Here is a 40,920-nt window from a genome sequence, read left to right as displayed (position 1 = left end):
CTGCGTAATACAGCTTGTTCGGATGAATCATCCAAGCAAGAATCCGTCAAAAATGACGGGGTCATACATGTGTGATGCACATGCACTGGCTTTTAACACACTGTTGAGTTCTCAAGAAACGGACGCGTACTTCCTCGCCGGATTCCCTTGCGGGCCCCGCCTCGGAGGCGTTCATTTCGTCTTCGTTGTGTCTTAATTCTTTCAGCCGTTCAAGTCTCTGTCAAATTGACCGGACTTGCTCGACCTGCTGGAATTAATCCGCGCCCCGTTTCCGGGGCAACCCCTCTAACTTACCAGCCCGTCCGAAGTGGTCGGTCCAGGTCCGTCAGTGGGATTTGCGGGCCGGCTCCTGGAGCTCCGTGAGCCCCGGGCGTCCCGCGCGAAGCAACTCTAGCAGCCGATCGCCGGTGCTTCGCGCAACTCGGGTAATCACATGGTCCTTCCCTCCCCTGCAGTCCCCCAAACCTCTCCCATGCTTCGCCCGCCCGACACGCCCGGTCAAGCGCACAGCAAGTCATCCGCAATCGCCCCCCGGTAGGAAGTACTCCACGAGCAGAGCGCTCTCTCGGAGGTGTCCGCCATGACCCGCTCGGAGTTCGACGACATCCGCGCCTTCCTCACCGACAAGGGGACCAGCGCCGGAGACCTGCTGCGGGTGGCCATGACGCTCATCGACGATCTCGAGCACGTCCACACGCGCGAGGCCGTCCAGCGTTCCCGGTATCTGCAGTTGCTGACGGCCGCGCGAGCCAGTGCCGCGGCCGAGATGGCGGGCGAGCCGGACCCCCTGTCGTTCGTACGGGACGAGCTGGCCCGGCGCGGCGAGCTCCCCCAGGACGACGAAGAGGTACGGCGCATTCTGGCCGATGCCAGAACGGCGGCCGCTCTGCTCGCCCACATGGAGAGCGGCGTCGACCCTGTCCCGCCGAGCCCGCGCGGCCCGCGACTGCGCCGTTGCGCCGGCACCCGTCGCACTCTGCGGCACTGAGGCGCCGAGACGGCGGAGCGGCCGGCGCCGGTCGGGCCAGACCTGACTCGTAGGCGACTGCGGACATACCTGTCCTTTCACCCTGGACTGCCAGACTGCCGATATGTGGCAACGGAGGCTGAACTGGGTGGCGATCCTCCTGGTCGGGATCTTCGGCCTGTTGTGGGCCGGTGTCGTGCTCTACGCGGACGACTCCTCGCCATGGATGCACATCGCGCAGGTCGTCTTCGGCTTCCTGCTGATCGGCTGGGCCGTGCACAAGGCGGCCGCCTTGATGGGCAAGCGCCTCTGAGCCGGACCGGTCAGGTGTTGCCTTCGTCCTCGGGGATGGGCTCGTTCTCGTTGCGGATGTACTCCAGCAGGTCGGCTTCGTCGATCACCTCGTCGGCGGGCGGTGCGGTGATGACGACGCGGGAGCCCCAGGCGGAGTAGCGGGTGTCGGTCCGTTTGACCAGGGTCGCCTCGGTGTCCGTGGTGAGCAGGCGCTTGAGCGTCCCGTCACGACCGGTCCAGAGCTTCCAGGTGATCTTCCCCCGGCTCTTCGGCCCGATGGGGCGGCCGCTGGTCCAATGGAACAGCGGAGTCTTGGTGATCTTGTCCAGGTCGCGATAGCTCATGGTGCCCTGGTAGAGGAAGCCGGGCTTGCGGGTCGAGCGCTTCAGCACGGCCTTCAGCGTCGTCGGGTCGTACACGTTGATCGGCTGCTGGCTGGCGTCGGCCGCCATGTCGCGGGCCATGACTCCCCGGTGCTTGTTGGGGAACCGGATCCACTTCTTGCCGTCGGGAATCGGCCCGGGGTGGGCGTTGCTGCCGTCGTACACGGTCGAGCCGACGCGGATCACGCGGTAGGTCTCCTTGCGGGGGACGCTCCACCAGGTGAACCGGGCCGCGGCGGGGCCTGCCGGCGCGAGCCGGAGCCGACCGGTGATCCGGGTCTCCGAGGGCCGCTTGCCGAGCGTGATGCGGGTGGTCTCGGAGATCCGTACGCCGTGGCCGGCGCGGAGGTGCCGTTCGAGGGCACCTGCCGGATCCGTGGCGGCCTGGGCCGGAACCGGTGTGGAGGCGACCAGCACGGCGACCGTCAGGAAGGCCCACCGCCTCGGCGTCGAAAGTCCCATGGGCCCATCCTCGCGGAAAAGCCCTGCCGTGGTGCGGTCAAGCCGAGGGAAAAGAACAAGGCCCTGGTCTCCGATTTCTCGGTGACCAGGGCCTTCTTGGTAGCGGGGACAGGATTTGAACCTGCGACCTCTGGGTTATGAGCCCAGCGAGCTACCGAACTGCTCCACCCCGCGTCGGTGTGACTTCATCAACTATACAGGCTGGCGAGAGTGCTTCGTACCGGGACGAATCTGGCCCGGAAACGAGCGAAGGCCCGGTTTCCCGGGCCTTCGACTTCTTGGTAGCGGGGGCAGGATTTGAACCTGCGACCTCTGGGTTATGAGCCCAGCGAGCTACCGAACTGCTCCACCCCGCGTCGCTGCGTTGCGCCTTAAGACTAGACGGCAACGCGGGGTGGATGCAAACCGGATGGCTAGGTGCCTCCCGTCGGTGACGCCGATGGGGACGGCGTGGCAGGCGGGGAGGCCGTCGGTGAGGCCGAGGGTGAAGCCGACGGCGACGCGGACGGTGACGGGCTGGCGGAGGCGTCCGGCTGCTGCCGGTTCGCGCCCTCCAGCGCCTTCAGCGCCTCCTGCAGCCGCTTCTGCGCCTCGCCGTACGCGTCCCAGTCGGGCGGGCTGGCCTGCAGCGCCTTCTGGGCGTCGTCGTAGGCCTTCTGCGCGTTGGTGATCGCGGAGGAGAGTGCGGTGTTGGCCTGGGCCTGGCCCTGCTCCTGCTGCTGGTTGTTCTGCTCCTGCTGCTGTTGCTGTTGCTCCTCCGTGCCGAAGACCTCCTGCAGGGCCTCGGTCAGGGTGCGTCCCACACCGATCTTGCTGCCGAACGACACCAGGACGCGCTGCAGGATCGGGTAGGGCTCCTGCCCGCCGCCCGCGGTCACCTGGATGTACACCGGTTCGATGTAGACCAGGCCGCCCGCGTACGGGAGCGTCAGCAGGTTTCCGTAGCGGACCGACGAGGCGCCGACGCCGAGGAGGTTGAGCTCGCCGGCGAAGCGGCTCTGGAAGGCGTTCTGTGCCTGACCGGGGCCGGGGATCGGGGTGCTGGACGGCATCCGCAGGATGCGGATGCGTCCGTAACCGGACTCGGCCGAGGAGTTGACCGCCATGAACGCCGCCAGGTTGGGGCCCTGGCGCGGCACGAACGTGGTGGTCAGCGAGAACGTCGGCTGCTCACCCGGCATCGTGGTGGTCAGGTAGTAGGGCGGCTGCTTGGTGTTCTTGTCGCCCTGCGTCGGGTCGCCCGGGACGTTCCAGAAGTCCTGGCCGCTGTAGAAGGCGGACGGGTCGGTGATGTGGTAGCGCGACAGGGTGTAGCGCTGCACCTTGAACAGGTCCTCGGGGTAACGGACGTGCGCCTTCAGGTCGGCGCTCATCTCGGAGGCCGGGCGGATGACGCCGGGGAAGGCGGAGCTCCAGGTGCGCAGCACCGGGTCGTTGGTGTCCCAGGCGAACAGCTTGACCGTGCCGTCGTAGGCGTCCACGGTGGCCTTGACCGAGTTGCGGATGTAGTTGATGCGGTCGGTCGGCTGCTGGGCGATGACGCGGCGGTCACTGGAGGTGTCGCGCGTCATGTCGCCGAGGCTCTCGCTCTGCGAGTACGGGTAGTCGTTGGACGTGGTGTAACCGTCCACGATCCACACGATGCGGCCGTCCACGATCGCGGGGTAGGGGTTGCCGTCGAGCGTCAGGAACGGCGCGACCTTCTGGACGCGGTCACGCGGGTGGCGCTCGTAGAGGATCTTCGAGTCGGCGTTGACGTCGCCGGACAGCAGGATGTTCGCCTCGCTGTACTTGGCGGCGTAGAGCATGCGGTTGAAGAACGAGCCGAGGGCGACGCCGCCGCCGGTGTAGGTGGTGTTCTTCTGGCCGGTGCCGCCGGTCTGCGGGTAGTCGAGCTCCTGCGGCCGGTTGGGGTTGCCGCCGGCGATGACGTATTCGGCCGAGGCCGGCTCCTCGCCGAAGTAGACGCGCGGCTCCTTCAGGCCCGTGCTGGTCGCGAGCGGGCCGGTGACCGGCATGTCCTTGGCGTCGTAGTCGGGCAGGCCGCTGCTGTCGACCTTGTTGCCGGGCGCGGCGACGAAGCCGTAGCCGTGGGTGTAGACGAGGTGGCGGTTGATCCAGTTGTTCTGGCCCTCGGGCGGGCCGGTCAGCTCGCGGACGCCGACGACGTGGTCGATCATCTTGCCGTTGGCGTCGGGGTAGCGGTCGACGTCGAGCGGCTCGGCGAAGTTGTAGAAGCCGCGGATGCGCTGGGTCTGCTCGTACGTCGAGGAGACCAGCGCCGGGTCGAGCAGTCGCACGCCGGAGACCGAGGTGTCGCCGCCCGGCTGGACCTTGGCCGGGTCGGCCTGGGCGTTGTACGTCTCGACCTCGGTCTTGTCGACGTTGTACGCCTCCCGGGTGGCGTCGATGTTGCGCTGGATGTACAGCGCCTCCTTGCCCTGCTGGTTGGGCTTGACCTGGAACTGCTCGACGAGCGCCGGGTAGACGCCGCCGATCAGGATGGCCGAGAGCACGAGCAGGCCGAAGGACACGCCGGGCAGCATGCCGCCGGGCCGCACCACGCCGGCGAAGAAGAGCGCGGCGCAGATCAGCGCGATGATCGCGAGGATGGTCTTGGCCGGCAGGACCGCGTTGACGTCGGTGTAGGACGCGCCGTGCACGAAGCCCCGGTCGGAGAAGACCAGTCCGTAGCGGTCGACCCAGTAGGCGATGGCCTTGAGCAGCACGAAGATGCCGAGCAGCACCGACAGGTGGACGCGGGCGGCCCGGGAGGCGTGCAGACCGGGCGACTGCAGGCGGAAGCCGCCGTACAGGTAGTGCGTGATCGCGGCCAGCAGGATCGAGATGATGATCGCGGTGAACAGGAAGTTCAGGACCATCCGGATGAACGGATAGTCGAACATGTAGAACGAGATGTCGAAGCCGAACAGCTCGTCCTTCTTGCCGAACGACGCGCCGTTGACGAACTGCAGCCACGTCTGCCACTGACCGGCGAAGGACGAGCCGGAGAAGAGCGCGAGCAGCCCCATGCCGATGATGAAGATCAGCTTGCGGTGCGGGTCGAGCGCCATGCGGTAGCGGTCGGCTCCGCTCGCCCCGCCGAACATCGCGGGGCCGAACATGGGCCGCGTGCGGAACGCCAGCAGCATGTTGCCGCCCGCGATCACGACCATCAGCAGCGCGCCGACCAGGAACAGCACGATCTGGGTCAGCACCACGCCGGTGAAGACCGACGTGTAGTCCACGGCGTCGAACCACAGGTAGTCGGTATAGATGCCGCTGAAGAGGAAGAACAACGCGACGATCGCCACAAGGGCGATCGCCACAGGTAGAAGCAGTCGCGGTCGGCGGGGCAAGCGCATCGCCCTGCCGGCTCCTGGGGTCCGGAAGCTCAAGGCCAACCCCTCGTCGTAATGAAGAAACGGTCCGTGTCTGGCAACCTACACCGCTAGGCCAGCCGTACGGCTAACGCACGGCGGCCGGCGAAAGTTTCCTCGTCCGAGGGTTTGTCTGCGACTACGCAGGTTCAGGAAGGGCAGGCCGGGACGTTGCCCGTGCCCGTGCGCAGCGCGTCGAGCGCCTGCACCGCGGCGTGCAGCGTGTCGGCGCGGACCAGCCGCAGTCCGTCGGGTGCCGCCTGCACCGCCTCGCCGCAGTTGTCGGCCGGCGTCAGGAACACCGTCGCGCCGGCCTTCTTCGCGCCGATCATCTTCTGCTGGATGCCGCCGATCGGGCCCACCTCGCCCGTGGGCTCGATGGTGCCGGTGCCGGCGATCTTCTTGCCGCCGGTGAGCTCACCGGGGGTGAGCTTGTCGAGAATGCCCAGCGAGAACATCAGCCCGGCGCTCGGCCCGCCCACGTCGCCGACGTTGATGTCGACGTCGAACGGGAATTTGTACTTGGTCTGCATGAGCACGCCGACCTGCGGCTGCCCCTTCGGCCCCGCGATCGGCCGCAGCGGGACCTCGACCTTCTGCCCGCCCCGTAGGACGCCGAAGACCACCTCTTCGCCGGGTTTGTGCGCCTTGACGGTGCTGCTGACGATGTCGACGTCCTTGGCGTCCTTGCCGTCGATCGAGGTGATCTCGTCGCCCTTCAGCAGCTTGCCGTCGGCGGGCTTGCCCTTCTCCGTGGAGACGACGGACACGATCATGCTGTAGGGGATCTTGAGCTCGTTGAGCGCGGCGGCGGTCGCGGAGTCCTGGGAGTTGGTCATCTCCACCGTGTTCTCCTCCTCGACCTCCTTCGGGTCGCGGTTGGGAGCGAAGATGGTCTCCTGCGGGACCACGGCCACGTCGGGATCGATCCAGCCGCGCAGCGCCGTCAGCAGGTCGATCTGGGCGGCGGGGCCGCCCTGGTAGGCGACGGTGACCAGGCTGAGCGCGCCGCTGGTGGGATAGGTCTGCCGGCCGGAGATCGAGATGACCGGCTTCTTCTCGAGCTCGCCGAGGGTGTTCTCGGTCGGGCCGGGGCTCAGCACGACGTAGGGCACCGGCCTGAAGGCGCCCGCCACCCCGAACGCGAGCACGAGGAATCCCGCGAGCAACAGCGTCAGGGCGCGTCGAGACATGGTCAAGAGCTTATTCGCCGGCGCCGACCCACTCGGTCGCGCCGTCGGCGAACTCCTGGTGCTTCCAGATGGGGACCTGCGCCTTGAGATCGTCGATCAGCCTGCGCGAGGCGCGGAACGCCTCGTCGCGGTGGGGCGCGGCGACCGCCACGATCACGGCGATGTCGCCCAGCTCCAGGTCGCCCACCCGGTGGACGGCGGCCACGGCCGTCAGGGGGAAGTCGGCGGCGATCTTCTCGGCGACCGCGCGCAGCTCGGCCTCCGCCGTGGGGTGGGCCGAGTAGGAGAGCTTGGTCACGGGCTTGCCGTGGTCCTGCTCACGCACGGTGCCCACGAACAGGGTGGTGCCGCCCGCGGCGTGGTCGCCCACGGCGGCCAGCACCTCGTCGACGGACAGCGGGGTGTCGCGAATGGCGAGCAGCCGGATGACGTCCACGCCGCAAGACTACCTTTCCGCCGTCGCCGCTTCCCGCCGCTCGCCGGGCCCCGCGCCCCCGCTATTGGCGGCGCTTCTTGCGTACCTGGCGGACGATCGCGGCGGTGCCGATGACCGCGACGGTCGCGCCGGCCGCGGTGAGGGTCGCCTCCTTGACCGGCAGCCGCCTGCCGACCACGGTGGTGGCGTCCTCGCGCAGCTCCAGGAGCTGACGGAAGGCCGCCTCGTTGGTCCAGGCGGGCTTCCAGCCGGCCTCGCGCAGCGTCGCGCAGTCGACGACCCACGGGTAGACGACGTAGTGCAGGTCGGTGGCCGGGGCCGGGGTGATGCCGAGGCGGTGCAGGCGCTGCGCGGTGCCGAACGTCAGCCCCGCGGGCAGCTCGAACCTGCGGATGCCGGACAGCTCCTCGACCTGCTCCTGCTCCAGCCAGCCCTCGCTGCCGACGGCCACCACGCCGGTGACGACGCCGCGCGCGGCCAGCTCCAGCACCGAGATCAGGTCGTCGAGATGGCAGAACTGCCAGCGCGGCATGCAGCCCTTGACGGTCAGCAGCCGGGGCGACTCGAAGTGGCGGGTGATCACCGTGTCGATGCCGGGGCCGACGATCGCGGCCGGGCGGACCACGGTCACCTCCAGGCCGGGGTGGCTGCGCAGCGAGCGGCGTACGAGGGACTCGATCTCCAGGTGGTCGCCGACGAGGCCGGTGTCGGGCTCGGCGGCCACCGGGGCGTCCTCGGCCAGGGGCACCTCGTTGTCGGGCGCGGCGCCGTACACCATGGCGCTCGTGACCAGCACCACGCGCCGTACGCGCGCCGCGGCGCAGGCGGTGAGCACGGTCTGGGCCGCTCTCAGGTTGTAGGCGCGCCGCTCGACCGGGTCGGAGTCGAGGGCGTAGTCGCCGGCCAGGTGGACCAGGACGTCGATGTCGGAGATGCGGTTCGCCAAGAGCGGATCTCGTACGTCGATGACTCTCCAGGTGGCCTCCCGGATGTCGCCGCGTTCTTCGTCGATGGCCACCACCCTGCGGAAATCCGCGGAGGACACGAGCTTCGCGAGCAGCTCCCGGCCTATGCCGGAGGCGGCGCCCGTAACGGCGACGACGGGTTGGCGCGGGCGTTTCGAGGTAGGCACCAGGTCCTCACTTTGCACTGATCCGCCGCAGGACGACTAACGTGGCGGATGTGGACTCCTCCATCCTGCACGAGGTAGAGCGGTGACTGACCTGCCAGGTCGTGAAAACGACCCCAACGAAAACCCGTTCGCGATGTTCGGCAACCCTGAGCAGATGGCTCAGGCGATGCGCCAGTTCGCCGACATGCTGTCGGCGCCTCAGGGCTCCGGCCCTGTCAACTGGGACATGGCGAAGAACATCGCCCGGCACGCCGTGGTCGCCGAGGGCGACCCGAGCGTCATGGAAGGCGAGCGTCGCCAGATCGTGGAGGCGCTGAGCCTGGCCGACCTCTGGCTGAACGAGGCGACCACGCTGCCCAGCGGCGTGGTGAATCCGCAGGCCTGGAGCCGGTCCGAATGGATCGAGAACACCGTCCCGGTGTGGCGAAAGCTTTGCGAACCCATAGCCCAGCGCATGGTCGACACCATGGGCGGCGCGCTCGGCGGCGCCGGTCTGCCGCCCGAGGCGCAGCAGATGGCCGGCCCGCTCATGGGCATGCTGAAGCAGATGGGCGGCATGATGGTCGGCCAGCAGATCGGCCAGGCCATCGCCTCGCTCGCCCGCGAGGTCGTCGGCACGACCGACATCGGCCTGCCGCTGTCCGACAGGGCGGCGCTGCTGCCGGGCGGCATCGCCCACTTCAGCGACGGCCTGGAGATCCCCTCCGAGGAGATCAGGATCTACCTGGCGCTGCGCGAGGCCGCGCACCACCGGCTGTTCCAGCACGTGCCGTGGCTGCGTTCGCACCTGCTGGGCGCGGTCGAGGAATACGCCAGGGGCATCACGGTCGACACCTCCAAACTGGAGGAGCAGATCCGTGGGCTCGACATCAACAACCCCGAGGCACTCCAGGAGGCGCTGAGCGGGGGCGACCTGCTCAAGCCCGAGGAGACCGAGCGGCAGAAGGCCGCCCTGGCCCGGCTGGAGACGACGCTCGCGCTGGTCGAGGGCTGGGTCGCCACCGTGGTGGACAGCAGCGCCTCGGGCAAGCTGCCTTCGGCGGTCGCGCTGGCCGAGACCGTACGCCGGCGCAGGGCCACCGGCGGGCCCGCCGAGCTGACCTTCGGCACGCTGGTGGGGCTGGAGCTGCGGCCCCGGCGGCTGCGCGAGGCGGCGGCGCTGTGGCGCGCCCTCGAGGAGGCGCGCGGCGTCGACGGCCGCGACGCGCTGTGGGGGCACCCCGACCTGATGCCGACGGCCGACGACCTCGACGACCCCGAGGCGTTCGTCCGGGGCGAGCAGGCGTGGGACATCTCCGAGCTGGAGCGCAAGCCGGACGACGGCAAGGGCGAGGGCGGCGCCAGTTGAGCCTGCACGGCGACGCGGTCTCGGTGCTGTCGGCCTGGACCGCGCCCACGCCCGAGGAGGAGGCGCTGCGCGTCGAGTTCCTCGGCCACCTGCGGGACCACGACGACGCGATGCTGCGCGCCTGCGTGCCCGGGCACCTGACGGCGACCACCGCGGTGCTCTCGCACGACGGCGCGCGGGTGCTGCTCACGCTGCATCCCAAGGCCGGCATGTGGCTGCCCATGGGCGGGCACTGCGAGCCCTCCGACGCCTCGCTGACCGAGGTGGCCCTGCGTGAGGCTCGGGAGGAGTCCGGCATCTCCGGTCTTGAGCTGCTGCCCGGGCCGCTGGCCGTGGACAAGCACGAGGTGTGGTGCCATCCGCCGAGGAGCTGGCACCTCGACGTCGAGTACGCCGCCGTGGCCCCGCCCGGCGCGGAGGCGGTGATCAGCGAGGAGTCGCTCGACCTGCGCTGGTTCCCCGTCGAGGAGATCCCCGAGCTTTCCGACGAGGCGACGCGCCGGTTGGCCAGACGTGGACAGGCGGTGCTCGGCCTGCGTTCCGGCCGGGTTGGCTAGAGTCCTTTGTGTCGTTCCAAAGGGGGTCTGGTGAGCGCTCCGGCTGAGTCGCCCGTGGGGGGCACGATCGTCACGCCCGTACGCAGACGCCGGAGAACACCCGGATCCGTCCTGACCTGGATGGCGGTGACCCCTTTCGCGGCCTGGGCCGCCGCCAGGGTGGCGGGGCTGGAGCGCGGCTCGCTGCCGACGCAGATCATGACGGCGACGCCGTACGTGGCGGCGGGATCGCTGCTCCCGCTGCTGATCGCGGCGGCCGGGCGGCGTCGCGCGGCCACCGCCGTGGCGCTGGTGGCGACCACGGCGCTCGGGTTCGCCGTGCTTCCCCGGGCGCTCGGCAGGGCCGAGGCGGCCGCCGGGCGGCCGTTCAAGGTCATGACGATCAACATGCTGTTCGGGCGAGCCGACGCCGGGACGATCGTGCGGATGGTGCGTGAGTTCGAGCCCGACGTGCTGAGCACGCAGGAGCTGACGCCCGGCGCGGTGTCCGACCTGGACGCGGCCGGGCTCAAGGAGCTGCTGCCCCACCGCGTGCTGGAGGCCGAGTGGAGCGCCGGCGGCAGCGGGATCTACTCCAGGCACGAGCTGCGTGAGCTGCCGGACGTGGTGCCGGACGTCGGGCACAAGATGCCGGCCGCGGTCGTGTCTGTGCCGGGCGGGGAGCCGATCGAGTTTGTGGACGTCCATCCCTATCCGCCGCTCGGGCCGAACGTCGTCAACTGGAACCGGGCGCTGCGGACGCTGCCGTCCGCCTCCCGCGACCGGGTGCGGATCCTGGCCGGCGACTTCAACGCCTCGCTCGACCACGCGGCACTGCGCGAGCTGCTGTCGCGGGGCTACAAGGACGCGGCCGACCAGGTGGGGGCCGGGCTGATCCCGACGTGGCCGGCCAACAAGAAGGTGCCGCCGATCATCACCATCGATCACGTGCTGGTGGACCGGCGGGTGGCGGTGCGGGCGGTGGACGTACGGACGGTGCCGGGCACCGATCACCGGGCCGTGCTGGCCGAGCTCACGCTTCCTTGAGCAGGGCCCGGGTGTTGTCCCAGCCTTCGAGACCGGGGTCCAGGCGGTGGACGTCCTCGGGGGCGCGCAGGCGGTGCCAGCCCGGAGTGGTGGCGACCCTCCGGGGGCCGGGGGCCTGCGCGCGGAGCGTGGCCACGACGGCGGGATCGTCGAGATCGGGGTCGGCCCAGGCCGGAGCGGGCAACGCGCAGGCCAGGGCCACGGCGCCGCCTCCTTCCGCCGGGCAGACCGTGATCTCCGCGCGGCCGAGCTCGCGGAACAGCTTGCCCACCAGCAGCGGCGGCAGGTCGGGCGCGTCGGCGCCGATCACCGCGGCCTGGTCTCCGGGGAGCCGGGACAGCACGGACGCCAGCGGCTCGTCCTCGCCGATGTCGATGATCTCGGTGCCGGGCCAGACGATCTCGTCGAGGCCGGGGACACTGGTGACGAGGACCGGGGCGACGAGGTCGAGGCCGGCTGCCATCTCGTAGGTGTCCTCGGCCATCGCCTCCAGGAACGCCTTGGGGTCGATGCCCGCGGGGGCCGCGTTCGCCATGCGGTGACGTACGAGGACGGCGACGACGCGGATCAACATTCCTCCGGGGCCGAGTGGGCCGCGGCGGAGAATCCTTCAAGGAAGCCGCGGGCCCGCTCCGCCTTGGGGTACTGTTCTACCAGAGCCCAGAACGCGGCGCCGTGGCTCGGCACCAGCAGGTGCACCAGCTCGTGGATGATCACGTAGTTGATGACCCACTCCGGCAGGCCCTTGAGCCGCGTCGAGATGCGGATCGTGCCGTTCTCCGGGGTGCACGAGCCCCAGCGGTGCTGCTGGTTGTCGACCCAGCGGACGCTCACGGGCTCGGCGTCGCCGCCGAGATATTTCGCCGACAGCTCCCTGGCTCTCTCCAGCAGCGCCTCGTCCGTCGGTCTGCGGCGGCTTTCCTTGGCGGCCAGCCGATCCAGCATGCGGCTCACCCATTCATCCGCGTCTTCGCCGCTCAGCCAGGCGGGCAGGAGCACGATGGTCTTGTCGCCGTCGCGGTATGCGGAGACCGTACGCCGGCGACGAGAACTTCGACGAACCTCGACTGTCTCGGGGGGCACATATGCACGGTAGCCGAGTTGACGGAAATTCCACAGAGGGGAGGCGCTGTTTCTGCTGGTCAGATGATTAAGAGCCGGTGAATTTGGGCACGCGCCTTTCCCGATGCGCGGCCAGGCCCTCGAGCAGGTCCGACGTGGCCATGGTGATCGGCTGGGCCAGGGATTCCCACCTCAGCGCGGCTTCCAGGTCTTGATGGTCTTGGTTGAGGGCCAGTTTGGTGAGTCGTGTGGCAATGGGAGCGTTCTGAGCGATCTTCTGGGCGAGGGCTCTGACTTCGGGGATCAGGTCATTGTTAGGGAAAGATCGATTTACCAAACCTTTATCCGCCGCTTCCCTTCCGGTCAGCGTGCGGCCGGTCAGCAGCATCTCGCGGGCCAGTCCGACGCCCGCTCTGCGGGGCAGCAGGTACGTCGCCGCCATCCCCGGGTGCAGCCCCAGCGAGGTGAACGGGACCAGGAGCTTCGCGTCGTCGGCGGCGTAGACGAGGTCGCAGGCCAGCGCCACGCACAGGCCCGCGCCGACCGCCGGGCCGTTGACGGCGGCGATCGTGGGGATCTCCAGCTGGTTGACCAGCAGCCAGGTGCGGTAGAAGGCGAGCATGCGCTCGCGCAGCTCGGGGACGGCCTCGGCGCCGCGCTCGCCGAGCCAGGACAGGTCGCCGCCGGCCGAGAAGGCGGTGCCCGCGCCGGTCACGACGACGCAGCGGGCGTCGGGGTCGGTGGCGAGCGCGGTCATCGTCTCGCGCCAGCGGTCGGTCATGGCGTCGGTCATGGCGTTGCGGCGTTCGGGGACGTTGAGGGTGAGGAGCACCACGCCGTCGTCGTCGCGATCAACCAAGAGCTCGTTCATGCGGAGAGCGTACTCGGGGGGCCTTCGGGGCCTTGATCGCCGGTGGGTGGGCGGGGTTATCCACAGGCGGCGCGGAACGCTCTCGGGATCATGGTCCGGCGTGCCAACCTTCCCGCCATGAGGCCCCGAGTGAAGCCCGCCCTCCGGCGCGTACTCCGCGATGAGCAGACCCTTCAGTACGGCGTGCACCCCCTGCGCGCCGTCGTGATGTCCGGCCTGGCCCGGCCGATCCGGCAATGGCTGGAATGTCTCGACGGCACCCGCGATCTGGATCACGTCCTGCGTGCCGCGGGCGCCGCCGGTCTCGACGAGTGCCGCGCCCGTTCCCTTCTCGACCAGCTCACCGCCCAGGGCGCGCTGCACGACGCGTCGGTCTGCTCCGGCGTGCTGAGTGATCTCAGCCTGGCCGAACGCGACCGGCTGAGACCCGACCTCGACGCCCTCGACCTCGCCTCCGCGTCACCGGACGGCGGCATGGGGCTGGTCGCCCGGCGCCGCGCCTCCCGGGTGCGGGTCTACGGGGCCGGGCGGGTGGGGGCGCAGATCGTCGCCCTGCTCGCGGCGGCCGGGGTGGGGCACATCCGGGTGATCGATCCCGGCACCGTACGGCCTGCTCACATCACGCCGGGCGGGCTGTCGTGGGCGGAGGTGGGGATGACGCGGGAGGAGGGCGCGGCGGCCGTGGCGCGGCGGCTCACCTCCGGTGGTCGCCCGCCTGTTCCCGAGGTCCGGGACGATGTCCCCGCGTCCGGCTCCGCCGCACCCGGTTCTCCTGGTTCCCGCTCTGTCCCGGGCCCGGCCGGCGCATCCGCGGCGACGGCCCGGTCCCCGCGGGCCGCTGTTGCCGGCCAGGCGCCGACGACGGGGGCACGTACGGGTGGCGGTGGCGGGACGGGTGCGCGTCCCGACGCCGGTGGCGGCGCGGGTACGCGTACGGGTGGCGGTGGCGGGGCGGCTGGGACGTCGCGCTCTGGTGCCGGCGGCCGGACGTCCTCCCCCGCCGTCCCGCAAGCTGTTTCCTCTGGCGGCTCCTCCGTGGGCCGGCGTCCTGGCGCGGCGCCTGCGACCGGCGAGCGGTCGCCGGGGCGTGGCACGCCACCCGCCTCGCAGGTCACGGGGCCCAGAACCGGCACGGGTGCAGGCGCAGGTGCCAGAAGCGGCACTGGCATGAGCGGCGCGGGCGTGAACAGGGGCGCAGGCGCGTACGTGGGCAATGACATGCGCTACCTCGGCAGGCCGACGAGTCAGCGGGCGGCCGAGTTGGCCGCGCGGCAGGAGGCCCTCGCACGGCCCAGGAAACCGCGCGACAGCCGGTACATCGACGGTCATGACCTGGTCAGACCGACGGTCGAGGTACTTGCCGGAGGGACATATCTTGGGGATCAGTCGGATAGGCCGGATCTGGTGGTCATCGCGCCGGTCACGCCCCTGGACGGGGTGCTGGCCAATGAACTGACCGCCCTGGGCATCCCCCACCTCCTGGCGGCCGCCTTCGAGGGGCATGGGATGGTCGGGCCACTGGTCCTGCCGGGAAGGACCGCGTGCCTGCACTGCCTCGACCTCGCGCGTCGCGACAGCGACCCCGCTTGGCCGATCGTGACCGCGACGGTGGGCGGCTACCCGCCCGGCGAGATCGCCTGTGACGCGACCCTGGCGACGCTGGTCGCGGCGGAGGCTACCGGACATGCGCTTGCTCATCTTGACGGCAAGGAATCCGCTGTGACCAACGGCACAATGGACGTAACGCCTGATTGGCGCTGGAAAAGACGCTCCTGGCAGCAACATCCGCATTGTCGTTGTATGCGAAACAATCCATCTCCGCTAACAATGGTCATGTCGCCTCACCGCGACTGACGTGCTCAGAGGACGACCACGAAGGGGGGAAGCGGACCTCTGCCGAGGTTCCGCGCATCAGTGTGAGCGATCTTCCACGCCGTGCTGTCACGCGCTCCGCCAAGCTGGCCACGCTTCCCCTCGGATTCGCCGGGCGTACCGCCATCGGGCTGGGCAAGCGGCTGGGCGGCAAGTCCGCCGAGATCGTGGCGCAGGAGGTTCAGCAGCGCACCGCCGACCAGGTCTTCAAGGTGCTCGGCGAGCTCAAGGGCGGCGCCATGAAGCTCGGGCAGGCCCTGTCGATCTTCGAGGCGGCGCTCCCGCCGGAGATCGTCGGTCCCTACCGCGCCACGCTGACCAAGCTCCAGGACGCCGCTCCCCCGCTGCCGGTCGCCACCGTCCACAAGGTGCTGGCCGAACAGCTCGGCGACGACTGGCGGGAGAACTTCCGCTCCTTCGACGACCAGCCGACCGCCGCCGCTTCCATCGGCCAGGTGCACAAAGCCGTCTGGCACGACGGGCGCGAGGTGGCCGTCAAGATCCAGTACCCGGGGGCGGGCAAGGCCCTGCTCGGCGACTTCACCCAGCTCGCGCGGCTGGGCAAGCTGTTCGGGGTGCTGCTGCCCGGGCTGGACATGAAGGCCGTACTGTCCGAGCTGCGCGAACGCATCGAAGAGGAGCTCGACTACCTTCGCGAGGCCCACGCCCAGCACGCCTTCGCCGGCGAGTTCAACGGCGACCCCGACTTCCTGATCCCCGACGTGATCGCGGCCAACGAGATGGTGCTGGTCACCGAGTGGATGGACGGCGTCCCGCTGTCGCGCATCATTGCCCAGGGCACCAAGGAGGAGCGCGACCGGGCGGGGCTGCTCTTCGTGCGGTTTTTGTTCTGCTCGCCGGCGCGGGTGGGGCTGCTGCACGCCGATCCGCATCCGGGCAACTTCCGCATGATGCCCGACGGCAGGCTCGGGGTGCTCGACTTCGGCGCGGTCAACCGGCTGCCGGACGGCTATCCCAGGGTGTTCGGGCAGCTGATGCGGATCTTCAACCATGGCGACATGGAGAGCGTCGTGACGGGGCTGCGTCAGGAGGGGTTCATCCGGCCCGAGATCGAGATCGATCCCGACGCGCTGCGGGCCTTCCTGGCGCCGTACGTGGAGCCGACGGCGGTCGAGGAGTTCACCTTCAGTCGCGAATGGCTCCAGACCCAGGCCGCCAGCGTCGCCGACCTGCGCCCTGGCAACGTGGTGCGCCAGCTCAACCTGCCGGCGTCGTACGTGCTCATCCACCGGGTGCACGCGGCGGGCGTGGGCGTGCTCTGCCAGCTCAACACCACGGCCCGGTTCCGGGACGAGGTGATCCGCTGGGTGCCCGGCTTCTCCGACGACCCGGACGACCAGCCCGACGACAAGGCCCTGGCCATCAGCTGACCCCCCGGACCCCGGCCCTCAGATCCAGAGCCTGATCTGAGTGCTGGGTACGGGCCGCACCACGTCAGCAGCGTGAGCGACTCGGCGATGACGGCCCGGCCCGGTCCTGGCGCTGAGCTCGTCGGCGGGCGGCGTTTCACGCGGAGGTGCGGAGGTGCGGAGGTGCGAAGTCGCGGGCGCGCAAGCGCCGAGGTGCGGGCGCGCAAGCGGAATCGGAAGCACAGGTGCGGGCGTGCGGCAAGGGCGGGAGGCTCAGGGTTCGGGGCGCCGACGCGAGTGCGGGCGCAAAACGCGGAGGTGCAGGGACGCGCAAGCGTGGAGGTGCGGGCGCGGGGGTGAAGCGCGGGCGCGGGGTGCAGGATTCGGGGTGCCGGTGCCGGTGCCGGTGCAGGCGCAAGGTGCGGAGGTGAGGGGCGCAGAAGCGCCGGCGCGGGGTACGAACGCCAAGCGCGGACGGAGGTGCAGGGTTCGGGGTGCCGACGCGAGTGCGGGCGCAAAACGCGGAGACGCAGGCGCGGGGGTGCGGAGGCGCGGGCGCAGGCCCGAGGGGTGCGGAGGCGCGGGCGCAGGCCCGGGATGCGGGAATGGGCCTGTCAGGGGTCGGCTTGGTGTGTGTTCCGGACGCTTACAGGTCCGGCTTCTGGGGTGCCTGGTCTCACTGGAGGTGAAGGGGCCGATGGCTGGGTTCTTCAGTGGGGGCGGGCCGTTGCCCTGGTGGTCGCTGCGGGCTGATTTTCGGGAACCGGTCGTCGGCCTTCATTACTCTGTGTAATGATGCGAGGGCAGTTTCCCCGCGTGCCTCAACGATTCGGGCGGGTCGTTCGTCTGCGAGGGCTTCGTCCAGGCTTCTGCTCTTCCGCGTGGCGGGGCCGTCAGGTAGCGGCGGGCGGGCGGGTCGCGGATCGGTGAGGTCACGGGTGACGGCGGGGCGCCGGCTCCAGTGCAACCGGCGACCCGCCGTCACCACATGGCGGCGTTACTACAAGGCGTCACCACATGCCGGCGTTACCCGTGGCGTCACCACATGGCGGCGTCACATGGCGGCGTCACCACGTGGGGTCGCCATGTGACGGCGATGCGGGGCAGCTGTGCCGGCGGCCGCGGAGACGCGCTCTAGTCGCCGAGAGGGGCGGAGCCGTCTATGAGGTCGCAGGGGGCCACCGGGCCGTTGGAGATTCGGGCCCAGATGCCGGCGACGACGGTGCCCGCCTCAGCGTTCTCGTTCACGGCGAACTCCAGCACGCCGGTCTGGCCGGGCTTGATCTGCTGGGGGTCGATCTGGAAGCCGCCCGTGTCCACGGTGGGCGGGAAGACGGCGAGCGGGGCCTCCTCCTTCGGCACCCAGGTCGTGCCGCGCGGGCGGGTGGCGCACTTCTTGCCCTCAGGCAGGTAGTCGACGACGATGTTGTAGCCCATCTGCCTCAGGTCGGACTCAAGGGCCTTCGGGTTCTTGGCCTCGTTGACGGTGATGGAGATGGTGCCGTCCGGGTTCTTGGCGACGGCGTAGGCGGGGGTGCCGCCGAACATCAGCGGCAGGGCCACCGCGGCCGCGGCGGCCAGGCCCAGTGCGGGAGCCAGGACGCCCGGGCGTAGCAGCGTGCGGCGCGGTCGGAGCGGCCGGGATGAAGCCGGCGGAGTGGGGGAGGCCGGCGGAGTGGGGGAGGCGGGCGACGAAGTCGGCTGGGGAGGGGTGGGGTTGTTCTGGAGGGCGGTCATCACGAACTCCTTGAGCAGTTGGTGACGGCCCTCAGGAAGATCCCGTTCCGGCGGGAAGATGTTCATGAGGTGGACTCCTTGACGGACCGGACCGCGGTGCCGCGGTCACCATTCTTCTGTCGCCGGGCCACGGCTAGTTCCAGTTTTTTCCTGGCCCGCGACAACCGTGACCTGACGGTGCCGATCGGGATGCCGAGGGCTTCGGCCGCCTCGGCGTAGTCGAGCCCGGCCCCGGCGCACAGCAGCAGGACGTCCTGCTCGGGCTTGCGCAGCCGGCCGAGGGCCTCGCGCACCTCGGCTAACCGTTCCTGGTCGGCGAGTTGGCCGGCCAGGTCGTCGGCGAAATCAGGTACGGCGTCGTCGCGGGGCATCCTGGCCATCACGTTCTCGTGCCGCCGCCTGGCCCGTCGCAGGTTGCGGGCCACGTTCGTGGCGACCCCGAGCAGCCAGGGCCGCAGTGAGCCGCCGTCCGGGGCGAGCCGTTCCCGCAGCCGCCACGCCTCCAGGAACGTCAGCGACACCACGTCCTCGGCCGCCGACCAGTCGCCGGTCAGCCGCCAGGCGTGGTTGTAGACGGTTTTGGCGTACTGGTCGAAAAGCTGCTCGAAGGCGCGTTGGTCGCCGTCGCGTATGCGGGTCCGCAGGTTCACATCCACAAGCAGTACTGTCCGCCGGGCGCGGGCGGGTTCCCGGAACAGCGCGAGAGCCGGGCGCCCGTCGGCGCCCGGCTCTCGCGTTCATGAATGAGGCTGAATCATCCGTCTTCAGTGAGGAGATCCTGCGCCGGCGGCAGGATCTCCCCGATCACCACTGCAGGAGCAGGGCGCGCCGGAGGCGGTCGTTGGCCTTCTGTACCTCGCGCTGCGCCCGTCGCACACGCTGTACGCGCAGCGCGAGACGCTCCTCCTCCGCCTCGCGGTGGAGGGTTTGTATTCGGTCGTTCACGAGGTCATGGATGAGATGGGACATTCCGGTGCTCCTCGTCGGTCGAGCGTTCATCAGTCTCGGTTTCCTCTCGGTGTGGTGCGTTCGTACAGGTGGGTCAGGCAGCGACCGGGTGCTTGCGGGGACGCCCGCGCGGACGCTTGCGGGGAACGACGGTCCCCCTGAGGATCAGCTCGCCGCCCCAGACGCCCCACGGCTCCTCGCGCTCGAGCGCGCGGTCGAGGCAGGCCTTCTGGATCGGGCAGCCGCCGCAGAGCGCCTTGGCGAACTCCACGTCATCCGGCGACTCGGCGAACCACAGGTCAGGGTCGGTACGACAGGGGATCTTGGCTTCGTCGATCAGGTCCATGATCGTCTTCGCCCCCATCTTCTTTCTCCTTCGATCGATCCTTTTGTTCTTGTTGGACACCTCGTAGGTGGTCGGATCGCGGGCAACAAAATGGCCGCGGATCCGTCTGTGGATCCGCGGCCTGGGGGCTACTGTCGCCGGTCAGGTTATGACCGGTGTATCCCTCCAGGGCTGCGGACCGCACAGTCCACCGTTGGTGAGCTGGCTGGCCGGCAGTTCGATACGTCCTGCGTAGACAGGAGCCACCTGCGGAGCGGCGGCGCCGAAGTGGGCACGCGCGTAGAAGGCGGCGGACTGGCTACGGGCAGACTTCTCCTGCCGTGGCTTGGCGGGCTCGTGGGCGAGCAGCACCGAATCACGGCATGCGGAAGCGAGCCACGGCGTGGCTGCAGTCTTCAGAATGCTCATCACTGGGCTCACCTCCACTCTGCTGATCGTCGGAAACAGTCGTGTCCGACTCGCTTGCCCATGACCCTAAACCGGAAGGCCGGGACCCGGCAACATATTTTCTACCTGCGATTTCGCTATCGCAGCGGCCGGATCATCGCCTCCTGGACGACGGAGACCACGAGGTCACCGGACGCGGTGAACATCTCACCGCGCGCCAACCCCCGCGCCCCCGCAGACCACGGTGACTCCTGAGCATAGAGCAACCAGTCGTCGGCCCTGAAAGGGCGGTGGAACCACATGGCGTGGTCGAGGGAGGCGCCCATGACGTTGGACATGCCCCACGCCATGCCGTGCGCCAGCAGGATGGTGTCCACGAGCGTGAAGTCGGAGGCGTACGCGGCCAGCACGACGTGCAGCAGCGGGTCGTCGGGCAGCTCGGCGTCGTAGCGGAACCAGACGTTGGTCTCGGCGCTGCGCAGCGACGGGTCGTTGTACGCCTCCCACGTCAGCGGCGAGGCGTAGCGGGAGTCGACCGGCCGGGGGCGCGACACCCAGTCGCGGAACTCGGGGTGGTCGCCGACCAGGGCGTACATGCGCTCCTGGAACGTGGGCAGCGTCTCGGGCGCCGGCACGGCCGGCATCACCGACGCCTGGTGCTCCACCCCCTCCTCCGCGATGTGGAACGACACCGACATCGTGAAGATCGCCTTGCCGTGCTGGACCGCCTGGACCCGGCGGGTGCTGAACGAGCGCCCGTCGCGCACCCGCTCCACGTTGTAGACGATCGGGATCGACGGGTCGCCCGGCCGGATGAAGTAGGCGTGCAGCGAGTGGACGAAGCGGTCCTTGGTGACCGTGCGCCCGGCCGCCACGAGGGCCTGGGCCGCCACCTGGCCGCCGAAGACGCGTTGGATGCGCTCCTCGGGGCTCCTCCCCCGGAAGATGTCCAGCTCGATCTGCTCCAGGTCGAGCAGGTCGAGCAGCTCCTTGAGCGCCTCGTTCACGTGTCGGTCCCCCTCGCGGGCCCCGGCGCCGTCCGGTGCGTGAGGGCGGCGGGGCAGGTCTTCTTCTCGGACAGGTATCCGGTCCTGACACAAGTTTGACGTGCCGCCGGAGCCGGTCCGCATCCGACCCGGCGGTCCGATGATGACCGGCCGGCGTTTCGCGGTTGTTACACCGTGCCGGGACAGGCGCTTGTTACACCCCGCTTGTCACGCCGCGCCGCGGCAGAGGGCGAGGACGGCTTCGCCGTAGCGGTCGATCTTGACGCGGCCGACGCCCGGGATCGACAGCAGCTCCTGCTCGGTCCCGGGCGCGCGTTCGGCGATGGCCTGGAGGGTGACGTCGGTGAAGACGACGTACGGCGGGATCTTGTTGTCCTTGGCCGTGGCGGTGCGCCACGCCTTCAGCCGCTCCAGCAGCTCCTCGTCGTAGTCGGCGGGGCAGGTCGCGCAGCGGCCCAGCTTCTGCTCGGCCGCGGCCGTGAGCGTCTTGGCGCAGATCCGGCAGTGCACCGGCGCGGCCACGGTGCGCCGCTCGCGGGCGGCGGACTGGATCGGGCGCGGCGGGGCGGCGGCGCGGCCGGTGAGGCCGTCGAGGAAGCGTGAGGGCCGGCGGCCCTTGCGCCCGCCCGGCGCGCGGGCCAGCGCCCAGGAGAGCGTCAGGTGCTCACGGGCGCGGGTGATGCCGACGTAGAGCAGGCGGCGCTCCTCCTCGATCTGCTCGGGGGTCTCGGCGTAGACGATGGGCAGCATGCCGTCGGTGAGGCCGACGAGGAACACGGCGTCCCACTCCAGGCCCTTGGCGGCGTGCAGGGAGGCCAGCGTGACGCCCTCGACGGGCGGCGCGTGCTGCTCGGCCGCGCGGCGTTCCAGCTCGGCGACGAACGCCGGCAGGTCGGCGCCCTCGGCCGCCAGGTCCTCGGCCAGGTCGGCCAGCGCCTTCAGCGACTCCCACCGCTCCCTCGCCTTGCCGCCGCCGGGCGGCGCGGGGGTGAGGCCGACGCCGGCGAGGATGTGGTGCACCTCGGCGGCCAGCGGCTCGCCGGCCGCCGAACGGGCCGCGCCGCGCAGCAGCACGACCGCCTGCCGGACCTCGGGGCGTTCGAAGAAGCGCTCCGCGCCCCGCAGCAGGTAGGGGATCTCGGCCTTGGCGAGCGCCTCTTCGTACGCCTCCGACTGCGAGTTGACCCGGAACAGCACCGCGATCTCGCGGGCCGGCACGCCCTTGTCGAGCAGCTTCCTGATGGCCCTCGCGACCCCGGCGGCCTCGGCCGGCTCGTCGTCGTAGTCGGCGAAGGCGGGCCGCGGGCCGTCGGGCCGCTGGGCGACCAGCTCCAGCCGGTGGGGCGAGCGGCCGCGGGCGATGACCCGGTTGGCGAGGTCGACGACCTGGGGGGTGGAGCGGTAGTCGCGGACGAGCCTGATGACGGCGGCCTGCGGGTGCTCGACCGCGAAGTTGGTGAGGTAGCGCGGGCTGGCCCCGGTGAAGGAGTAGATGGTCTGGTTGGGGTCGCCGACCACGCAGATGTCGTCGCGGCCGCCGAGCCAGGTGTCGAGCAGGAGCTTCTGCAGCGGGTTGACGTCCTGATACTCGTCGACGACGAAGTAGCGGTATTGCTGGCGGATCTGCGTGGCGACCTCCTGGTGCTCGGTCATCACGGCCGCGGTCAGCTCCAGGATGGTCTCGAAGTCGACCAGGTGGCGCTCGCGCCGGAGCTGCTCGTACGCCTCGTACAGGCGGGAGATCTCCTCGGCGGCCACGGGGGGCGTGCGGTGGTGCTTGGCCGCGGCGGCGGCGTAGTCCTCGGGGCCGATCTGGGTGACCTTGGCCCACTCGATCTCGGAGGCGATGTCGCGCAGCTCGGACCGGTCGGGGCTCTTGCGGATGAGCCGGCACGCCTCGACCAGCACCGGCAGCTTCGACTCGATGACCGAGGGCGCCTCGCCTCCGATCACCCGCGGCCAGAAGTAGGTGAGCTGGCGCAGCGCGGCGGCGTGGAACGTGCGGGCCTGCACGCCGGGCGCGCCGAGCGCGCGCAGCCGCTGGCGCAACTCCCCCGCCGCGCGCGTGGTGAAAGTCACAGCAAGAACGCTCTGCGCGTCGACGACCCCGCTCCGCACCGCGTGCGCGATCCGGTGGGTGATCGCCCTGGTCTTGCCCGTCCCGGCCCCGGCCAGCACGCAGACGGGGCCGCGCACCGCCTCGGCGACGGCGCGCTGCTCGGGGTCGAGGCCGATCAGGACGTCATCCACGTGTGTCACCCCTTCATCTTCCCAGCACTGGCGGCCAGGGGCTTTATTCTGGCAACATGCGGGCCGTCGTATGTTCCTAGGCGGCGAGATGCAAAGAACTGGTCTCTTCCCCCACAATGGGGCCGACCATTGACCCTGGGGGAAAGGAAGGCCGTGCGGATAGCGGTTCATGTGGGCGCTCTGGCGCTCGCTGCCGTCGTGCTCACGCCCGTCAGCGCCGATGCGGTCAGCGTGGGCGCGACCGCGGCGCAGCCCACTCCCTCACCCAGCGTCGCCACCTCGGCGACCACGGACGACGTCTACGGACTGAGCACGGAGACCATCGCGTACGGCGCGCACAGGCGGCAGCAGATGGACGTGTGGTGGACCCCCGACGGCCAGCAGCGGCCCGGCGTCTTCCTGATCCACGGCGGCTGGTGGTCCAGCGGCGACAAGCGCTACATGAAGGAGATCACCCGCAGCTACGCCGAGCTCGGCTACACGGTCTTCAACCTCAACTACCGCCTGTCCGGCGACGCGGCCTGGCCGGCGCAGCGCACCGACGCGCTCACGGCGATCGCGACGGCACGCAAGTTCGCCGACCGGTGGTCGTTCGACCCGGGCAACTACGTGGTGGTCGGCTTCTCGGCGGGCGGGCACATCGCGGCGGCGGTCGGCACGTACGGCGACGGCGTGAGCGGGCTGAAGGGCGTGGTCGGCCTGTCGCCGATCACCTCCCCGCTGCAGGCGTACGCCGACGGCGACGCGAGGAAGACGACCGACCTCAACAAGCGCAGGCTGCGCAAGGCCGCGATCAAGCTGGCCGGCGGCTGCGCGCCCAAGGGCAAGTGCGCGCGCGTGTGGGCCAGCATGGAGGTCGCCTGGCACGCGAGCAGGCGCGACGCCCCGGTGCTGACCATTCACTCGCAGGACGAGTTCGTGCCGCCGTCGCAGGGCATCCTGCTGCGGGAGATGCTGGCCAAGGTGGGCGTGCCGGTGACCGTGCTGACGCAGCCGGGCATCAACCACAGCGCGCCGCTCTACCGGGAGCCGGGCGTGGCCGAGCGGGTGCAGACCTGGATCGCCGAGCGCATCGGCTGATGCCTGAGCACAGCGGCTGAGCACAGCGGCTGAACACGGCCCTCTTGGCCAAGGGATTAAGCGGGCATGCCGGGTTGTTGCACCGGACGCCTGACTTCTGACCTGGGAGGGATCACCCGACATGGCGCTCACCGTCTACAGCACGAGCTGGTGCGGCCCCTGCAAGCGGCTCAAGGCCCAGCTGACCCGTGAGGGCATCAGCTTCGACGAGGTGGACATCGAGCGCGACCCGTCGGCGGCGGAGTTCGTGATGAGCGTCAACAACGGCAACCAGACGGTGCCGACCGTGGTGATCGACACGCCTGGCGGCCGCGTGGTGCGGACGAACCCGTCGGCCCTGGAGGTCAAGGCCATCCTCGGCGCCGCCTGATCGGGCCGCCTGATCGGGCCGGTCACTCGTAGTCGAGCTGCCCGCCGTACCACGTCTCGATGAGGCGGCGGGCGATCGACACCGCGGGCGGCAGGCGCAGCTCGCCGGAGTCGAGTGCCGCGGTCAGCTCCTCGCGGGAGAACCAGCGCGCCTCGGCGATCTCCTCGGCGTCGGGCCGCAGCTCGGTGGTGACGGCCTCGGCGAAGAAGCCGAGCATGAGGCTGCGCGGGAACGGCCAGGGCTGGCTGCCGAGGTAGCGCGGCCTGATCACGCTGACGCCGACCTCCTCGGCGACCTCGCGCACCACGGCGTGCTCCAGCGACTCGCCCGGCTCGACGAACCCGGCCAGGATCGACATGCGCCCCTGCGGCCACTGCGGACCGCGGGCCAGCAGGCAGCGGTCGTTCTCGTCGCGGATCAGCATGATCACGGCGGGGTCGACGCGCGGGAAGTGCTGGCTGCCGTCCTCGGGGCAGACGCGGATGTGGCCGCCCGTCCGGATCTCGGTGCGGTTGCCGCAGCGCGGGCAGAACTCGTGGGTGGCGTGCCAGGCCTCCAGCGCGACGGCGTAGACCAGCAGGCCCGCGTCGCGGTCGCCGAGCAGCCCGCCGACCTGGCGCAGCCCGGCCGCGACCGGGTCGCCGTCGGGGGTGTCGGCCAGCTTCATCGCGAACGTGACCCGCCCGTTGGCCTCCTGCCTGGGCACGCCGGGCAGCGGCGCGGCGACCGCGAAGTAGGCGACCTCGCCCTCGACGCCGAGCAGGTAGCGCGGCCCTTCCGGCGCCTCGTCGGTGCTGAACAGCACCGCCCGCACCTGGTCGCCCTTCCTGCGCACCAGCGTGTGGCCGTCGTCGATGACCAGCACCCTGGTCGCCGGGTCGGCCCAGGCACGTTCCAGCCACCGCTCGTCGGCGCGCAACGCCGCGGAGCGGTCGATGGTGCCGCGCGCGAGAAGCAGGGGTCCGATCAGTTGTTCTTCCGCCGTGATCTCCACAGGCCCGCCCCCTCCAGAATTTCCATGTCATCCTATGACCTCGCGGGTCAGCGCCTGATCGCCGATTCGGGCCCGCCGCCGTCCGCGCTCCGGCTAAGATCATCGGGTTAGGTTAGCCTTACCTGATTCCGGGGGTGCCTCGACGTTGCGGCTCTACCTCACCGCGCTCAAACCGACCGACTCGGTGACCGCCGGCTTCCTGCCCGCCGCGCGTGCCCTGGGCTGCGAGGTGACCGTGCTGACGGACCGGCCCGAGCAGCATCCCGGCGCGGTGGCCTGCGACGTCCGCGATCCCCGCGCCCTGATCGACACGGTCGAGCGGCTCGGCCGGCCGGACGCGATCTTCTCCAACTCCGACCACCTGCAGGCGGAGACCGCGCTCGCGGCCGACTACTTCGGGCTGCCCGGCAAGGACTGGCGGGCCTGCCTGGCCGCCAAGAACAAGTTCCTCATGCGCCGCGCGCTGGGCGAGGCCGGGATCGAGCGGGTCAGGTCCGCCCGGCTCGCGCCCGGCGATCCCGTACCGGAGGGGTGGCACTACCCCGTGGTGCTGAAGCCCAGGGAGGGCGTGGCCAGCGAGGACGTCGTCCTCGTCGAGAAGGACCTCCCCGGGGCCGTCGCCGAGGCACGGCGGCGGCGGCCCGGCCAGGCCCTCGTCGTGGAGGAGTACCTGGAGGGCCCGCTGCGCACGCTGGAGACCCTCGGGGACGGCGCGGAGGTGCGGGTGCTCGGCGGGTTCGAGACCCGGCTGGGGCCGCTGCCGTACTTCGTCGAGGAGCGCCTGGACTGGGCCCCGCCGCAGGACGGGGCCGCCGAGCACGTGCTGGCGGCGCTGCGGGCGCTCGGCGCCGGGTTCGGGGCCTGCCACACCGAGTACGCGCTGACCGCCGCGGGCCCGCGGATCATCGAGATCAACTACCGGGTCATCGGCGACACCTGCGACTTCCTGCTGGCCGACGTGCTCGGCATCCCGCTGTTCGAGTGGATCCTGCGGACGCACCTCGGCGAGCGCCTGCCCCAGGCCGGACCGGCCCCGGCCGGGCACGGCTGCGCGGTCAGCGTGGTCGCCGACCGGCCGGGAACGGTCAAGGAGGCGCCCGCCGACGAGTACGTCGACCGCGACGGCGTCCGCCTCTGGCACCGCCCGCTGCGCGCCGAAGGCGACCAGGTCTCCGTCACCGGCACCAACCGCGACTACCTGGGCGTCATCCGGGCGGTCGGGCCCTCGCGGGCGCGGGTGGACGCCGCGGTGACCGCCTACCAGGCGGCCCGGCCGTGGGTGGTCGGATGAGCGAGCGGGAGGCTTACCTGGCCGCCCGGGTGCTGAACGCGCTGCTGCGGGAGGACTACGGCGGCCTGGCCGGGCGGGTGACCCGCACCAAGGACGGCGTGGGCCTGCTGCTGGCCGACGGGCGGTGGGCGCGGCTGGAGCCCGGCCTGCTGTTCCAGGACTTCGTGGTGGCCGGGGACGAGCGGCTGGGGCTGGAGCAGGTGCTGGAGACGCTGGTGGAGGTGGCCGACCCGGCCGACTCCGAAGGCGTCGCGGCCTTCTTCGAGGAGTGCCTGGCGGCGCTCGCGGGGCTGGAGCTGATGGACGCGCACGCGGCGGAGGTGCTGCGGGACGGGCCGTCGTACGAGACGCTGGCGGCGCTGGCGGACCATCCGGTCTACCCGACGTCGCGGGCGCGGGTGGGGTTGTCGGAGGGGGAGCTGCTGGCGTACGCGCCGGAGTTCGGGCCCCGGTTCCTCCTGCGGTGGGCCGTGGCGCCGCGTGACCTGCTCGCGCCGGGCTCGGCGGCGTCGCTGCCCGCCGATCTCACGCCGCCCGGCCTCCGCGCCGAGGGGGTGCTGTTCCCCGTGCATCCGCTGGCCGTCGAGCATGTACGCAAGATCGACGGCGTACGGGTGCTGGAGGAGGAAGCGCTGGAGGTGCGGCCGACGCTGTCCATGCGGACGGTGGAGGTCGACGCGCGTACGCATCTCAAGCTGCCCCTGCCGATCAGCACGCTCGGCCTGCGCAACCGGCGCTCGATCAAGCCGGGCACGCTGGCCGACGGCGCGCGGGCGGAGACGTTGCTGCGGCGGCTGGCCGGCCCGGACGTCCTGCTGGCCGACGAGCAGACCTACGCGGCCACCGGGGACGAGCACCTGGCCTGGATGGTGCGGCGGCTGCCCGAGGGCACGATCGTGCCGGTGGCCGCGCTCACCGCGCCCGGCGTGGACCTCGGCCACCTCGTCCCCGCCTACCTGCGGCTGCTGCTGCGCTGGAACGTCGAGCTGTTCGTCCGCTACGGCGTCGCCCTGGAGGCGCACCAGCAGAACCTGGCCCTGGTCCTTCAGGGCGAGGAGCTGAAGCTGCTGGTCAAGGACAACGACGGCCTGCTGGCGTCGCCGTCGCGGCTGCGCGCGGCCGGGATCGAGGCGCCGGCGTTCGCCGACGAGCGGATGCTGACCGACGACCCGCACGCCCTCGCCGACGTGTTCGTCACCATCACCCTGCACCTGTCGGCCGCCGCCGTCGCGTTCGGGACGCTGCCGCCGGCCCGCGCCGCCGCGCTGCTGCGCGACAGCCTCGCCGAGGCGCTGGACGAGCACGGCGACCACCCCATGGCCCGGCTGTTACGCGCGAGGACCCTCGACGCGGTCCGCCTGACCGGCAAGTCCATGGTCACCGCGGGAACGCTCGCGCCCAAGTGGCGCACCGGCGCGCGCGACGTCAACAAGCACTACGGCACCAGCGGCCCCAACTACCTGAGGAGAGCCTGAATGCCCGGACCGGCCATCGACGCGCCCTGCGCGCCGGCCGAGGAGGCGACGCTGGCGGCGCTGCTGCGCTGCTGCGTCCGGGAGGTGGCCGGGCCGCGCGGCCTGGTGTGGCCGGCGCCGCCGAACCTGCTGCTGCGGGTCGCGGGGACGCTGCTGCGGGTGCGTACGTACGGGGGCGCCGCCCTGCGCTTCGACGGCCCCGCCGAGCGCCTGGACGCCGGGGCCTGGCGTCCGCTGACCACGGCCGAGCTGGTGGAGCTGGTCCAGGCCGAGCTCGGCGGGCACAACGGCGAGTTCGCCGGACAGGTCGCCGCCAGCAGGGACGCGGTCGCGGCCATCCTGCGCGCCAGGGCGGCGGCCGAGCCGCCCGCCGATCCGTGGCTGGCCTCGGAGCAGTCCCTGGTGTACGGGCACCCGTTCCATCCGAGCCCGAAGGCGCGCGGCGGCGACGGCTGGCTGCGCTACGCGCCGGAGGCGCACGCCGCGTTCCCGCTCCGGCTGCTGGGCGTGCGGGCGCCGGCCACGGTGGAGGAGGGCGAGGTCGGGGCGCTGGACGGGCTGGGCCGCGCGCCGGACGGCTACCGGCTGCTCCCCGCGCACCCGTGGCAGCTCGACCTGCTGCGGCCCGCGCTCGACGGGGACGAGCTGATCGACCTCGGCCCCGGTCCCGAGGCGGTGCCGACGTCGTCGGTGCGTACGCTCTACGTCCCCGACGCGGGGGTCTGCCTGAAGTTCTCCCTCGACGTGCGGATCACCAACTGCGTGCGCAAGAACGCCTGGTACGAGCTGGCCGGCGCGGTGGAGCTGACCAAGCGCCTGGGCCCGGTCTTCGAGCGGGTCGCGGCGGCGCACCCGGCCACCCGGTGGCTGCCCGAGCCCGGCTACCGCACGGCCGCCCGGCATCCCGAGGAGCTGGGCGTGATCGTCAGGCGGAGCCCGTGGGAGGTGTGCGACCCCGGGGTGACGCCGGTGCTGGCCGCCGCGCTCGCCCTGGACGCGCGGCCAGCCGAGCCACCTGCTGGGCCGCTCGGCTGGTGGCGGGCGTACGTGGTGAAGGTCGCGCTGCCGGTGCTGGAGCTGTTCTTCGCGCACGGCGTGGTCCTGGAGCCCCACCTGCAGAACGTCCTCGTCGGGCTGGACGGCGACGGGATGCCCGCCCAGGCCGTCTTCCGCGACCTGGAGGGGACCAAGCTCGTCGCGGGCCGGCACGGCCTGTCCGGGGTGCGGCCCGACGTGGCGGCGGCGCTGACGTACGACGCCGGGCGCGGCTGGGCCCGGGTCGTCTACTGCCTGCTGGTCAACCACCTGACCGAGATCGCGGCGGCCGTCGCCGGGCGCGACGACGCGCTGCTGCGCACGCTGTGGGAGGCCGCCCGCGAGCTGATCGCCGGGCAGGCCGACGCGCTCGGCCGGCCGCTGCCGCTGTCCGACCTGCTGGCGGGCGCGCCGCTGCCGGCCAAGGCCAACCTGGGCGTGCGCTGGGCGAGAGCCGCCGATCGCGCCGCCGGGTACGTGCCGATCGCGAATCCGCTCGCGTGATCCCCGGTCATTTGATCCCCGGCCGCGTCAGAGAGGCCGCCGCCGCGCTCCCGGCACCGGCCTACGTCTACGACCTGCCGGGCCTCGACGCGCACGCGGCGGCCGTGCGGCGGGCGCTCGCGGGCGTCGAGCTGTACTACGCCGTCAAGGCCAACCCCGACGCCGAGCTGCTGCGGGTGCTGGCCGGGCACGTGGACGGGTTCGAGGTGTCGTCGGGCGGCGAGCACGCGCACGTCACCGGCCTGTTCCCCGCGATGCCGGTGGCGCTCGGCGGGCCCGGCAAGACCGACGCCGAGCTGCGGCTGCCGCACCACCGCCTGCACGTCGAGTCCCCGAACGAGCTGCGCCGCCTGCGCGCCACCGGCCTGCCCGCCGACGTGCTGCTGCGGATCAACCCGGACCTGCCGGTCGAGGGGGCGGCGCTGACGATGAGCGGGCCGTTCGGGATGGACGAGGCGGGCGTGGCGGAGTGCCTGCCGCTGTTCGGCGGGCGGCTGCGGCTGCGCGGCCTGCACGCCCACCTGGCCAGCGGCCTGGACGCCTCCCAGCTCCTCCGCCTGGCCGCGCGGCTGCTCGACACCGAGCACGAGGAGGTCAACCTCGGCGGCGGCATGGCCGTGGCGTACGCCGAGCCGGAGCGCCGCTTCGACTGGGCCGCCTACGGCGCGGGCCTGCGGGCCCTCGCGGGCGGGCGGCGGCTGCGGATCGAGCCGGGCCGGGCGCTGACCGCGTACTGCGGCTACTACGTGACCCGGGTGGTGGACGTGAAGCGGGTGCGCGGCCAGGCGTACGCGATCCTGCTGGGCGGCACCCACCACCTGCGTACGCCGGTGACCAAGGGCCACGACCAGCCGTTCGAGGTGCTGCCGACGGGCGCGGGGCCGGGCGTGACGGACGAGCCCGTGACGCTCGCCGGTCAGCTCTGCACGCCGAAGGACGTCTTCGCGCGCGCCGTGCCGGCCTCGCTCAGGATCGGCGACACGGTGGTGTTCGCGATGGCCGGCGCCTACGCCTGGAACATCTCACACCACGACTTCCTCATGCACCCGAGGCCGGCTTTCCGTCATCTTCGCTCCTGACGCTCTCCACGAGCGCGACCAGCCCGGCCTCGTCCAGCAGGTCGACCGGGCGGACGGTGCGGCCCGCGCGTACGTAGTGGAAGGCCGCGCCCACCCGCTCCAGCGGCACCCCGGCCAGGTGCGACCAGGCCATCCGGTAGGCCGCGAGCTGCACCGACGCCGCCTTCGCCGCCTTGCCGCGCGGCGGCTGCCCAGTCTTCCAGTCGACGACCTCGTAGCCGCCGTCCGGCGTGGCGAAGACCGCGTCCATGCGCCCGCGCACCAGCCGGTCGCCGATCATCGTCTCGAACGGGATCTCCAGGTCCACCGGCCGCCGGTCGGCCCACTCGCTGCGTTCGAAGTGCTCCTGCAGCTCGGCGAGGCGCACGTCGGCCTCCTCCGGCTCCAGCTCGTCGTAGAGCTCGAAGTCGTCGATGAGCCGCTGCTGGTCCCAGCGCGTCTCCAGCCACCGGTGGAACGAGGTGCCGCGCCTGGCCAGCGGCGCGGGCTTGACCGGCACCGGGCGGCGGATCCTGCGGGCCAGCTCGCGCGGGTCGGCGGCCAGGGTGACCAGCGACGAGACGGTCAGCTTGGCGGGCAGCTCGACGATCGTGGGCGGGCGGCGCAGGTGCCGTTCGCGCTCGCGCAGCAGCAGGTCGGTGTCGCGTTCCCAGGCGCGCATGCGCTCCTGCTCGTAGGCGCGTACGGGCTCGTCGTCCTCGTCGTCGTCCTCGCCGAGCGCTCCGGACAGGACGTCCTCGACCAGCCGGGCGCCGTCGAGCACGGACTCGTAGCGCAGGCCCTCGGGCGTGACCGGCCAGACGGCCTCGGCGGGCTCGGCGAGCAGCGGGTTGGCCGCGCCCTCGGCGAGGCCGTCGGCCCAGACGGCGACCCGGTCGGCGGTGTCGCGGATCTCCAGCAGGAACTCCGAGGGCTCCAGCGGCTTGGTGGCGCTGCCCCAGCGGTAGCCGGAGGCGATGAGGTGGTAGTGGGCGCGGGTGACGGCGACGTAGGCGAGCCTGCGCTCCTCCGTCAGGTCCCGCTCCCGGCACAGCTCGTCGAAGACCGCGAGGTCCTCCTTGCCGAGCCCGCCGAGCCGCGGCAGGTCGGCGGCGTCGCCGCGCAGCGGGTACGGCAGCTTGCGCGGGTTCTCCGTCCACCGGCTGTTCATGACCGGCGAGGCGGGGAAGACGCTGCCGGTCGAGACGTGCCCCTTGGAGCTGACGAGCTGCGACAGCCCCGGCACCACCACGACCGGCCACTCCAGGCCCTTGGAGGCGTGCACGGTCATGAGCTTGACGCTGTTGCTCTCGCCGACCCGCCCGGCCTCCAGCCCGAACTCCTCGCTCTCGGCCGCCTGGAGGTAGGCGAGGAACGCCCCGAGCGTCGGGTCCTCGGCGTCGCCCGCGAAGCGGGAGGCCGCGTCGATGAAGGCGTCGAGGTCGGCCCGCGCCGCGAACGCGCCCGCCGTGCCGCTGCGGGCCGCCACCTCGATGTCGAGGCCGAGCCTGCGCTCCACCTCGGTGATCAGGTCGGGCAGCGGCTGCGCGGCGTGCGCGCGGAGCTGGCGCAGCTCGTGCGCGAGCGCGACCAGCCGGGTGCGGGCCAGCGGGGAGAACGCCGCCAGCCACTCCTCGCGGTCGGGCAGCTCGTCGAGCGCGTCCACCAGGCTGCCGCGCTCCTCGGCGAGGTCGGCCACCACCTGGTCGAGCGGGTCGGTGGCGCGCGCGCTCTCGCTCAGCTCGCGAGCCAGCTCGCGCGCGCACTCGCCCAGCACCCGCAGGTCGGCGGGGCCGATCCGCCAGCGCGGCCCGGCCAGCAGCCGGGCGAGGGCGTCGCCCGCGGTGGCGTCGTAGAGCACGCGGAGGGTGGCGACGATGTCGCTGACCTCGGGCACGGTCAGCAGGCCGCCGAGGCCGACCACCTCGACCGGGATGTCGCGCTCCTCCAGCGCCCGGCGCAGCGCCGGGAACTGGGAGCGGCGGCGGGCCAGGATGGCGACGTCCTGGGGCTGGAGCGCGAGGGTCTTCTTGCGCTCCTTGTCCCCCCAGGGCAGGCCGTCGGGGGCGACCTCCTGGCCGAGGATCTTCGCGATGCCGTCGGCGACCCACGTGGCCTCGTCCTCGGCGGTCTCGTGGAAGGCGCAGGTCACCCGGCCGCGCTCGACCCGGTTGGGTCCGGGCACCAGGACCGGCACCTCGCGCGCCTCCATGCGCAGCGGGAGCTGGACGCGGGCGGCCACGTCGAGCACCCGGTCGCCGTTGCGGAAGCTGACGCTGAGCTGACGTACGGGGGCCGGATCGCCCGCGGCGGTGCGGAAGTCGCGGGCGAAGCGGCGCAGGTTGCCCGCGGACGCGCCGCGCCAGCCGTAGATGGACTGGCAGGGGTCGCCGACGGCGGTCACCGGGTGGCCGCCGCCGAACAGCGAGCGCAGCAGGACGAGCTGGGCGTGGCTGGTGTCCTGGTACTCGTCGAGCAGCACGACCGCGTAGCGCTCGCGCTCGATCTCGCCGACCTCCTTGTGGCGGGCCGCGATCCTGGCGGCGAGGGCCATCTGGTCGCCGTAGTCGATGACCTCCCTGCGGCGCTTGAGCCGCTCGTACGCCTCCACCAGCGGCAGCAGCTGCTCCCTGGCCGCCTGCACGGCGAGCGGCCGGCGCTGGGCGAGCGTGGCGCGGCCGGGCACGCGGGCCAGCCACTCGCGCAGCCGCTCCCCCACCTCGCGTACGTCGTCGGGGCCGCGCAGGTGCTCCGACAGCTCGCCCGCCAGCTCCAGCAGGGCCGCGGTGACCGAGGGCGGGCCCAGCTCGACGCGGTCCATCGGCCCGTCGTAGGCGGCGACCACGCGCGAGGCGAGCTGCCACGACACGGCCGGGGTGACCAGGCGCATCGTCGGCTCCAGTCCCTCGCGCAGCGCGTGGTCGGTGACCAGGCGGGCGGCGTAGGCGTGGTAGGTGGAGACCGTGGGCTCGTCGTCGAGCGCGCCGGGGTCGACCAGGCCCGCCTCGGCCAGCCCGGTCAGGCGCTCGCGCACACGGGTGGCGAGCTCGGCGGCGGCCTTGCGGGTGAACGTCAGGCCCAGCACGTTCGCGGGTTTGACCAGGCCGTTGGCGACCAGCCAGACCACCCGTCCCGCCATGGTCTCGCTCTTGCCCGAGCCGGCTCCGGCCATGACGACCATCGGCTCCAGCGGCGCCTCGATGACCGCCGCCTGCTCGCTCGTGGGGGGAAGGACGCCGAGCTTCTCGGCGAGTTCGGCGGGGGTCAGCACACCTGGCCCCCGCTGTCGTTGACCGGGCAGCTCGACCGGGCCGCGCAGGTGCGGCAGCCGTCGTTGACCTTGGCCTGGAAGAACGGGCCCGACATGCCGGTGGCCACGGTGTCGACGAGGTCGGCGGCCCAGCCGGGGTTGGCGTCGTCGGCCAGCGCGCCCTGGCGCTGCTCCAGCGCGTCGTTCTTGCCGCCCGCCTTGCCGAGCTGCACCAGGGCGGCACCGCCGGGCTCGGTCATGCCGTGCCTGGCGAAGGCGCCGAGCAGCGCGGCGAGCTGGTAGACGCCGAGCTGCGGATGCCGGTCCAGCTCGCCGGCCTTCGGCTTGGAGCCGCCGGTCTTGAGGTCGATGATCACCGCTCGGTTGTCGGAGTCGCGCTCGACGCGGTCGACCCGGCCCTTGATCTGCACGCCCTCGGAGATCGTCGCGGTGAACGACTCCTCCAGCGCGACCAGCTCGCGCGGGTTCTCCTTGTGCCAGCGCAGGAACTTGCCGATCATCTGCTCGGCGACCTGGCGCTGCTTGCGGTTGTACCAGGTGCCGCCGAAGTCCAGCTCGTGCCAGACCTGGTCGAGGCGCTCGCCCAGCAGGTCCTCGCTCGGCAGGTCGGTGGCGGCCAGCACGGCCAGGGCGTGGATGACGTTGCCGAGCCCCTGGGCGGTGCTGGTGCCTGCCGCGCCGACGGCGGTCTCCAGCAGCCAGCGCAGGCCGCACTTGGTGAAGCTCTCCACCGCCGACGGCGAGATGCTGACGACGCCCTCGGGCCAGCTCAGGGGGCGGTCGTCGGTCATGGGCGTGAGGGCGTACCAGTCGTTGGGGTGGGCGCCCTGGACGCCGGCGGCGGCCAGGCGGGCGAGCTGCCTGGCGGCCTTCCTGCGGACCTTGGCCGGTTTCGTCGGGTCCGTCACGGCGCTGCGCAGGTCGGCCACCAGCGCGGACATGTTGAGCCAGCGGGCGCGGTCGTCCACGGTGGCGGTCTCGACCTCGCCGGGGGCCAGCTCGGACAGGAACCGCGAGGGACGCTCGTCGGTGTCCTCGCCGCCGACGGCGGTGACGACCAGCCTGCGCCTGGCCCGGGTGGCGGCCACGTAGAACAGCCGGCGCTCCTCGGCCAGCAGCTTGGAGACCAGGGACGCGGCGTTGGGCTCGCCGCCCTCGACGGTCTCGACGAGGTCCTCCACGCCCAGCAGGGAGCCGCGCAGCCGCAGGTCCGGCCAGACGCCCTCCTGCACGCCCGCGACCACGACGACGTCCCACTCCAGGCCCTTGGCGCGGTGGGCGGTCAGCACGCGCACGGCGTCGCCGTCGGGGGCGCGCTCGGCCAGGGTGTCGCCGGGGATCTCCTGGGCGGCCAGGTCGTCGATGAAGACCTCGGGACCGGCCTTGGGCATGCGGTCCACGAACTTGGCCGCCTGGTCGAACAGGGCCACCACGGCGTCGAGGTCGCGGTCGGCCTGCGCGCCGCGCGGGCCTCCCGACATGGCGAGGTCGCTCCAGCGGGAAGCGAGCCCGGCGGCGTCCCAGACGGCCCACAGCAGGTCCTCGGCGGTGCCGCCGGAGGCGACCGACTCCCTCGCCACGCCGAGGAGCCGCGCCACGCGCTCGGCGGGCAGCGCGACGTGCGGCTCGATCCTGGTCAGCTCGCGGGCGTCGCGCACGGCCGCGACCAGCAGCTCGCCGGACGAGCGAGCCTCGCCCTGTTCGGACGCCTCGTTCTCGGCGATCTTGAGCGCCCGGCGCAGGCGGCGTACGCCGATCATGTCGGTGCCGCCGAGCGGGCCGGTCAGCAGCTCCTCGGCCACGTTCTCGTCCAGCAGGGCCGGGTCGAGGGCGACCTTGAGCACGGTGAGCAGCGGGCGCACGCCGGGCTCCTGCGCGATCGGCACCTCGTCGCCGGCGATCATCGTGGGCACGCCGGCGTTGGTCAGCGCGCGGCGCAGCAGCGGCACCTGGCGCTTGGCCGAACGCACCAGGATCGCCATCCGGTGCCACGGCACGCCCTCGATCAGGTGGGCGCGGCGCAGCGTGTCGGCCACGATCGCGGCCTCCTGGCTGGTGCTGTCGGCCAGCAGCACGCGTACTTCGCCCTCGGGCAGACCGGGCACCGGCACCAGGTCGCGGTGGTCGTGCCGGTGGTCGAAGCCGGGGGCGACGGGCAGCTTGGCGGCCAGGCGGCGGCTGGCCCGCAGCAGGCCGGCGCCGCTCCTGCGGCACACGCGCAGGGCCAGCACGGGCGCGTCGCGGCCGTCGAGGGTGCGAAAGCGCTGCGGGAAGCCCATGATGCCGTGGACGTCGGCGCCGCGGAAGCCGTAGATCGACTGGTCGGGGTCGCCCACCGCGACCAGGTCGCGGCCGTCGCCGGCGAGGTGGTGGAGCAGCAGCTCCTGGGCCGGGTCGGAGTCTTGGTACTCGTCCACGAAGACCGCCTCGTGCGCGGCCCGCTCGCGCGCCCGCACCTCCGGCCTGGCCAGCAGCGCCGAGGCGGCGCCGACCAGCTCGGCGTAGTCGAAGGTCTCCTCGGGGTCGAGGTCGAAGCGGTCCTCGTAGCGCTCGGCGAAGCGGCCGGCCGCCACCCAGTCGCGTCGGCCGTGGCGGCGGCCCAGCTCGACCAGGCGGGGGCCGTCCAGCCCGCGCTCGTTGGCCCGGGACAGGAAGTCGCGCAGCTCCTCGGCGAAGCCGCGGGTGCGCAGCGGCTCGCGCAGCGACGCCGGCCAGTCGGGCGCGCCGTTCTCCAGCTCGCCGTGGAGCAGGCGGCGGATCTCCAGCAGTTGCTCGGGGCCGGTCAGCAGGCGCGGCGGGGCCTTGCCGGCGAGGACCGCCTCGCGGCGCAGCAGGGCGTAGGCGTAGGAGTGGAAGGTCATCGCGAGCGGGGTGCGGGTGGTGCGGCGCAGCCGGGCGGTGACGCGCCTGCGCAGCTCCTCGGCGGCCTTGCGGCTGAAGGTGAGGATGAGCGCCCGCTCGGGGTCGAGGCCGCGCCGCTCGATGCGGTCGACGACGCTCTCGACGATCGTGGTGGTCTTGCCGGTGCCAGGACCGGCGAGCACGAGCAGCGGGCCGCCGGGATGCCCGACCACGGCACGCTGATGCTCGTCCAGCACAGGGGGCACATCAGGGGCGGTGTTGCCACGTCGTACCAGGCGCCAGGTCTGACCACTCACAGCACTAGATTCCACCAGACCACAGGGGTAGATCGTGCCGAGTTGCCCGGTCTTCTCGCGCGAACCGCCTACGTTAGCGGCGGAAATCGCGGAAATCGCGACGACACGCCGAGGTCCCGGGCGCGGAGACGCGGCCCGGGACCTCGGCGGACGCCCTCTTTCAGGAGAAGAGGTGGTCCACGACGCGGACCGTCGCCTTGCCGTCGTCCCGGGGGGCGAAGGTGGCGCGGAAGGCGTCGTAGCGGTCGGCGTGGGCGGCCGCGACCTCGTCGATCGAGCGCAGCGCCTCGACGACCTGCGCCGAGGTGGACAGCACCGGGCCGGGGGCCTGCTCGGCGAGGTCGAGGTAGAGGCCGCGCTTGTTGGCGTATTTGACCTGGTCGTAAGCGTAGAGGACGATCGGGCGGCCGGTGGCGGCGAAGTCGAACATCACCGAGGAGTAGTCGGTGACCAGGACGTCCGCGATCAGCAGCAGCTCGGCGATGTCCGGATATGTGGTGACGTCACGCGCGATCTCGGGGACCGCGGGGACGGCCTGCATCGGGTGCGCCCGGACCAGGATCTCGTGGTCGGCGCCCAGCGCCTCGCGCGCCTTGGCGAGGTCGAGCTTGACCATCGCGTTCTTGCGGTCGTAGTCGCGGTAGGTCGGCGCGTACAGGACGACCCGCTTGCCCTCCGCCAGGCCCAGCCGCTCGCGCACGGCCGCGGCGAGCTCCTCGCGGTCGGGCGAGTTGAGCACGTCGTTGCGCGGCAGCCCGCTCTCCAGCACCTCGCCCTTGTAGCCGAACGCCTTGCGCAGCACCGGCGTGGCCCACGGCGACTGCGACAGCAGCAGGTCCCAGCCGCGCACCTCGGCGGCCTGGCGGTGCCAGATCGGCGGCCTCGGGTCGCGCTGCATGTGCGGCAGGTCGTTGCCGACGTGCTTGGCCGGGGTGCCGTTCCAGGTCTGCACCACCACCTGGTCCTCGCGGGCGCGGAACCAGGTGGGCAGGAACGCGTTGGTGATGATGTGCCGGGAGCGCGCCAGTGCGGCGTGGTGCTCGCGGCTGCCCGCGCGCACGACCGTGGCCGGGCCGGGCGGCACGAAGGCGCCGTCCTTGACGATCCAGATGTGCTCGCGGTCGTCGCCGCGCCGCAGCCGCTCCTCGTAGATGGCGCGGACGCTGTCGGCGTAGAGGCGGCCGTCGTTGACGACGTAGACGGTGGCGTCGTTGAGCGGCTCGGTGCGCTGCGCCGGGTAGAAGACGCGGCGCAGCACGTGGGTGCCCGCCACGCCGCGCTCGTCGGCGGGCCGGGCCTCCTCGACCGTGACGACCGGCACGTCGAAACGGGTGGAGAGCATGCGGTAGACGCGGCCGTCGAGCGTGCGCGGCTCCTCGTCCAGGCCCGCCAGCGCGGCGTGGTCCATGCGCAGCGGCACGATCTCGCCCGACGGGTGGCGCAGCGACAGGTTCCAGGTGCCGGCGGCCAGCGGCACGGGCTCGCCGAAGCGGTCCATCGCCGACGGCGCGACCCGGACGGAGAAGCCCTCGCCGGACCGCTCCATCGGCAGCTGGTAGGACAACCCCGACCGGTGCCGCAGCGTGAGCGTGCGCGGGCCGGGCGCGTCGGGGTAGCGGCCGCTCAGCACCAGCGCCGAGCCCTCCCACACGGCCGAGGTGATGACCGGCCTGATGCGGTGGGCGGAGACCACGACGCGGTCGCGCCGGTCGCCGAGCACGGTGATCTCGCGGTCGCCCACGACCTCGCGGGCCTCGGGCAGGTCGGCCAGCATGACGGAGGCCGCCGGGTCGCCCTTGGGCTCGACCCAGAGCCGCCGCCCGTCCTTCTCCTGGAGCAGGGCGGGCACGGCCAGCCCGACGACGACCTCGGTGCCGCCGGTGACCGGCGTGAACTCGGCCGCGATGCGGTGGCCGCCCAGCCGGGCGTGGCCCTTGGTGACGGTGCGGCCGGGCAGGGAGATCCTGAGCTCCAGGCGCTCGCCGTCGAGGGTGACGCCGGTCAGCTCGGCCCGGTTGGGCTGGAGCACGACCTGGAGCGCGCGGTCGGAGGTCCAGACTGGGCGCACCCACCAGCCGGGCTTGAGCTTGAGCCCCGCCGGCCGCTCGGGGCGGCCCAGCGAGGAGCCGCGCAGCAGGCCGGTGGCGCGGGCGCCGCGGCTCCAGAACACGATCTCGGCCCGCCACGTCGTGGTGTCGGGCACCGACGGGCGGTGCCGCATGCGGCGGCGCACCGCCGACACGACGTTGCGCACCGCGCCGCGCCAGCGCAGCGGCCACGGGCTCAGCTCGGCGGAGAAGCCGGACCAGTCGTAGTTGCAGCCGGGCTCGCGCGCCCCGTGGGTGGCCTCCGGCTCGTACGTCCGCCGCGTCCGCATCCGGATCGGCGGCAGCCAGCGCGGCCCGCGCAGCACCACGGTCGCCCAGTTGGCGCGCCTGCTGCGCACCGACAGGCCCGCCAGGTAGGCGAAGCCGGTGACGCGCAGCTTGCCGTCGACCCAGGCGATGTCGTCGATGTGCGTGACGGGCACCATGTCGGCGCGGCGCAGCCGGTAGAGGTCGGGCGCCAGCTCGTCCTGCAGCGGCAGGTCGGCGTACCAGCGCAGGCCCTTGCGGATGCGCCTGGACGGCTCGGCCGCGGCCTCGACGACCTTGACCAGCGTCTCGCCGTCGATCAGCTCGTCGTCGGGACGGGTCTCGATCAGGTGGACGATCACCCGCCGGGCGACCGGCAGGTCGCGTTTGACGCCCGCGTCCACGGCCGCGAGGTAGGGGCGCACGAGCGCCAGCATCTCGCGCCGCCGCGCGGGACCGCGTTTGACCGCGAGCTCGATCCGGCCCCCGAGGGGACCGCTGAGCACCTCGGTGTCGAACGCCGCGTCGCGTCCGCCGGGGCCGACCGCTCGCATGACCGCTTCGAGAGGCTCGCCACGATCGCAGAGATCCTGGACAGCCTTGAGGCGGTCGGCGAGGGGTTCGCCGCCCTGGCTCTGGGCTGTGACGCCGGTGGCCATAGGGGAGGCACCGCCTTTCGGGCCGCCATCAGTGTTCTGCCCATGGTAATGGGCGTCACATGTCACGAAATCGCCCGATCAAGGAATCCGCTGGTCAGGACCCTTACTGAAAATCCGCTGAAGGGTCGGCCGGGTGGCCTGCCGGGCGGCCGTCCCAGCGGGCGCGACGCATGTCGACCCGCTCCCCGCGCAGCGGGGTGCCCTCCTCGCGCCAGTGGGCCAGGCATTCGCGCAGGTGGTCGGGTGCGGCGCCGCTGCCGTCCGCGTGCACGACGCGCCACCAGGGCACGCCGCCTCCCCAGGTGGACATCACCTTGCCGACCTGACGGGGGCCGCCCTCGCCGAGATATTCGGCGATGTCGCCGTAGGCCATCACCTTGCCGGGAGGGATGCGCTCGACCAGATCGAGCACCCGCTCGGCGAAGGGGTTCAGGGGGTCCACGCCGCCGGTCCGGCGTCGACGATCTCCTCGAACTTGCCGAGCTCGGCCACGCTGCCGCCGCTCTCGACCTCCATGACGCCGTCGCGCAGCCGGTAGACCTCGCCGTCCTCGCCCACGAGCCGGGCGCCGAGCGCGGCCGACAACCTCAGGAGCTGGGCCACCTGCCAGTCGGAGCCGGGCTCGCCCACCACCAGGCCGGTC

34 protein-coding genes and 2 tRNA genes (1 of these 36 running past the window's edge) are annotated in these 40,920 nt (G+C 71.9%); 13 read left to right on the top strand and 23 right to left on the bottom strand.

Annotated features, from left to right (window positions below; all coding sequences use genetic code 11):
• The first annotated feature begins 580 nt into the window (after positions 1-580).
• On the top strand, positions 581-988 hold the full coding sequence (locus ACBR40_RS41025) for a hypothetical protein (RefSeq protein ID WP_344210490.1): 408 nt from the start codon (positions 581-583) through the stop codon (positions 986-988).
• Positions 989-1,091: 103 nt separating this feature from the next.
• Positions 1,092-1,280 (top strand): hypothetical protein, encoded by a 189-nt coding sequence (locus tag ACBR40_RS41020; protein WP_344210493.1) that lies wholly within the window; start codon positions 1,092-1,094, stop codon positions 1,278-1,280.
• Positions 1,281-1,290: 10 nt separating this feature from the next.
• Here ACBR40_RS41020 and ACBR40_RS41015 read toward each other — a convergent pair whose 3' ends face one another.
• From ACBR40_RS41015 to ACBR40_RS40985, 7 genes are all read right to left on the bottom strand, one after another.
• Positions 1,291-2,106: a hypothetical protein gene (locus tag ACBR40_RS41015; protein WP_371252194.1), complete on the bottom strand. Its 816-nt coding sequence runs from the start codon at positions 2,104-2,106 to the stop codon at positions 1,291-1,293.
• A 97-nt stretch (positions 2,107-2,203) separates the two neighbouring features.
• Positions 2,204-2,280 (bottom strand) — tRNA-Met (locus ACBR40_RS41010).
• 105 nt (positions 2,281-2,385) lie between these two features.
• Positions 2,386-2,462: transfer RNA gene (locus ACBR40_RS41005), tRNA-Met, on the bottom strand.
• A gap of 57 nt (positions 2,463-2,519) precedes the next feature.
• Positions 2,520-5,471 (bottom strand): UPF0182 family protein, encoded by a 2,952-nt coding sequence (locus ACBR40_RS41000; protein WP_371252193.1) that lies wholly within the window; start codon positions 5,469-5,471, stop codon positions 2,520-2,522.
• 164 nt (positions 5,472-5,635) lie between these two features.
• Entirely contained in the window at positions 5,636-6,679 is a 1,044-nt protein-coding gene (locus ACBR40_RS40995; protein WP_344210501.1) for a PDZ domain-containing protein, read from the bottom strand.
• Between the two features lie 10 nt (positions 6,680-6,689).
• Positions 6,690-7,115: a molybdenum cofactor biosynthesis protein MoaE gene (locus ACBR40_RS40990; RefSeq protein WP_344210504.1), complete on the bottom strand. Its 426-nt coding sequence runs from the start codon at positions 7,113-7,115 to the stop codon at positions 6,690-6,692.
• Between the two features lie 61 nt (positions 7,116-7,176).
• Positions 7,177-8,250, bottom strand: coding sequence for an NAD-dependent epimerase/dehydratase family protein (locus ACBR40_RS40985; RefSeq protein WP_344211630.1), 1,074 nt, complete (start codon positions 8,248-8,250; stop codon positions 7,177-7,179).
• A 130-nt stretch (positions 8,251-8,380) separates the two neighbouring features.
• On the opposite strand from ACBR40_RS40985, the gene ACBR40_RS40980 reads away from it, so the two are divergent.
• The 3 genes from ACBR40_RS40980 to ACBR40_RS40970 all read left to right on the top strand — a co-directional run bounded on the left by ACBR40_RS40980 (position 8,381) and on the right by ACBR40_RS40970 (position 11,178).
• The gene (locus ACBR40_RS40980; protein ID WP_371252192.1) at positions 8,381-9,595 is read left to right on the top strand and encodes a zinc-dependent metalloprotease; all 1,215 of its coding nucleotides are present in this window, start codon (positions 8,381-8,383) and stop codon (positions 9,593-9,595) included.
• Positions 9,592-10,152, top strand: coding sequence for an NUDIX hydrolase (locus ACBR40_RS40975; RefSeq protein ID WP_344210507.1), 561 nt, complete (start codon positions 9,592-9,594; stop codon positions 10,150-10,152). Before ACBR40_RS40980 ends, ACBR40_RS40975 begins: the two co-directional genes overlap by 4 nt.
• Before the next feature lie 120 nt (positions 10,153-10,272).
• Positions 10,273-11,178 carry an endonuclease/exonuclease/phosphatase family protein gene (locus ACBR40_RS40970; protein ID WP_371252191.1) on the top strand — a complete coding sequence of 302 codons (906 nt, stop codon included), beginning with the start codon at positions 10,273-10,275 and terminating at the stop codon, positions 11,176-11,178.
• On the opposite strand, the gene ACBR40_RS40965 is transcribed toward ACBR40_RS40970, so the two are convergent.
• From ACBR40_RS40965 to ACBR40_RS40955, 3 genes are all read right to left on the bottom strand, one after another.
• Complete coding sequence (locus tag ACBR40_RS40965; RefSeq protein WP_371252190.1) at positions 11,165-11,752, bottom strand: DUF2064 domain-containing protein; 588 nt, start codon at positions 11,750-11,752, stop codon at positions 11,165-11,167. The two genes, ACBR40_RS40970 and ACBR40_RS40965, sit on opposite strands and share 14 nt — an antisense overlap.
• Positions 11,746-12,261: a M48 family metallopeptidase gene (locus tag ACBR40_RS40960; protein ID WP_177241275.1), complete on the bottom strand. Its 516-nt coding sequence runs from the start codon at positions 12,259-12,261 to the stop codon at positions 11,746-11,748. Before ACBR40_RS40960 ends, ACBR40_RS40965 begins: the two co-directional genes overlap by 7 nt.
• 67 nt (positions 12,262-12,328) lie before the next feature.
• Positions 12,329-13,111 carry an enoyl-CoA hydratase-related protein gene (locus ACBR40_RS40955; RefSeq protein WP_344210514.1) on the bottom strand — a complete coding sequence of 261 codons (783 nt, stop codon included), beginning with the start codon at positions 13,109-13,111 and terminating at the stop codon, positions 12,329-12,331.
• A 129-nt stretch (positions 13,112-13,240) separates the two neighbouring features.
• On the opposite strand from ACBR40_RS40955, the gene ACBR40_RS40950 reads away from it, so the two are divergent.
• The gene (locus ACBR40_RS40950) at positions 13,241-14,965 is read left to right on the top strand and encodes a ThiF family adenylyltransferase (protein ID WP_371252189.1); all 1,725 of its coding nucleotides are present in this window, start codon (positions 13,241-13,243) and stop codon (positions 14,963-14,965) included.
• A gap of 62 nt (positions 14,966-15,027) precedes the next feature.
• Positions 15,028-16,374, top strand: coding sequence for an ABC1 kinase family protein (locus tag ACBR40_RS40945; RefSeq protein ID WP_371252188.1), 1,347 nt, complete (start codon positions 15,028-15,030; stop codon positions 16,372-16,374).
• Positions 16,375-17,487: 1,113 nt separating this feature from the next.
• On the opposite strand, the gene ACBR40_RS40940 is transcribed toward ACBR40_RS40945, so the two are convergent.
• The 7 genes from ACBR40_RS40940 to ACBR40_RS40910 all read right to left on the bottom strand — a co-directional run bounded on the left by ACBR40_RS40940 (position 17,488) and on the right by ACBR40_RS40910 (position 23,028).
• On the bottom strand, positions 17,488-18,156 hold the full coding sequence (locus ACBR40_RS40940) for a hypothetical protein (protein ID WP_371252187.1): 669 nt from the start codon (positions 18,154-18,156) through the stop codon (positions 17,488-17,490).
• Complete coding sequence (locus tag ACBR40_RS40935) at positions 18,153-18,746, bottom strand: RNA polymerase sigma factor (RefSeq protein ID WP_371252186.1); 594 nt, start codon at positions 18,744-18,746, stop codon at positions 18,153-18,155. The genes ACBR40_RS40940 and ACBR40_RS40935 overlap by 4 nt, the downstream gene beginning before the upstream one ends.
• 148 nt (positions 18,747-18,894) lie before the next feature.
• The gene (locus ACBR40_RS40930) at positions 18,895-19,059 is read right to left on the bottom strand and encodes a hypothetical protein (protein WP_177240918.1); all 165 of its coding nucleotides are present in this window, start codon (positions 19,057-19,059) and stop codon (positions 18,895-18,897) included.
• A 73-nt stretch (positions 19,060-19,132) separates the two neighbouring features.
• Entirely contained in the window at positions 19,133-19,402 is a 270-nt protein-coding gene (locus tag ACBR40_RS40925) for a WhiB family transcriptional regulator (protein ID WP_020544973.1), read from the bottom strand.
• A gap of 123 nt (positions 19,403-19,525) precedes the next feature.
• A complete protein-coding gene (locus tag ACBR40_RS40920) occupies positions 19,526-19,792 on the bottom strand; it encodes a hypothetical protein (protein WP_344210526.1) in 267 nt (88 codons plus the stop codon).
• A gap of 116 nt (positions 19,793-19,908) precedes the next feature.
• A complete protein-coding gene (gene tesB, locus ACBR40_RS40915; RefSeq protein ID WP_344210529.1) occupies positions 19,909-20,778 on the bottom strand; it encodes an acyl-CoA thioesterase II in 870 nt (289 codons plus the stop codon).
• Between the two features lie 207 nt (positions 20,779-20,985).
• Positions 20,986-23,028, bottom strand: coding sequence for an ATP-dependent DNA helicase UvrD2 (locus ACBR40_RS40910; RefSeq protein ID WP_371252185.1), 2,043 nt, complete (start codon positions 23,026-23,028; stop codon positions 20,986-20,988).
• 153 nt (positions 23,029-23,181) lie between these two features.
• On the opposite strand from ACBR40_RS40910, the gene ACBR40_RS40905 reads away from it, so the two are divergent.
• Both ACBR40_RS40905 and ACBR40_RS40900 read left to right on the top strand, forming a co-directional pair.
• Complete coding sequence (locus ACBR40_RS40905; protein ID WP_344210533.1) at positions 23,182-24,108, top strand: alpha/beta hydrolase; 927 nt, start codon at positions 23,182-23,184, stop codon at positions 24,106-24,108.
• Positions 24,109-24,229: 121 nt separating this feature from the next.
• The gene (locus ACBR40_RS40900) at positions 24,230-24,478 is read left to right on the top strand and encodes a mycoredoxin (protein ID WP_344210535.1); all 249 of its coding nucleotides are present in this window, start codon (positions 24,230-24,232) and stop codon (positions 24,476-24,478) included.
• A 22-nt stretch (positions 24,479-24,500) separates the two neighbouring features.
• On the opposite strand, the gene nudC is transcribed toward ACBR40_RS40900, so the two are convergent.
• Positions 24,501-25,472, bottom strand: coding sequence for an NAD(+) diphosphatase (gene nudC / locus ACBR40_RS40895; protein ID WP_371252184.1), 972 nt, complete (start codon positions 25,470-25,472; stop codon positions 24,501-24,503).
• A 145-nt stretch (positions 25,473-25,617) separates the two neighbouring features.
• On the opposite strand from nudC, the gene ACBR40_RS40890 reads away from it, so the two are divergent.
• Genes ACBR40_RS40890 through ACBR40_RS40875 form a run of 4 tightly spaced genes read left to right on the top strand, consistent with a single transcriptional unit; the run spans position 25,618 to position 30,856 of the window.
• Positions 25,618-26,763 (top strand): acetyl-CoA carboxylase biotin carboxylase subunit family protein, encoded by a 1,146-nt coding sequence (locus ACBR40_RS40890; protein ID WP_371252183.1) that lies wholly within the window; start codon positions 25,618-25,620, stop codon positions 26,761-26,763.
• On the top strand, positions 26,760-28,238 hold the full coding sequence (locus ACBR40_RS40885; protein WP_371252182.1) for an IucA/IucC family protein: 1,479 nt from the start codon (positions 26,760-26,762) through the stop codon (positions 28,236-28,238). The genes ACBR40_RS40890 and ACBR40_RS40885 overlap by 4 nt, the downstream gene beginning before the upstream one ends.
• Positions 28,239-29,777, top strand: a complete 1,539-nt coding sequence (locus tag ACBR40_RS40880; protein WP_371252181.1) for an IucA/IucC family siderophore biosynthesis protein — start codon at positions 28,239-28,241, stop codon at positions 29,775-29,777. It begins immediately after the preceding gene.
• Positions 29,774-30,856 carry a type III PLP-dependent enzyme gene (locus tag ACBR40_RS40875; protein ID WP_371252180.1) on the top strand — a complete coding sequence of 361 codons (1,083 nt, stop codon included), beginning with the start codon at positions 29,774-29,776 and terminating at the stop codon, positions 30,854-30,856. The genes ACBR40_RS40880 and ACBR40_RS40875 overlap by 4 nt, the downstream gene beginning before the upstream one ends.
• Here the strand turns inward: ACBR40_RS40875 and ACBR40_RS40870 are convergent.
• From ACBR40_RS40870 to ACBR40_RS40850, 5 genes are all read right to left on the bottom strand, one after another.
• Positions 30,816-34,106 carry an ATP-dependent helicase gene (locus tag ACBR40_RS40870; RefSeq protein ID WP_371252179.1) on the bottom strand — a complete coding sequence of 1,097 codons (3,291 nt, stop codon included), beginning with the start codon at positions 34,104-34,106 and terminating at the stop codon, positions 30,816-30,818. The two genes, ACBR40_RS40875 and ACBR40_RS40870, sit on opposite strands and share 41 nt — an antisense overlap.
• Positions 34,100-37,204, bottom strand: a complete 3,105-nt coding sequence (locus ACBR40_RS40865; protein WP_371252178.1) for an ATP-dependent helicase — start codon at positions 37,202-37,204, stop codon at positions 34,100-34,102. Before ACBR40_RS40865 ends, ACBR40_RS40870 begins: the two co-directional genes overlap by 7 nt.
• Before the next feature lie 220 nt (positions 37,205-37,424).
• Positions 37,425-40,172 (bottom strand): CDP-glycerol glycerophosphotransferase family protein, encoded by a 2,748-nt coding sequence (locus ACBR40_RS40860; RefSeq protein ID WP_371252177.1) that lies wholly within the window; start codon positions 40,170-40,172, stop codon positions 37,425-37,427.
• Positions 40,173-40,380: 208 nt separating this feature from the next.
• On the bottom strand, positions 40,381-40,719 hold the full coding sequence (locus tag ACBR40_RS40855; RefSeq protein WP_371252176.1) for an MGMT family protein: 339 nt from the start codon (positions 40,717-40,719) through the stop codon (positions 40,381-40,383).
• On the bottom strand, positions 40,707-40,920 hold the 3' portion of the coding sequence (locus ACBR40_RS40850) for a hypothetical protein (RefSeq protein WP_344210551.1). Its footprint extends 146 nt past the window's final position; the window shows 214 of its 360 coding nt (coding positions 147-360); its start codon lies off the right edge, out of view; its stop codon occupies positions 40,707-40,709. The genes ACBR40_RS40855 and ACBR40_RS40850 overlap by 13 nt, the downstream gene beginning before the upstream one ends.

Origin of the sequence: Nonomuraea sp. AD125B (assembly GCF_041402765.1) — a bacterium.
Taxonomy (GTDB): Bacteria; Actinomycetota; Actinomycetes; order Streptosporangiales; family Streptosporangiaceae; genus Nonomuraea; species Nonomuraea bangladeshensis.
The sequence above is the reverse complement of the archived record's forward strand: the minus strand, read 5'-3'. Positions and strand labels throughout refer to the sequence as shown.

Coding starts and splice junctions, on each gene's coding strand:
- ACBR40_RS41015 (WP_371252194.1), bottom strand. CDS start 2,106: ATGGGACTTTCGACGCCGAGGCGGTGGGCCTTCCTGACGGTCGCCGTG.
- ACBR40_RS40995 (WP_344210501.1), bottom strand. CDS start 6,679: ATGTCTCGACGCGCCCTGACGCTGTTGCTCGCGGGATTCCTCGTGCTC.
- ACBR40_RS40920 (WP_344210526.1), bottom strand. CDS start 19,792: ATGAGCATTCTGAAGACTGCAGCCACGCCGTGGCTCGCTTCCGCATGC.
- ACBR40_RS40930 (WP_177240918.1), bottom strand. CDS start 19,059: ATGTCCCATCTCATCCATGACCTCGTGAACGACCGAATACAAACCCTC.
- ACBR40_RS40940 (WP_371252187.1), bottom strand. CDS start 18,156: ATGAACATCTTCCCGCCGGAACGGGATCTTCCTGAGGGCCGTCACCAA.
- ACBR40_RS40955 (WP_344210514.1), bottom strand. CDS start 13,111: ATGAACGAGCTCTTGGTTGATCGCGACGACGACGGCGTGGTGCTCCTC.
- ACBR40_RS41000 (WP_371252193.1), bottom strand. CDS start 5,471: ATGCGCTTGCCCCGCCGACCGCGACTGCTTCTACCTGTGGCGATCGCC.
- ACBR40_RS40860 (WP_371252177.1), bottom strand. CDS start 40,172: ATGCGAGCGGTCGGCCCCGGCGGACGCGACGCGGCGTTCGACACCGAG.
- ACBR40_RS40970 (WP_371252191.1), top strand. CDS start 10,273: ATGGCGGTGACCCCTTTCGCGGCCTGGGCCGCCGCCAGGGTGGCGGGG.
- ACBR40_RS40880 (WP_371252181.1), top strand. CDS start 28,239: ATGCCCGGACCGGCCATCGACGCGCCCTGCGCGCCGGCCGAGGAGGCG.
- ACBR40_RS40900 (WP_344210535.1), top strand. CDS start 24,230: ATGGCGCTCACCGTCTACAGCACGAGCTGGTGCGGCCCCTGCAAGCGG.
- ACBR40_RS40925 (WP_020544973.1), bottom strand. CDS start 19,402: ATGGGGGCGAAGACGATCATGGACCTGATCGACGAAGCCAAGATCCCC.
- ACBR40_RS40965 (WP_371252190.1), bottom strand. CDS start 11,752: ATGTTGATCCGCGTCGTCGCCGTCCTCGTACGTCACCGCATGGCGAAC.
- ACBR40_RS40885 (WP_371252182.1), top strand. CDS start 26,760: ATGAGCGAGCGGGAGGCTTACCTGGCCGCCCGGGTGCTGAACGCGCTG.
- ACBR40_RS40980 (WP_371252192.1), top strand. CDS start 8,381: ATGTTCGGCAACCCTGAGCAGATGGCTCAGGCGATGCGCCAGTTCGCC.
- ACBR40_RS41020 (WP_344210493.1), top strand. CDS start 1,092: ATGTGGCAACGGAGGCTGAACTGGGTGGCGATCCTCCTGGTCGGGATC.
- ACBR40_RS41025 (WP_344210490.1), top strand. CDS start 581: ATGACCCGCTCGGAGTTCGACGACATCCGCGCCTTCCTCACCGACAAG.